A 57671-nucleotide genomic window follows, 5' to 3' on the forward strand; every position below is an offset into this window, starting at 1 on the left:
TAGCAAAAATCAGCGCAACCAAAAAAGAGGCCAAACGGCCTCTTTTTCAGTGGTGAAGTGGGGTTACGCCACTTGTACTTGTTGTTGTTCGATGTCTTCACTGGGTGTGGCACCAGACTCAGCACCGTGCATCCAACGAATCAGCGTGCCGGATAGCGCGAGTAAGATCACACCGGAAATCGCAGCGGTTGCCGCGATACCACCGAAGATCGCCAAGGCGCCATAATCACCGACATGTGAGCCAATGATGCCCGCCACATAGTTGGCAATCGCGTTGAAGCCAAACCAGGCGCCCATCATTAGAGAGGCCAAACGCAGTGGTGCGAGTTTGGTGACCAGCGATAATCCAATTGGAGAGAGGCAAAGTTCGCCTAACGTGTGGAAGAAGAACGCGCCCACTAGCCAAAACATCGACGTCTTCACTGCGGTGTCGCCGCCTTGCTCTAACACGGCCCCGATCATGCACAAAAAGCCAAGCGCCAGCATAAATAACGCCATGGCAAATTTGACCGGTGAGCTAGGCTCTTTAGAACCCAGGCGCACCCACAATGATGCCGCTATAGGGGCACAAACAATGATGAAGAAAGGGTTGAGTGACTGGAACCAAGCCGCTGGGATTTCAAACCCACCCACCATGCGATCCGTGTACTCCTGGGTGTAAATATTCATCAACCCGCCAGCTTGTTCAAAGCCAGCCCAGAAAATGATCACGAACAAACCCATCAATAAGATGACTTTAAGGCGATCGATTTCTTGCTTAGTCAGTGGGGCATTGGTCTTGGAGTGATTGGCGTCTCGCGCTTGCTGTGCGGCTGGGACTCGGCCTATTTCACCTAACCAAGAATTGGCCATGGTTAGCTGGATCAGCAAGCTGAACACCATACCCACACCGGCGGCAAAGAAGCCATATTGCCAGCCGTAAGCGCTGGTCACAGAGCCAGAGACGAAGCCTGCTAACAATGAGCCAATGTTGATGCCCATATAAAAGATGGTAAACGCACCATCACGACGATGATCGCCTTCATCATAAAGGTCACCGACCATCGTCGAAATGTTGGGTTTTAACAGGCCACAACCGGTGATGAGCAACGCGAGACCGGCGTATAGCGTATGAACAATGTCTAAACCGTATTGTTGAGCAGGGAAAGCTAAGGTGAATTGTCCAATTGCCATCAGTGCACCACCGACAACGACAGCGCGACGTTGGCCAATAAAGTTATCGGCAATCCAGCCACCAATCAGTGGCGTGATATAGACGAGGCCAGTGTAGTAGCCATAAAGTTCGAGTGCGTCTTTGGTTGACCAGCCTAAACCACCGTTAATGGTTTGATCGGTCAAGTAAAGGACGAGGATGGCACGCATGGCGTAGTAGGAAAAGCGCTCCCAAAGCTCAGTGCCAAAAAGTAAGAACAGTCCCCGAGGGTGACCAAGTATTGTTTTTTGGTTTTCCATAACTATCTAATTATTCGTTGAATGATTGTTGGGTCTGCATGGGGCTAGCCGGGTGCAGGGTGTTGGCCTTAACGCCTTTGTAAAATGGCCTCCTGTATTTTGTAACAAAATATGTAAAACTAGCGTAATGGTTTTTTACCAAAATTAAAAACTATTATTCAAGTCGCTTGCGCGTGGATAATAATATTCCATCTGTTATTTGTGGGATATATAACCAAAGTAGACCTGCCACCTATAGTGACGTGACAGGCGTTAACGTCTTTGCGTGGGATCAAAGGAGAGGGGATTATGTGATAGAGGTCACTTTAGAGGTGTTCAGCGATCAGGCGATGGCTTGACGTAACCACAGGGCTATATCTTCGTACATAACTTGGTGACTTTGATCGGCATCAGCCCAGCTCATCACAAACTGGTAAAGTTTTTCTGGATGGTAGGCTTGTCCGATCAATTGATTGGCCAGGGTTTCTAGCGGTCCTGGCGTTAAACTGTCAGTGAATAACTGGCAATCGATGATTTCTCCATTTTTCACATCCAAATGCAGCTCAACCCCTCCCCATTCAAAACGCACATCAAAGGTATGCATGAACTGCGGGCTGTTACCGAAATTCCATGCCCAACTGCACTGTTTTTCATAAATAGCGTCAAACCCTTCGACATCGGGCTTGGCGTTGGGGGAAATATACTCAACCTCAGTGGTATGGCCGTAATGGCGGAAAAAGGCGGTTTTAATTGCGTCACACACGCGTTGGTGATCAATGTCTGGGACAAAGTCAGCGATATTGGCCACGCGCGCACGCACAGATGAAATCCCCTTAGCTTGTAGTTTTTTAGGATCAGGGTTGAGGTAGTCACCCAGTCGCGACAAGTTGGCATTAATCAAGAGCGTACCGTGGTGAAAGCCGCGATCTTTGGCCTCTTTGTAGGCAGAGCCCGATACTTTTCTTGGGCCTTCGGGCGTGTCCATGGTGAGATCATTTCGGCCACTGGCTGAGGCACTGATCCCGAGCGTTTTCAGCGCATCAAGGACGATTTGGGTGGACACTGACTTATCATAGCCCGGCTTACCTGCCATAAAGGTAAAATTGGTGTTGCCCAAGTCATGAAATACCGCGCCTCCACCGCTTTGGCGTCTCGCCAACACCACAGCATCTTGCTCCATTTTGCGCGTATTACACTCGCGCCATGGGTTTTGGCCGCGTCCAATGACCACCGTATTGTCATTACGCCAGAGGAACAGGACGTTCTGCTGTGCCGACATGGTACGAAATATGGTGTCTTCCACGGCCAGATTGAACCAAGGGTGAGTGGACGTCGAAACAAACACACGTAAAGGGCGACTGGTGTCTTGCATACTGGCTCCAAGTATTCGGTAAACAAATTATTCGGCAAACGCGAGCGCGGACCAACTGGGTTGTTGCCACACAAGCTCGTTCGGCAATCAATATAGACGCTAGAATATCAAACAATGCTTAGCGAGTTATTCAATCAGCGCTAACAGGCTCGATTTTTACCGCATTAACGCGCTGAATGACCAATCTGCCATCAAAATGACGCCACACGTGACCGGATGGCGAGGAAAAATAGCGTAAATGCTGTTTAGCGTTTGGCATTAGTCGTGGCATTAATTAGTATGTAAGGTCAATTTATTACCTGTTCTCTCAGTCAATTGGCATTGAGGCGTATTATTGAGACGACTCTGTCAGTTTGCTCAGACAATGGGTGAAACCATGATGTCAGCAGGTATTGTCACGCACCTACCTGATTTGGACTGCCCAACGGGTCGACGAGGAAACAATGCAACAATTAGAAGAAATTCTTGCGAATGCAACCAGTGCGGTGGCCGATGCCGCCTCTGTGGCTGCATTGGATGAAGTCCGGGTTAAATTCCTAGGAAAGAAAGGCGAGCTAACCGCACAATTACAGGCGTTGGGCAAACTGCCACCGGAAGAGCGCCGCGAAGCGGGTCAAACGATTAACCAAGCCAAGCAAACCGTACAACAAGCGATTGCTGAGCGTAAAAACGCACTTGAGCGCGCCGAGTTGGAAGCGAAGCTTGCCGCAGAAACCATTGACGTAAGCTTGCCGGGCCGTCGTATTGAAAACGGTGGTATTCACCCCGTGACGCGTACCATTGAACGTATTGAGCAATTTTTCGGTGAGTTGGGTTTCTCTGTTGCGTCCGGGCCAGAGATTGAAGATGGTTTTCATAACTTTGATGCGCTGAATATCGCCCCTGATCATCCTGCGCGTACCGACCACGATACTTTCTTCTTTAACCCTGATTTGATGTTGCGTACGCACACCTCTGGCGTGCAGATCCGTACCATGGAAGCGGGTAAACCTCCATTCCGTATTATTGCCCCCGGTCGCGTTTATCGTAATGACTACGACCAAACGCATACCCCGATGTTCCACCAAGTGGAAGGGTTATTGGTCGATAAAGACATCACCTTTGCTGATCTCAAAGGGATCCTCAATGACTTCTTACGCAACTTTTTCGAGGAAGATCTAGAAGTGCGTTTCCGTCCCTCTTACTTCCCATTCACTGAGCCTTCTGCCGAAGTTGATGTGCGCCGCAAAGGCGGAAAATGGCTGGAGATCTTAGGCTGCGGCATGGTTCACCCGAATGTACTACGTGCGGTGAATATCGATCCAGAGGAATATCAAGGCTTTGCCTTTGGTATTGGCGTAGAGCGCCTGACTATGTTGCGTTATGGCGTGAATGATCTCCGTGCGTTCTTTGAGAACGATCTGCGCTTTTTGAAACAATTTAAGTAATCAGTGGGGCAAGGTAATAATGAAATTCAGTGAATCTTGGTTGAGAGAGTGGGTAAATCCAGCAAACGACACCGACGCGCTGGCCCATCAGATCACCATGGCCGGCCTTGAAGTCGATGAAATTGCACCCGTTGCTGGCGACTTTAGCGGTGTCGTTGTGGGTGAAGTCGTTGAGTGTGGCCAACACCCAGATGCAGACAAACTGCGTGTGACCAAAATCAATGTCGGCGACGATGAATTGCTTGATATCGTTTGTGGGGCACCTAACTGTCGTCAAGGCTTGAAAGTCGCGGTCGCGATGGTGGGCGCCGTATTACCCGGTGACTTCAAAATCAAAAAAGCGAAGCTGCGTGGTCAACCGTCCTTCGGTATGCTGTGCTCATTTACCGAGCTGGGTATTGATGTGGAATCAGACGGCATTATCGAGCTGCCTGCCGACGCGCCAATTGGAACCGACATTCGTGAGTACCTCGCACTAAACGACGTCACCATCGATGTCGACTTAACCCCGAACCGTGCTGATTGCTTGAGCCTGCGTGGTTTGGCGCGTGAAGTCGGCGTATTGAACCGCGCCGATGTCACCGAGCCAACCATCACTCCGGTCGCTGCCAGCATTGAAGATAAGGTATCCGTGCGTATTGATGCGCCAAAAGCGTGCCCACGTTATTTAGGGCGTGTGGTAAAAAATGTGGATCTTAATGCCCAGACCCCGCTGTGGATGCAAGAGAAATTGCGCCGCAGTGGCATTCGCGCTATCGACCCTGTGGTGGATGTCACTAACTATGTGATGCTTGAGCAAGGTCAGCCGATGCATGCCTTTGATCTTAGCAAGCTTGAGGGTGGCATTGTGGTGCGTATGGCAGAAGAGGGTGAAACCCTCACACTGCTGGATGGCAACGAAGCAACCCTTAACGCTCAGACATTGGTGATCGCGGATGAGAAAAAAGCCTTGGCGATGGCCGGAATTTTTGGCGGGCAATACTCTGGCGTCACCACCGACACGCAAGATATCTTACTCGAATCGGCGTTTTTTGCCCCTGATGTGATCCGCGGCCGTGCACGTAGCTATGGGCTACATACAGATTCCTCTCACCGTTTTGAGCGTGGCGTCGACCCAGCTTTACAAGCAGCGGCGATGGAGCGGGCGACTGAACTGCTATTAGCGATTTGTGGTGGTGAAGCGGGAGAGATTGTTACCGCTGAGTCGGCAGAAACACTGCCAACTCGTGACACTGTCACCCTCCGTCGTGAGAAGTTAGATGGTCTATTGGGTCATTCTATCGATAACAGTGATGTACAAGCTATTTTGTCCCGTCTAGGGTGTGCGGTAACAGAAACGGAGAAGGGCTGGCAAGCAACGGCACCTAGCTGGCGTTTTGATATTGCCATTGAGCAGGATTTGATTGAGGAAGTCGGGCGTATTTATGGTTACGACAACATTCCAACCCGTGCGCCTACAGCGGCACTGGCTATGCGCGAATACAAAGAGGCAGCGATGCCACTGAAACGTGTCCGCGATTTATTGGTTGACCGTGGCTTCCACGAGGCGATTACCTACAGCTTTGTTGAACCTAAACAGCAAGCGCTGATTGTTCCCGATGTTGAGCCACTGATCCTGCCAAGCCCAATCTCTGCGGACATGTCAGCCATGCGGCTGAGCTTGCTTCCTGGGCTTTTAAACACGGTGGCCTATAACCAAAAACGTCAGCAGCCTCGTGTGCGCTTGTTTGAATTCGGCTTACGCTTTACCCCGGAAGGTGACACCGGTGGGACCGTTCGTCAATCGAGCATTCGCCAAGAGAGCATGCTTGCGGGTGTGATTGCAGGCCCTGGCAATGAAGAGCATTGGGATCTGGCAAGCGCAACCGTCGACTTTTTTGATTTGAAAGGCGACCTAGAAGCGGTACTGGAACTCACCGGTAAGTTGAAAGACTTCCGTTTCGTGTCAGCATCCCATCCTGCCATGCACCCAGGTCAAACTGCCGCGATCGAGTTTGACGGCAAAGTAGTGGGTCATATTGGTACCTTGCACCCTGAGCTTGAGCGTGAGTTTGGCTTAAATGGCCGAACGGTGGTGTTTGAGCTGGAGTGGCAAGCCATTGACGAACGCTTTATTCCCGAAGCGGCAGGGCTGTCGAAATTCCCTGCCAACCGCCGTGATATTGCGGTGATTGCCGATCAATCGCTTGCGTCGGGCGATGTGGTAGACGCGTGTTTGCAAAGCGGCAACCCATTGCTTAAGGACGCACAGCTTTTCGACCTTTACACTGGCAAAGGTGTGGAAGAGGGCAAGAAGAGCTTGGCAATCGCACTGACCTTGCAATCTGATGCGCGCACGCTTGAGGAAGCCGATATCAATGATGCCGTGTCTGGTGTTGTTAGCCATTTATCAGAGAAATTAGGCGTTACCTTGCGTGATTAAGCTAACGTCATCCCAAAAAGCAGCGGAAACGCTGCTTTTTTTATGCCTAAATGGCCTAACATCTATCCATTTGAAAAACTAAATAAATTCACTATATTTGATGAGTAAGTGTTCAAATATTGATAAAAAAGCCTAATATTAAGCAGCTTAGTAGTCTATGACCTATGCTGGTTAAGAAAACGCTTGTAACACCTTGGTTTAAAAGGTCAATTTTTTGGACATTGCTCGTGATTTTTTAATGTAAAAAAGTTGGCGCAAATCAGCCAGTTGGCATACACTTGTTTTGAGCTGGCCTGCAAATATCCCTAAAATACAAGGGCTAAAGACGTATGGGTCAAGTGTAGAATGGTGGTGTCGATACTGCGGTATTGCATATGTGTTCAACAATTCTTGAGGGAAAAACCTATGGCGCTCACTAAGGCCGATTTGGCTGAGAACCTGTTTGAAAATATCGGGATTAGCAAACGGGACGCCAAGGAGACAGTCGAGGTGTTTTTCGAAGAAGTTCGGAAAGCGCTCGAAAGTGGCGAACAGGTCAAGTTATCAGGGTTTGGTAACTTCGACTTGCGAGACAAGAATGAACGTCCCGGTCGAAATCCCAAAACAGGGGAAGATATTCCGATCACTGCGCGCCGCGTCGTGACATTTCGACCTGGCCAGAAACTCAAAGCGCGAGTTGAAAACGCAGACGTTGAACAATAACGCTGCGTGACCCCGACAGTGGTGACGATACCACACTAGAAAGCCGTGTGCCGATGCGCCACGGCTTTTTAATTTGTCTATACATGATCACATTGTGAGGGGAAAACACTGGGTTTATTGGTTATCTCGCTGTAACGTTTTGTTGTCTAGTTGTAATAAAAGGAAGCATTATGCTGACAGCACGCCCAGGTGCCTTTATTGATGCCGCACTCACCGCCCCCCATGCCTTTACGCCAGACTCATGGCGAGTGGGCTCGCTTACCTTCAATCACAGTGCCCCCGGTATTATTTCGATACAGCCCGATGTCGCCAAGGTTTCACGTTGCGTCGTATTGTCATCAGGTATTCATGGTGACGAAACCGCGCCCATCGAGCTTATTGACCGGCTACTCGCCGATATCTTGTCAGAGCAATTTATCCCCAATGTGCCGCTATTACTGATTATTGGTCATGCCGAAGCGATTAAAGCGCACACTCGCTTTATTGAAAATAACCTTAATCGTCTATTTGGTGGCTGGAATGAAGAAAAGAATGAAGAGCACTATCTTGCTAACCAATTGCAAACAGCCGTGAGCGACTTCTTTGCCGCCCAGCCAGACGATATGACTCGTTGGCACCTCGACTTACACAGTGCGATTCGTGAGTCCTATCATTATATGTTTGGTGTGATCCCCACCACGCCGACCGCGAGAGATGTACGTCCAATGGCCGCATTACTCAATGACGCCAAAATGGATGCCACTGTCCTTTCCCAATCGCCATCACCCACCTTTAGTTGGTATAGCGCCAACCACCACGGTGCGCTGGCTGCCACCTTAGAAATGGGCCGGGTCGCGCCATTGTTTGAAAATGATATGCGTGAGTACGAGCCGCTTGATCGCACCTTACGAGGCTTACTCAAAGCCGCCACATTACCGACTGAATTAGCGCCGATGCGCTTTTACCGTGTGACGCGAACCTTGACCAAGCACACCGATCAGTTCGCGCTCACTTTTCCCTCGTCGGCTAAAAACTTTACACCGTTCGAGCAGGGGGCATTATTGGCCACCGACCAGGGACAAGAAATCTATGCCGAGCATGAGGGAGAAGTGGTGATCTTTCCCAATGCCAATGTCCACGTTGGTCATCGGGCTGGGTTACTCGCCACCCCCTTTGAGCCCACTGTCAATCAACCGATCTATGTGCACGCACCACAAAAAGCCTCGGCGTAGCGCTTTTCAAGCGGGGAATCAGTCGGTAAAGTGCGTCGCAGTATTGGTTTAATGGATGACGCATGCGAGTGTCAGAACTTACCGCCCGCCAACAGAGCCGTTGGCGGCGCGCGTTACTTACTTTCTCGGCTTTGCTTTTGTTGGTGTGTGGGCTTGCACTGAGTGTGGGCGAAATATGGATCAATCCTTTTGCGCCCGGCTCAACATTAGAGCAGCAGTTACTCCTACAACTTCGCCTCCCTCGTGTGCTAGTCAGTGTGATGATAGGCGCCTCACTGGCGATGGCTGGGGCAAGTTTACAAGTGCTATTGGGTAACCCACTGGCGGAGCCAGGTGTCTTAGGCATTTCCGGCGGCGCAAGCATCGCCGTGGTCTTACTGTTGTTGCTCGCCCCGGCTTGGGCGTCGAGTGGCAGTATGGCCGTCGCTGCCATGTTGGGCGCGAGCTTGTTTACCTTCATATTAGTGATATTAGCCCGTCGCGCTCTAGCGACGGCTCGCATTTTATTGGTCGGTGTTGCGCTTAGCATTTTAGCGGGGGCAGGCGTCACCTTGGCGTTTTACTTCAGCACTGACTTTAATTTGCGCCAATTAATGGTTTGGTTAATGGGATCGCTGTCCGGCATGCGATTGGAGCATGTGGGTATACTGACAATGACCTTACCTTGTATTGCACTATTGTGGCGATACGGGCATAAGCTTGACCAGCTTATGCTCGGCGAGTCTCAGGCGCAGCAATTAGGGCTAGACACACATCAACTACGTTGGCAATTGATCGCCTTAATCAGCGTTTTAGTCGGGGTGTCTGTGGCTGTGGCGGGTGTTATTGGCTTTATTGGCCTCATTGTTCCGCACTACTTACGCCTTTGGCTCGGCAGCCGTAACCGTACCTTGTTACCCATGTCTGCGTTGGCAGGGGCGCTATTATTGGTCAGCGCCGATACCGTTGGCCGACTTATTCTTCCCTCAGCGGAACTGCCGGTGGGGGTAGTGACCAGTGTGCTTGGTGCGCCATTATTTATTTGGATGTTGGTGAGGGCGGGATGATCGTTGACGCTAAAGACTTAAGCTTAGCACCACGTCTGCTGCCGATATCTTTATCGGTTGAGGCCGGGCAAGTGGTACACCTTATCGGCCCCAACGGAAGTGGTAAAAGTACTTTACTGGAACTCTTGTCGGGCTTGGAAGTGCCGCAGTCGGGGAGTGTTTGGCTGCAAGGGCAACCGGTATCAGGACAAACCCGATACGATTTGGCGCAAGTGCGGGGATACCTGATGCAACAACAGCGCCCCGCGTTTGTCATGGTGGTATTTGAATACCTCAACCTGGTGCTCGATAGTGTGCAATTGGCAACCGGTGAGATTCGCGACAAGGCCGTCGCTGACGTGGTGTCTCGCTTGGCCATCAGCGACAAGCTCCACCGAAGAATAGACAGCTTATCGGGCGGTGAGTGGCAGCGGGTGCGTTTGGCGGGCGTTTTATTGCAAGTCTCAAAAGCGTTAAATCCACATGCGTGTTTACTGTTGCTAGATGAGCCGTCAACTGGGCTCGATGTCGCGCAACAGGCGGTGATTTATCAAGAAATAACCGCCTTGGCGCGAGAGCAGGAGATTGCGATTATCATGGCCAATCACGACTTAAACCGTACCCTTGAGCACGCGGATACGGTGGTGGTGCTTCAACAAGGGCGTATTGTTTCGCTTGGCCCACCGAAGGCAGTATTGACCGATCGGCTGCTTTCAGATGTTTTTGCCACGCCGCTAGAGCAAGTATCGACCGCCAATGGCCCGGTGATCATGCGCGCGTCCTCGTCATGAGTTTGCACATCTTAAACTAGCTTTCGTCGTCGTTTTCAATCACATTAAGCTTGGCGCGAATAAACTCGGCATGATCCACATAAAGTAGCTCGGCGGTTTTACGGATCACCGCTTCCTCGAGCGGATCAATGTTCTCGTCAGCATATGCCACCGACCACATCGCCTCGATTAGGGCTATCCGCGCTTGTGGGTCAAGATCGCGCAGTTTATCCGTATATTCATACAGCGAGGTCGCATGCTCACTGTGTTGCCTTGCATCGTCCAACAATTGCTCAGCTTGTGCGGTGTCCAGGGAAAGGAGCTGGCATATTCGATCACGTTTCGTGGCCTTCTCGCGCTCGTCGATATCGTGATCGGCCATCGCCACTTCACTTAATAGTCCCGCCATCGCTTGGTGGAGGGATAGCCCCGCTTGCTGACCCGATTGTCCTATATCAGCGTTCAGCGCCGACTCTAACTTATTCAGTAGTTGTTTAAGCATGGTCACTCTCCTCACTGCGGAGCGAAATTGTGATTGGTTTATTCAGACACTGTCGCGGTTTGGCCATTTGCTAGATAATACGTCGCAAATGCGCTCAGCGTTTACTTATTACCGGCATGGTATAGAGGGCGGGTCACTCAATGACACGCAGCCTCACCCATCCCGCTTTGATTCTTTTTACTTTGTGATAGGATGCGACACCAATCAACCTTATTTATCGGCTGTGACACTGATAAACGCCTTAAAAGATTAAGCAGTAAGCAGGAATCGCCTTGAGTTCACGTCATCACAACACGCCAGAGACACTGTTTGCAGCGCTAAACGATTGTATGCTGCAAGACCGTTTTCGTTTTAAAAAGCGCATCCACGGCGCGCAAAAAATCAAAAAAGACGACGCCAAACAGGCGGTGTACGATCAAATCGCCGCCGAGATGGCGCAGAGTATGCAGCGTTTGTTATCGCGACAAGCCAGTACGCCAACCGTTCGCTATCCAGAAGAACTGCCTGTTAGTCAGAAGAAAGATGACATTGCCGAGGCAATCGCGAACAACCAAGTGGTGATCATTGCGGGGGAAACGGGCTCAGGTAAAACCACTCAGCTGCCCAAAATCTGTATGGAGCTTGGGCTAGGCGTCGCCGGTACCATTGGTCACACTCAGCCACGTCGCTTGGCCGCGCGCTCGGTCGCCTCACGGATTGCTGAAGAACTCGACGTCGAGTTAGGCAGCAGCGTGGGCTATAAAGTGCGCTTCAACGACAAAGTCTCAGAGTCGACGCAAGTCAAACTGATGACGGACGGGATCTTGCTGGCCGAAATCCAGCACGATCGGTATCTGAATCAGTACGATTGCATCATTATCGATGAAGCCCACGAGCGCAGCCTAAATATCGACTTTATTCTCGGCTATTTGCGCGAGTTATTGCCCAAGCGTCCCGATCTCAAAGTCATCATTACCTCGGCAACCATCGATCCTGAGCGCTTTTCCAAGCACTTCAATAATGCGCCTATGATAGAGGTGTCTGGCCGAACGTATCCGGTGGAAGTGCGCTACCGTCCATTAGTGGAAGAGGACGATAGCGATCGTGACCAGCTGGAAGCGATCAGCGATGCGGTCGATGAACTGTGTCAGGAAGGGCCGGGTGATATCCTGATTTTTATGAACGGTGAGCGTGAAATTCGCGACACCGCTGAGCACCTTCAGCGCCGTCAACTGCGCGATACCGAGATTTTACCCTTGTACGCGCGACTGTCTGCTGGCGAGCAAAACCGTGTATTCCAATCTCACTCGGGACGCCGGATTGTACTGGCCACCAACGTCGCTGAGACCTCACTAACCGTACCGGGCATTAAGTATGTGATTGATCCCGGCACGGCGCGGATTTCTCGCTATAGCTACCGGACCAAGGTGCAGCGACTGCCGATTGAGCCGATTTCACAGGCCAGTGCTAATCAGCGTAAAGGACGCTGTGGCCGTGTGTCGGAAGGTATTTGTGTGCGTCTGTATAGCGAAGAGGACTTTTTAGGCCGTCCGGAATTTACCGATCCAGAAATTTTGCGGACGAATCTAGCCTCCGTTATCTTGCAAATGACGGCACTAGGGCTCGGTGATATTCAAGCCTTTCCGTTCGTTCAACCGCCTGACAGCCGTCATATTAAAGATGGTGTCCGCTTGCTTGAAGAGCTGGGCGCGATTAAGCCCGGCCAAGCCACCGACAAACGTAAACTGACCGCCATCGGTAAGACCTTGGCCAAACTGCCGATTGACCCGCGTTTGGCACGCATGGTGATTGAGGCACCTAAGCATGGTGCCTTACATGAGGTGATGGTGATTGCCGCGGCCTTGGCAATCCAAGACCCGCGTGAACGACCTGCCGATAAGCAGCAACAAGCGGATGAAAAACATCGTCGTTTTGCCGATAAAGAATCGGACTTTTTGGCCTATGTAAACCTTTGGGATTACGTCAAAGAGCAGCAAAAAGCGTTATCGAACAACCAGTTCCGTAAGCAGTGCAAAAAAGACTACCTCAATTACTTGCGCGTGCGAGAGTGGCAAGACGTCCACTATCAAATCACCCAGGTGATGAAAGAGCAGAAGGTACAATTTAACCAAGAGCCCGCCAGTTATCAGGCCATTCATATGGCACTGCTTGCCGGGCTATTGAGCCACATTGGCCTGAAAGACCAAGAAAAGAATGAATACCAAGGTGCTCGGAATGCACGGTTCCATATTTTCCCCGGCTCTGGGCTTTTCAAAAAGCAGCCTAAATGGGTGATGGTGGCCGAGCTGGTTGAAACCTCCAAACTTTGGGGGCGAATTGTCGCGCGTATCCAACCCGAATGGGTGGAGCCACTGGCGCAGCATTTGATTAAGTGCAGCTACAGTGAGCCACATTGGTCACGCAAGCAAGCGGCGGTGATGGCCAGTGAGAAGGTTACGCTATATGGGATCCCGATTGTGGCGAGCCGTAAAGTCAATTATGGCGCCATCGATCCGGTGCTCAGCCGTGAACTGTTTATTCGTTCGGCATTGGTTGAGGGGGATTGGCAAACCAAGCATGCCTTTTTCCACCAAAACCAAAAGCTGCTGGAGGAAGTGGAGGAGCTCGAGCTCAAATCTCGCCGGCGCGATATTTTGGCAGACGACGATACTTTGTTCGACTTTTACGATCAGCGCCTCGATCACAGCGTGGTCAGTGGGCGTCACTTCGATACCTGGTGGAAAAAGGCACGTCAAGACAATCCGGACCTGCTCAACTTTGAAAAAGCCATGCTATTGCAAGGCGACGCCAGCCATGTCACGGAGCTGGATTACCCCAACTTTTGGTATCAAGGCAACTTGAAACTCAAGTTGAGCTACCAATTCGAGCCTGGCCAAGACCACGATGGGGTGACGGTGCATATCCCACTGCCGATCCTCAATCAGGTATCAGAGGAAGGGTTTGATTGGCACGTGCCCGGGCTACGCCACGAGCTGATTGTCGCGCTGATTAAATCGCTGCCTAAACCGTTGCGACGTAACTTTGTACCCGCGCCGAACTATGCCGATGCGATCTTACAGCGGGTGACGCCGATGGAGGCGCCCTTGCTCGATAGCATGGAGAAAGCCTTAAAGCAGATGTCCGGTGTCACCATTGAGCGCGACAGTTGGAACTTTAGCCAGCTCCCCGAGCATTTGCGCATCCAGTTCCGCGTTGTGGATGATAAAAACCGCACCTTGGCTGAAAGCGAAGACTTAAACACACTCAAAGTCTCGCTAAAAGACAAAGTACAAGCGACCTTATCGGATGTCGCGGACGATGATATTGAGCAGCAAGGGATCACCCAATGGAGCTTTGGGGCATTGCCTCAGCGTTATCAGCAGAAAAAGCATGGCTTTGAAGTCAAAGCCTATCCGGCTTTGGTGGATGAAAAAGACAGTGTGGCGATTCGTCTGTTCGAAACCGAATACCAGCAACAAAAAGCCATGCAAGCGGGTCAACGTCGGCTGATCTTGCTCAATGTGCCATCGCCAATTAAATATCTACATGCGCATTTGCCCAACAAGTCGAAACTCGGTCTGTATTTTAATCCATATGGCCGTGTGTTGGATTTGATCGATGATTGCATCGCCTGTGGCGTGGATAAGCTCATTGCGCAACACGGCGGCTTAACCTGGGAGGCGCAAGCATTTGAGGCGCTTAAAGAGACGGTGCGTGCGGAGCTAGGCGATACCGTCGTGGATATCGCGCAACAGGTCGAACAAATATTGACGCACGCGTTCAATATCAACAAAAAGCTCAAAGGCAAAGTGGATCTCTCGATGGCGTTTGCGATGTCGGATATCAAAGCCCAACTAGAAGGGCTGATTTATAAGGGCTTTGCCACCGAATCAGGCTGGCAACGCTTACCCGATATTCTGCGCTATATGAAAGCGATCGAACGTCGATTGGAAAAGCTCCCCGTGGATCCTACCCGCGATCGCAACCACATGCTCAAAATTGAATCGGTGATGAATGATTATAAGGCGTTGCTGAACAAGGTGCCTAAGGGAAAGCCTGTGCCTGATGAAGTAAAAGCGATTCGTTGGATGATTGAAGAGCTGCGCGTGAGCTATTTCGCGCAACAACTCGGCACGCCTTACCCCGTCTCGGATAAGCGGATTAAAAACGCCATTGCGGCGATATAACCCGGCAAGCTTATGCCGCTGCGGATTAGATGAAGACGGGCAAAGTGTCGACGTGAAATAATTTATATAAATATCAATAAGTAATCAAAACCGTGTCATATGGCACGGTTTTTGTTTTTGTCAATACGAACGACAGACCGCTCGGTAGTTCGTGTTGCCGTGGCAAGAAAGGAGCAAAAAATGAAACAAGCAGGTGTGGCCCCTTGGTATCGGGTCGTTTTGTATGTATTGGCGATCAGCATGCCAACCTCGGTTTGGGCCAGTTTTAAAGATGAGGTCAGTGGGTTGTACCAATCTCTCAATCTCGCTGGGGAGGTGTCATACCAGGCCTTCGCAGATGCGTATCGCCACTTTGCCCATAACCGTAGCCGCAAACCTGTAATGACGCTAATTGACTATGGCAAGCCTTCGTCAGAAAAGCGATTTTGGGTGATCAATGTGAAAAAGCGTCAAGTGTTATTTCGTTCCTACGTGTCACACGGCAAAAACAGTGGCTCCCTTTACGCAAAGCGTTTTTCGAATCAGATTAATTCCTTGCAAACATCATTGGGGGTCTATCGTGCGGCGGAAACCTATCATGGTAAGCACGGCTACTCACTGCGTTTAGATGGCCTTTCCAAGGGATTAAACGATAATGCGCGCGCAAGGGCGATTGTGATCCACGGTGCCGATTATGCGCACCCTAAGGTGATTAAACAAAGCGGCCAATTAGGCCGAAGCTGGGGCTGCCCGGCGTTACCTAGCTATTTATCGGCCCGCGTGATTGATGCGATCAAAAACGGCACCTTTATCTATGCGTTTACCAGCTAAGCGTGAGGATACGAAGACGCCGTACTTGACGAGGTTTCACGAGTTATTTCACGGTGGATGATGTAACACCTGCGCATTGTTCACGGTGAACGCTAATTCTCTACCACGAAAAAATAAAGGCATGTTGATACGCCTTTTATCGCGCTAGCGTATGCTCCTTACCACTAAGGAGGAATGCCATGGCACGCCTAAATCCTTTTACTTTGTGCTTACTCTCCGCATTTACCCTGTTTCCCACCAGTGATGTTGATGCTGCACCGTCGGCACCAGCGCTGATGCATGGTATTGACGGACAGATTGCCGAACACGACTATCGTGGCTATTGGGTCAGTGAAAAACTGGATGGGATCCGCGCCTATTGGACCGGCACGCAACTCTTAACGCGACAAGGAAATCTCATTCACGCACCGGATAGATTGATTCAATCACTGCCAACCACGCCTTTAGATGGTGAGCTATGGGCCGGAAGAGGTGGGTTTCAAACCGTGTTGCGTACCGTGTTGGACGATAAACCGGATCCTGACGCGTGGCAGAACGTTGGTTTTTATGCGTTTGATTTACCGGATCAACCCGGCCCGTTTTCTGCTCGCTATGCAGCACTGAAAAAGATAGTCACAAACAGCGCATCGCCGTTCTTAGCCTTGGTAAAGCAAACGCCGGTGACTGATAATAATGAACTCGAGGCACAGCTTTCTGCTATTGATGAATCGGGCGGTGAAGGCTTGATGCTGCATCATCCTGATAGTGTGTATGTGGGGCAGCGCGTAGACAGCGTCGTTAAGTTGAAAACCTACCAAGAAAAAGAAGTGACTGTGGTAGGAGTGAATCCGGGAAAAGGGCGGTTACAAGGTTTGATGGGCTCTCTGGTAGTACGCCTTGCTGACGGCACCGAGTTTAGCGTGGGATCGGGCTTTAGTGATGTGCAACGGGCTGATCCACCACAGATTGGTAGTACTATCTTGGTGCGGCACAACGGTGTCACTCAAAAAGGCATCCCACGCTTTGCGCGTTTTATTCACGAGAAACCAACGCGTTAAAAAAGAACCCGCCAAACGGTTGGCGGGGTTGTGGGTCCATTTAGTGCTCGTGCGTGGCGGGTGACGTGTCCTGACTTGCGCGAGGGCGCAGTTGGTGGTCTAAGCACTGGCAATCAACACTGTATTTTTTCTTCCCGGTCTTTCCAATTCCGGGGTTAAAGCTGTTGGTCGGGTCTAACTGGTGATAGAAATTAGCCAAGTCCGGCTCCGCGGCATAAAGGTGTCCCACATTATGCTCTGCTGGGTATTTGGCGCCTCGCTCATTCAGCAACGCTAGCATTTTCGCCTTAATTGCCGAAACGTCCGCACCTTTTCTCACCACGTAGTCTTGGTGGAAGACGTGGCAGAAAAAGTGTCCGTAATAAAGCTTGGCGACCATTTCTTGCTCTATCTCGACGGGCAAATGTTCTTCCCACTCGGTCTCGTTGCGCTTCAGGGCAATATCTAACGCAAGAATGTCTTCCACATCGCGACTGTGCATCGTGTGGTAGCGAATCGCCGCACCGGCCGCGGCAAAGCGGTGAAGCATGGCTTTTTTCGCTTCATCCTCACTGCAGGCAAAGTAATCACTGTCTGCGTGTTCGGCAAAAAAACGGCTTAAAAACGCCGAAGCCTCCTCGATTCCCTCCTCTGAGGCTTTGAATATTAGGTGGTGCTCAAACCTATCGCGAAACGCGAGCATACGTTTGGGTAAGTGCTGCGGAAAAAGCTGACTGGCGTATTGCATCACTTTATCGGGTAATGCGTTAGGCAGTAACGGCACCTTATCCAGCCAAGCGGTGATTTTTGCTTTTAGTGCAAACATTTTCGGGATTGAATCCGTGCCCAGTCGACCAATCGCTAAAAACACATCTTTTCCGTAACGCTCAGCGATATCAAAGGCGTCACGGTGCATATATTCCGCCACTTCAGGCAAGTGTGAAAGCTCGGTAAGTACACGGCGACGCAATGTATTGAGCACATCTGGGTTGTTAGTGCCAATGTAAAAGACTTGCTCACGTTCAGGGATCGGGTAGGTATCAAGGCGCACGGCAAAGACAGCCAGTTTCCCTGCACAGCCGCTCACTTCATGTAAGCGGTGTTTGTCGGCGTTATAGCGCGCGGGGCTGTCAGCATCGACATCACGCAAGATTTGCTCGTAGTCATCCGCAGACGCCTTACGCGCGTCATAGGTGATATCAATGGCTGTGTAATCACCACGCTCCACGCGCGAAAGAATGGTTTCTGGGTCATCACCCAGGGCAATGCCTAAATGATTCACCAGCGTCAGTTCACCATCCTCATTTAACTGTGCAAATAATGAATATTCGGTATAAGCCGGGCCGCGTTTAACCAACGCGCCGCCGGAATTATTGGCCACACCACCAACAATCGATGCGCCAATGCACGACGAACCGATGACCGAATGCGGCGCGCGCTTAAGAGGCCTGAGCGTCTGCTCTAGCTGATGCAATGTTGTGCCGGGAAAACTCAGTACCTGCTTACCGTTATCGATAAGCTGTAATCCGTCTAAGCGTGTGGTGTTGATTATTACCACATCACGATCGTAGTCGCTGCCTTTGGGGGTTGAGCCTTCGGTTAAGCCCGTATTCGCGGCTTGCATGATCATTACCACATCCGCGTCGACACAGGCTTGGAGCACCCGCCATTGCATCACTAAAGAGGTGGGAAAAATAACGGCGAGCGCAGGACCACCTCCCGAGCGAAAGCCAGTCCGATAATGCTGGGTCTGGTTTGTCTCAGTGAGTAAGTTATTCTTGCCTACGATGTCGGTTAAGGTGGAAATAAATGCTTGTTGCTGTGATGACGACAAACGTGATGGGGTGTTCATAAGCGTTCCTTTCCTTTACGTTACGACAAAGGCTGGGGTCAGCCTAGCTGGCCCGCTTGTGGAGAGAAAGGCCGAGAGGTGGTTCGGCCAATAACATGTAAGATTACGCCCCGGAGAGGACATCGGCAAACTGCAACACATTGACCAAGACAATGCCGATGACAGCGGCGGCAATCAGGTAATAAAGCGTGGGTAAGACGGTTTTACGCAGGGTCACGCCCTCACGGCCGAGTAAGCCGACCGTCGCGGATGCGGCGACCACGTTATGGATAGCGATCATATTGCCGGCTGCCGCACCGACGGCTTGCAGGGCAATCACCACTACGGTCGATGCTCCTAAGGTTTGTGCCACTTCAAACTGAAACTGGCTAAACATCATATTGGACACTGTATTGGAGCCTGCAATAAAAGCGCCCAATGCGCCAATGGTAGCGCTCAACGCTGGGAAGCCATCTCCTACTAAATCGGCCGCAAAGCGTGCGGTCATGACCGGCATACTCACCAAATCGGCACCATTCACGCCTGAGTTAATAAAAATACGTACCATAGGGATGGTAAACACCAACACAAACCCGGCACCAATCAATGTTTTACTCGATTCACGCGCCGCGGTTAACAGCGGCGACAATTGACGCGCCTGAAGCAACACGGCTAACAAAGCCACGAACGCAAGGATGCCGCCTGGCAGATAAAGCGGCTGAATGGCAGCGTTGACCCCAGTTTCACCAAACAACGCGGAGAAACCAAGGCTGACATCGGTCAGTGCCGTTTTGACCGTCGGGCTGACGCGGCTGATCACCAAGAAAACCGCCAACAACACATAGGGCGTCCAGGCCATGGCCATGCTCATCGGTTTTTCTTGAACCTTGAGATCCATTTTCAGCGAGCCTAGCCAATGGCTCGGCCAGGTCGACTCATCATCAAAATCCCACTGATTTTTCGGGACTAAAAAGCCTTTACGTGCGGCAGTTGTGACCAACACGATCCCTGCCAGACCACCGAGTAATGAAGGGAATTCAGGTCCTAACAACCAGCCGGTGAGGGCATAAGGAACGGTGAAGGCTAACCCGGCGAAAATCGCAAACGGCGCCACCTCTAAGCCTTCTTTCCAGCTCTTATTTTTGCCGAAAAAGCGGGTCAACATCATTGCCATTAGCAAAGGCATCAGTGTGCCAATCACCGCGTGAATAAAGGATACTTGCGTGGTAATAGATTGCAGGTAGGTCGCCCAATCACTGCCATTAGCGGCGAGCGTTTGCCCAATCGCATGGCTGTCTAACCCTTTGTTGACGCCCACAATAATAGGCGTGCCGACCGCACCAAAGGAGACCGGCGTCGATTGGATCATCATACCGACGACAACTGCGGCGAGAGCAGGGAAGCCGATGGCGACCAACAACGGCGCGGCAATGGCGGCGGGCGTACCGAAACCTGATGCGCCCTCGATGAAAGATCCAAAGCACCATGCAATGATGATGGCCTGAATGCGTCTGTCATCGGAGATGGTGGTAAAGCCGTTACGTATTACAGTAATCGCGCCGGTGTGTTTTAAAGTGTTGAGCAAAAGGATGGCACCAAACACGATCCAAAGGACGGCTGCCGTAATGATCAAGCCTTGTGCGATGGAGGCCGACACACGTGCTGCACTCATCTGCCACTGGAAGAGTGCGATTAAGACTGTCATGATAAAGGCAACGGGCATCGCCTTTTTAGCTGGCCAATTTAAGCCGACCAGTAAGATCGCCGCGACCACGATGGGTGAAAACGCGATGAGGGCGTATAGGGTATCTGTCATAGGTGTTCCTTATTAGGTGTCTCTTCCGTTGAATCACGTTGAATAAACAAGTCACCGATGTGTTGTTATTTTGCTGACAGTTCGGTGACTCGATGTTAACTGTATGTGACATTACGCGTTTGCATTTTTCTGATATATGGAAATAATGAAAATAATTACTTCCATAATTGACATAATATGCCGAAAACAGATGATCTCGTCCTCTTTGCTCAAGTCGCCGAATGTGGCTCTTTTAGCAAGGTAGCGGAAATAAATTCGCTGACAAATTCCGTAGTTAGCAAGCGGATTAAAAAACTCGAAGAAGGCTTAGGTGTGCAGCTTTTGTATCGCACCACGCGCAAACTGACACTGACCGATGCCGGGCGTACCTTGTATCAAGGTGCAAAAAATGTGAAGCAGGCCGCTGATGAGGCCTTTGATGCGGTCGCAGGGCTCGGAGAGTCAATAACCGGCCAGATTAAAATTTCAGTGCCGACCATTTCTGGCGAGCTATTACTCGCTGAAGCGGTGGCAGCGTTTTGTGGGCAATATCCGGGCCTTAACATTGATATGTCGCTGGACAATCGCTTTGTTGATTTAATTGATGAAGGCTTTGATTTGGTTATCCGCACCGGTTACCTCGAGGACTCTAGCTTAATTGCACGCCATATTATCGACTCACAATGGGTAGTGTGTGCGGCACCCAGCTATATTGCGCGTCATGGCCGGCCGCAACATCCGATTGAGTTAAAACAACATAATTGCTTGCAATATGCCTACCAAACCACGGGGGCCAGTGACTGGGAATTTAAAGGCGAGCACAAAAACCAAGTCATTAAAGTGGCCGGTAATTTTTCGACCGACAACCCCATCGCCTTGCGACAAGGCGCGCTAAGTGGTCATGGCATCGCGTATGTACCGCGGTGTTTAGTCTATGACGACTTGATGCAGGGCGTATTGGTTGATCTTTTTCCTGACCAAGTAGGCAAAAAGCTCGGGATTTATGCGGTATATCCATTCACTCGCCAGCCGCCTAAAAAAGTGCGTTTGCTGATAGAGCACATCCGCAATAAATACCTTGCCATTCAGCATTGCTTTTAGGAAGCAGCGCGCCGTGGGCTCATAGATTGAGCCCATGCGATAGCTGTTAGAAGCGCTATTTAAGCATTTTGGCCATTTCACGCCCTGAGCCAATGACATCGTCGATATTCGCGACCACGGTTTTAGGCAAACCGAGAATGTTGTACTCGAGCTGCTGTTCGAGCCAATCGAGCTTGGAGTCGGTGGTAACAAACTCCCCCCAAGCGACGTCGATTTTATTGGCTAAGCGAAGTATGCCCGCCAATGGCGAAAACTGCTCATCGTGTACGGGAGAAAACTGATAACGAATCGCATCGCTTAGCCCTTGAGGGAAATTCCAAGTTTGTGCAAGCTCGCCACCTAACTCGGCGCTGGTGATCCCCAAAATAAGCTGCTGTGCCTCTTGCTTGGGCTTACCCGCTTCCATATGGAGATTAATGCGGTCTAACTTGTCGTAAGCGGTGGTCATGATCAGCAACTCACCGAGATTATGGAGCATCCCTGCAGTGAATGCCTCGTTACCGTCCATTCTTAATGCATGTGCCAGGGCTTTACTCAAGGTTGCAATTTCGAACGTGTGTTGCCAAAAGGCATCCATATCCACTTCGTCATCGACGTCAAAAGCACTCATCAGTGCGCTAGACACCACCAGGGTTCTGACAGGGCCCAAACCAAGCCGGATAACGGCCTCGTTGACAGAGCCCACGTTTCGGGCGCGACCAAAATAGGCTGAATTAGACAAGCGAAGCACACGCGCGGAGATGACCTGGTCGTAGGCGATTTTTTCGGCGATTTGATTAAGCTCAGCGTCATGGCTGTTGACCAACTCAATCAATTCTTGCACGACTTTGGGGATCTTGGGGAGACGATCGATAAGCTCGACTAAGCGACTGGATTCCATAACAACTTCCTTCAGCGTTGGCTCTGATTTAACTATAGATCAGAGCCAAAGGCTTTAGGGAAGAAAATTACTCTGTGGCGGGGGTGGCGCAGTAAGCCTGTTTTCTGGCATTAAATCGGTCTACCAGGTTTTGAATGGCCTCTTCGCAGTAGGGGCGCAAACCACTGGCCACCATGGTTTTGCATCCGTGTCCCACACGCTGCCCATCGACAATAAAATCAAAGGCAAGATCGACTTTTCCGCGTTTGCCGCTCACGTGCATCATCGAATCTGATAAAGCGACATCGGCAGAGTTGATTGAGAGATCATCAAACGCCAAGCTCATTTTCTCGTACATGACTAAAGGACGTTCCGTGTTGATCATCATTTGTTGCTCCCGCATCAGTGGCACCATGATATGCGGGAAGTTCTTACCGGAAAACTGCACGTAGTGCTCGGCGATCTCTGTTGCTAATGCTTTATCGTGACGTGTCTGACCATGGCGTGTCATGGTGAGATAAAGCTTTTGGTTATCATCGATGACGGTAACGCTATTGCCTGTATCGACAATTGATAAGGGCGTGTTGGCACTGATCATACCATTGAATTGAATCTCGATTTGCTCGCTGATCCCTGTTTTAGCCAATAAGATAGAAAGCAGCAAATCTCCAGGCACACAGAAGCGTGACGCGTCCGTGTCATGAATCGGGTTAAAGTCGCCGGCGATACGTTTAGCAAAGTCACTTGCTTGCTGGCGAGTAAAAATCAGTTTGCCATCTTGCTCGTTGTAATAATCTTCTAGTTTCATAATGGTTAACAGATGCGAGAAATAGGCAGACATTGTAACTCAAGCGACGCGCGGCATTGGTCTAGCCAGTCGTTGCATTGTCCTTTTGTGATTAGAGTCAACGACTAAGGTCTAAAGCCTTACTACTTCAATGGTAAGCATGAGCGTGTTATAAACTCAATAAACAGGTCACGGCATAGGAACGACGTATGGCATTCCCTTATCGACACATCGTAGTTTTGACAGGTGCGGGCATATCTGCAGAGTCAGGGATTAGAACCTTCCGAGATCAAGATGGCCTTTGGGAAGAGCATCATATTGAAGACGTTGCAACGCCTGAGGGCTTTGAGAGAAACCCGACCCTTGTTCAGCAGTTTTATAATGATCGTCGGCGCCAGTTACAAGGAGAAATCACCCCCAACCCGGCCCACGAGGCTCTGGCACGCCTAGAGCAGGAAACCGAGGCCACTGTGCTTGTTGTGACCCAAAACATTGATAATCTTCACGAGCGCGCGGGCACACACAATATCATTCATATGCACGGTGAGCTGTTAAAGGCGCGTTGTAGCCACTCGCAGCAAACCATCGATTGGACCGGCGATATTCAGGTGTCCGATCACTGCCATTGTTGCCAGATGCCCGCTCCGCTGAGACCACACGTGGTGTGGTTCGGAGAGATGCCCCTGGGAATGGGGAAAATTCATGATGCCCTTAATCAAGCGGATTTGTTTATTTCTATTGGCACCTCTGGGGCGGTGTATCCCGCGGCAGGGTTTGTGCACGAAGCGGCAATGCATGGTGCGCACACTATTGAAATAAACTTGGAGCCCAGCGCCGTGGAAAGTGAATTTAATGAGCGGCGTTACGGGAAGGCGAGCACACTCGTGCCTAAGCTGGTGGAGGAAATTCTGGCACTGGAGCAGTAACGCAAGAGGATACAGATAGAAAAGGGCTGCTGGTGGAATAGCAGCCCTAGCGCACGGGTTACTGTAACCTGTCTTTCGCGAGCCACTGCGAGCACATAACCAACACCAATGACACCAACAGCATGATGGTGGCAAGCGCATTCACTTCTGGTGACACGCCCACTTTTACCATCGAATAGATCTTTAATGGCAAAATTTCATAGCTTGGCCCTGTCACAAACGAGCTAACGATGACGTCGTCCAGCGAAAGAGTAAAACTTAGTAGCCAACCTGCACCGACCGCCGGTGCCGCCAGTGGCAAAATAATCTTGCTAAGGATCACCCATTCGCTCGCGCCTAAATCACGCGCCGCTTCAAGCATTTTAACGTCAAAGCCATTTAAGCGGCTATAAACAGTGACTACTACGAATGGTAAGCAGAAGGTGATATGAGAAAGCAGTAGGGTCAAAAAGCCCAGTTGTGCGCCCATCAACACAAATAGCGCCAATAACGAAATAGCCATCACAATGTCCGGGGACATCATCACCACAAAGAGCATGCCATTGACAAATTGTTTGCCACGAAAGCGGTAGCGAAAGAGGGCGACGGCGGTCAAGCTACCAATAATGGCAGCAGCACTAGCAGAAAAGACCGCAATGGTTAATGAGTTACCCGCCGCTTGCATCAGGCTATGATTATTGATCAGCTGCCCATACCACTCCCAGGTAAAGCCTTTCCAACTCATGCCGAATTTGCTGGCATTGAACGAGTTAACGATCAGAACCAGGATAGGGATGTAGAGAAAGGCGTAAACCAAGGAGAGAAAGCTGTTTCTAAGCCACCGGATCATAATGCCTCCTTGCGATTCATCCACTTACCCACACGCCAATACGCAAACAGCAACAGCCCCATTAACACTGTCAGAGAAATACTGGCCGCTGAGCCAAACGGCCAATCGCGAACGTTCAAAATCTGACTTTTAATCACGTTACCAATCAGTAGGTTTTTTGCGCCTCCGAGCAAATCCGAGACGTAGAACATGCCTAGCGCAGGGAGAATCACTAGCAAGCTGCCGGCAATAATGCCGGGTGTGGTCAGTGGTAGGATCACCCGCAAAAAGCATTGGAGTTTATTGGCACCTAAATCACGCGCCGCCTCCAAATAGCTACGATCGAGTTTCTCGATGCTCGAATACAAGGGCAGGATCATAAATGGCAGCAAAATATAGACAAGGCCCACCATCACCGCATATTCGGTATACATGATGCGAACGGGGCGTTCTATTAAGCCAAGCCACATCATACTTTCATTGAGCAGCCCTCGAGTGCCAAGAAAGATTTTTAGTCCGTACGTGCGGATCAAAGAGTTGGTCCAAAAGGGGACAATCACTAAAAACAGCATCAAAGGTCGTGTGCTTTTCGGCATTTTGGCAATAATAAACGCGAATGGATAGCCAATCAGTAGGCAAATCAGGGTCGCCAAGGCCGCCATGTAGAATGAGTGCCAGACCACTTTGGCATAAAGCGGATCGAGCAGTTTTGCATAATTGCTCAGCGTAAAGGTCATCTCGATGAGATCAGCGTCATCGCGGGTTAAAAAGCTGGTCGCGATAATCATTAGGTTGGGTAAAAAAACAAAGACCAGCAACCAACCCACGACCAAGCCTACGATGGCGGTTTGCAGATTAAGCTTTTTCATCGGCCAATACCACCTCCCAGCTTTCTACCCAGGTCAGAGCGACTTTCTGATCGATGGAGTGATCAACGTCAGGATCGTCTTCATTAAAGAACTCGCTCACCATCACGGTTTGCCCTGATGGCAACTCGAGTACCGAGTCGAGGGTCATGCCCTTGTAATTTCGCTCGCGTACGTAGCCCACAATACCATTGGGCTCGGCATTGCCATGAATTTCTTCTAAGCGGATGTCTTCAGGGCGAAGCAATACCTTGATCGCGTCACCCGGATGCACATCGAGCTTGCAATAAACCTCACACTCACGAGATTCAACCCGGGCCCAAATACGCTTGTCATCAATGTGTTTGATGACAGTGGCATCAAACACATTGATTTCGCCAATAAAGCGTGCCACGAATAAATTCTTAGGCTCTTCATAAATCTCACGCGGTGAGCCGTCTTGCTCGATTTCGCCATCACGCATAACGATAATACGATCTGACATCGAGAGGGCTTCTTCTTGGTCGTGGGTGACGAAGATAAAGGTAATCCCAAGCTTGCGCTGCAGCTGTTTCAGCTCCATCTGCATTTGTTTGCGCAGTTTGTAATCGAGTGCAGAAAGGGATTCATCCAGCAAGAGCACGCTCGGTTTATTCACCACGGCACGTGCGATAGCGATACGTTGCTGCTGTCCGCCAGACAATTGATGAGGTTTACGAGAGGCATAATGGTCAAGTTGTACCATTCGCAGCGCTTCCATCACTCGAGGTTCAATCTGGTGATGATCCACGCCCTGCATGCGTAGGCCAAAAGCGACGTTTTCAAACACTGTCATGTGTGGGAAAAGGGCATAGCTTTGAAAGACAGTGTTTACATTGCGTTTTTCTGCTGGCAGGTTAGTGACATCTTTACCATCGATAACGACAGCGCCACTGTCGGCATCTTCCAGCCCCGCAATCAAACGGAGCACTGTTGTTTTGCCACAGCCTGAAGGGCCAAGGATAGTTAGGAATTCTCCGTTATTGACCGTTAGGTTGAAACGGGAGATGATTTCTTTGCCGTCGAAACTTTTGGTTAGTGACGCGAGCTCGACAACCGGTTTGTGAGATACATTTGCGTGCTTCAATGGTTCGTTCTCTCTCTACCTGGCAAATTGTCTTGTACATTCGTACCCATAAAACAGACGGCGCATAATAGACGCGTGGCAATCGAAGTTAAAGCAGTTTTTCGCGCGTGTTGGCACTTGTGTCTCTGTTGTCCATTAAGGTATCCAGCCTAAACCAGACCATTATCTACGCAAAGCCAATCTGGTTATTTTTCCTTATTTGTCAGAATGGTTTTTGGCTATGGGTTACAGTCAGATATACTGGGTGCATTAGTCATGATAGATAACGATTATGAGTCAACAAGAATACAATAATGCTTTACATATCGGTGGGTCGGTAGAAACGGCGCTAAACGGTCGCTACCGGCTCGATCCATTTGAGATAATCAAAGAAGCCTTCTCTCAGACCTTCAAGCACTTCTGGTCGTTTTTGCCCGCCACCTTGTGCCTATTCGCGGCTCAAATAGGTATTTTAATGCTGATGCTGACGTTGTTGTTGGGGGCACCGTCGCATTTATTTGAGGCATTGGTCGGTCAACGTGAGCTGACCACAGATATGATTTCATCTGTGTGGTTGGCGAATTTTACTTCTGAGGTTCTGATTGCGCCATTATATGCGGGGGCGAGCTTAATGGGCTTGAGTCACGCTATAGGGTTTCGTTCTAAACCACGCCATTTGCTAAAAGGGTTGGTATTTGCGTTGCCCGTGACGGTGGTGATCTGCCTGTCAGCGACACTGCAAAGTGTGGCGAGTATGATTTTTCCATTGCTGAGCCTGTATGTTGCGATGGCATTTTCCATGTCGCCGTTATTGATTTGTGAAAAGCGTCTCACGCCAGTTAAAGCACTTACCGTATCCTTTCGAGCGGTAAACAAGAAATTGTTCCAAATGGCAACCATCTATGCGGTTGTAGGCGTGCTATTTCTCATTTCTTTTGCCACTGCTGGCTTTGCCTTGGTTTGGGCGTTACCCTTTCTCTTCAACGTTAAAGGTGTGATTTACCGAGAAATGTTTGGCGTTGGTGTCGAGGTGACAGTGTCACAAAACGAGAATAAAGAAGGGGCGTCACACAGTACGACTAACTCGTCGTCACCTGACCAAGACACCTTTGACGCCTAATTCCGCTTTAAGCCTGCAACTGGAGTTCCGATGAAAAAACTAGCCAGTGTACTGGTTATGCTGGGAATGGTGAGTGTCCCGGCCAGTGCCGATACATACCGCTTTAGCTACAGCAAGCTATTTACTCAGCTTAAACATAACATAGAAGAAGGGCACCCTGATATTGGCGTGGCGTACTTTATGGTCTCCGCCGAGTCGGGAGAGGTTTGTCCGATTTCTCGCGCATGGATGAGCAAGGAAGAACATTATGAAGCGTTTGATATCCCAGCCTCTCAAGCGTTACCGCTTCCTCTTGATAACCAGCTCCGCAAAGTGAATCCGGATGTTTTTGTTGAAACGCCTGCCGATCGAAACTGTGATATCTCGTTCCAAGTGTTGGTTGATAAGCCCGTAGGAAAGCAATTAACTAGCCAGCAGATCCAGGGCTGGTTGCCTCAGATGGACACCATGATGGAAAACTTAGGCGGGATGTTTGCTTCTTGGTTTATGCCTAAGGCACAGGGCGTGGTTCTACATTTTGCGCCCTCGGTGACCGGCGCGGTGACCAGCAGTGAGGGGAATAAATACCCCATCGATGCTCACCAAGCCATTATCGATGTTAATCGTCTTGGCGATAGCACCACGTTAACGCTGCCAGATGCCCCCATCAAAGTGTCGCCTTGGTTGCCTAAAAACGGATAAACGGGTAGAGGCTTTAAGTCTGTACTGAGCTTCAAAGATACAATGCGCACTATGATGTAGAAGATTGAAACGACAAAAAACGCCCACTGTCTGAAGTGGGCGTTTTTATTAGCAGGCCATTTAGCGCCAACTATGATTCTGTCATGCTTCAAACACTATGTGCCGACATTGACCACGTCGAGTGATAAATTGGGGTCAACTTCCACAGGGCTTTCTGAAACGGGCGCCGGATCGGTAAAGTTTTCTTTATCGAATGCAGTATCGCCGTCTCCCTCAAACGCCATCCCCGCTGCGACGGATTTAAAATCAAACAGCTCGATATCGGCCATATGGGAAGGGACGATATTTTGCATGGCTCGGAACATCGTCTCAATACGGCCTGGATACCGCTTGTCCCAATCTCGGAGCATATCTTTGATCACTTGGCGTTGTAGGTTGGGCTGTGAGCCACAAAGGTTACACGGAATGATCGGGAAAGCTTTTTGCTCTGAGTAACGCTCAATGTCTTTTTCTCGACAATAGGCCAGTGGACGGATCACCACATGTTCGCCGTTATCAGAGACGAGCTTCGGTGGCATGCCTTTCATCTTGCCGCCGTAGAACATGTTTAAGAGCAAGGTCTCTAATATGTCGTCTCGATGGTGACCCAATGCAATTTTGGTCGCCCCCAGCTCTTTCGCTGTGCGATATAAGATACCGCGGCGAAGTCGCGAGCATAGGGAACAGGTTGTCTTGCCCTCAGGCACTTTCTCTTTGACAATGGAGTAAGTGTCTTCTTCAACAATTTTGTACTCGACGCCTAAGCTCTCCAAATACGCTGGCAAAATGTGCTCAGGAAACCCAGGTTGCTTTTGATCTAAATTGACCGCAATGAGTTGGAATGAAACTGGCGCGCTCTTTTGCAGGCTTTGCAGCATATCAAGCAAGGTATAGCTGTCTTTGCCGCCTGATAAACAAACCATGATGCGATCGCCGTCTTCAATCATATTAAAGTCGGCAATCGCTTGTCCGGTGTTGCGACGAATGCGCTTTTGCAGTTTATTAAATCCGTATTTTTGTGCTTTGCTCAGCTCTTCGGTGCTCATAAGTACTATCGCGTTGTCAGGCAAGGTAAACGCATTACACTGCCAGTGTGCATGAATGGCGGGTATGATACGGATTTTGACCACAAATGCCAGTCACCCGCAGGCAGTGAATGCCACTGCCTGCTAGATAAGGGAATGAGAAAGGTTAATCGTTAGCGCGAGGATCGAGTGGGCTAATGTAGCCATCAGGTTTAATGGCAAGTAAGTCACAGTCGAGTTGATCAATCATGTGCTCTGCGGTGTTGCCAATGAACACCGCGGATAAGCCAGTGCGTCCTGTGGTACCGAGAATAACAAGCTCGGCATCCAGCTCTCGGGCAATGTTGGGGATAACATCTTCCGGCAACCCTTCTTGGACATGCGTGCGTGTTTCTTCGATATGATGGCGCTGACGCAAGGCTTTCATGGCGGTGAGATGATGACCTCTCACCGCATCGGTATAGGATGTCGGATCAAAGTCAGGCAGCTCGATAGTAATATTCACCGGGGTGGCGGGGTAGGCATTAGCCAGGTGCAACTCAGCCCCTAGCATAGCACTCATGATATTCCCCTCATCGACTAATTTGTCGTTGAGTTCAGCGTGGGTTTCGGTTTCAGATGCCACATGCACAGAGGCAACGATCTTGCCTTTATCCGGCCAACCGTGGTCTTTAACTAATAACACTGAACTTGGGCATTTGCGTAACAAGTGCCAATCGGTGGGTGTAAAGATGACCGAGCCTAGTGTGTCGTGCTGGTGTGTCGCTTTAACCACCAAATCGTGGTGGTGGCTCAGCACGCGTTCAACGATCGCCTCGTAAGGACGATTATGCCATACCACGACTTTTTCGATTTCACACTCTTGAGCTTGATGCGTTTGAATAATCTCATTCATCCACTCTTCACGTTGGTGCATCACACCTTGACGCATCGCTTGCCGCTCATCCGATGAGAGCATGGATGTCATTTCGTAAGAGAAATCATAAATAGCAAGAAAGAGGGTGAGCTTAACCTTTGCATCACTTCGCTGGCTAAGCGTGACCGCACGCGAAAGTGCAGGCTGTTGTTCTTGGGAAGGATCAATGACGACGAGCAGGTTCGTGTACCTAGACATATCTGCCTCCTTTGCACAGATGCATCGGTTAATGTCACTTTAACCTACTTCGCCCGTTCACGCGAAAGAAATTGCTTACCATAGAGCAAAAAAGAGAAATGGCGCATAAAGCGCCATTTATTAACAACTTATTTACTTCTGTCTGCTAAACAACGCATTCTTCATCCGCAAGACGAGCAAGCTCTTCTAAGTCTAGAACCGTGATATATTTCCCTTTGACCGCCAAGATTTCTGACTTTTGGAAGCGACCTAATAAACGACTGATCGTTTCAACGGTCAGGCCAAGGTAGTTACCAATGTCACCTCGTGTCATGGTAAGGCGGAACTCACGCGGAGAGAACCCACGCTGAGAAAAGCGCTTCGAGAGGCTATAGAGGAAAGCGGCCAAGCGTTCTTCAGCCGTTTTCTTCGATAAAAGCAAAATCATATCCTGATCGCCTTTTATCTCATTGCTCATTAGTCGCATGATTTGCTGGCGAAGCTTAGGCACCTTCCCAGAGAGGTCATCAAGCGTCTCGTAGGGGATCTCACAAATCATTGACGTTTCTAGCGCTTGAGCAAAGCTGGGGTGTTCACTATCGTTAATAGCATCAAAGCCTACCAAATCGCCGGCAAGGTGGAAGGCAGTTATCTGCTCATCCCCTTGTTCTGTGATTGTGTAGGTCTTAACCGTACCTGAACGAATCGCATATAGCGCTCGTAGACTATCACCGGCTTTGAACAACTCTTGGCCTTTCTGAATAGGTTTTTTTCGCTCAATGATGCTATCCAGTTGATCCAACTCTTGCTCATTTAACGTATAAGGGATACACAGTTGGCTAATGCTGCAATCTTGACAATGAATTGCGCAGCCGCCTGACTGAACCCGCCGAGTGATGATCTTATTAGACACCATACACCTGCCTGAAATTGATTAACGTCAATATACATATTACACCATGATTATGTGCTAGGTCGACCTTATATCAGGAGTTTGAGCGCTGAATAGGCCGTATAAAAGCCATAAAGCGCCAACATTGTGGCACATATCAAACGCAGTAAGTGGTTGTTAAGAATGGGCTTAACCCGCTCGGCAAGGGCGCCAACAGTTAACATCGCCGGTAACGTTCCGAGGCCAAACCCCAGCATTACAAGGCCGCCACCTGAGGCACTGCCAGCGACGGCAGCCCAACTGAGCGCTGAGTAAACCAGCCCGCAGGGAAGCCAGCCCCATACAAGGCCAAAGGGATAGGCATATAACGGCGAACGCAGTGGCATTAGCTTGGATGTTAGTGGAGAGATAAATCGCCAGAGTTTGCTACCCATTCGCTCAATATAGCTAAGGCCATTCCATATTTGGGCCATATAGGCTGCCAATAGCAACATCATGATGGCCGCAAACAGTCGCAATACCGCAAGATGCTGCGTTAAATCGGACAAAGCAAGCAACGAGGCCACAGCGCCACCAATCATCGCGCCAGCAAGCGTATATGAGCTGATACGCCCCAAGTTATACAAGAGAAGGTATGGCCATTTGGCCTTTTGCGAAGGAATGCCAAGCGACATAGCCGCAGCGACCCCGCCACACATCCCCAAGCAGTGACCTGCCCCGAGCAGACCAATGATGAGGGCACCTATAAAATCAACGTTTGTCATCTTGGGTCGACGCGTCAGGAGCGGTGGGTTGGCTTGAGTGTGATCCGGCGTTTTTTTCTGGCTCTTCTTCATCGAAAAGGATCGAAGAGCCTTGCCGTTCTAGATCCTCGAATTGATCAGATTTGACCGCCCAGATAAAGACAACGGCCGCCACGCAAACTAACATGATGGCGATCGGGATCAAAATGTACAAACTAGCCATAACGCTAATCCTCTTTTTTGTTCAGTAGGCGCAGCGAGTTAGATACCACAATGATCGAGCTTGCTGACATGCCTACCACCGCCACGTATGGGGCAACATAGCCCATAACCGCCAACGGCAGAATGGTAACGTTGTAGCCTAAGGCCCAAATTAAGTTTTCGCGGATAATACGGCGCGTTTGCTGGGCAAGATGCCTGGCGGTCAGCAGTTTTTCTAAATCGTCACTCAACAACACCATATCGGCGGAAGATTTAGCAATATCAGTGCCTCCGCCCATCGCAACCGACAAGTGGGCACCGGCTAAAACCGGCGCATCATTGACGCCATCACCGACCATCAGGGTCACGGTGTCATCATCAAGGCTTTGAAGGTACGCCAGTTTTCCTTGCGGCGATACCCCTGAAATCACAGAATCTATGCCAAGGGTGCCCGCGACTTGTTCCACATTGCGTGACTGATCACCGGTTAGCATGGTGGTTTGGATGCCAGATTGTCTCAATGCGGCGATTAATCGTGCGCTGCTTGGCCGAATCGGATCGGTCAGTGAAAACGCAGCCACTACTTGCCCGTTGCAACTAAGCACGACGGGATAGGCATCATACTCAGTTTTAGGCGAGGATAGAGCAAATGCAGCCTTACCAATACGCCACTGTTGGCCATTGATCTCGCCGCTTACCCCTTGACCAATATGGTTGTCCGCTGCTTTGACTGTCAGAGACTCAGTCGCTTTTGCTTGGAACGCGTTGGCGATGGGGTGATTGGCAAACCCTTCTAAGCTGGCTGCAATGTTCAAGGCCGCTTGTTCGCTAATGTCAGCGGCAAATACGCGGACGGAATCAATTTTTACCTCACCCTCGGTCAGTGTGCCTGTTTTATCAACCACCAATCGATTCACCTTGGTTAAGGTTTCTAAGACGTGGCCTCGGCGTAACATGATGCCGAGCTGGCCAAAGGTCGATGTTGAGCAAGTAAGGGCCGTAGGGGTGGCGAGCGATAATGCGCAAGGGCAGGTCGCAACAAGCACGGATAACATGATCCAAAAGGCATCGTCAGGCTGAACAACATGCCAATAGAGCCAAGTCGACGCGGAAATGATTAAGATGGCGGCGACAAAGTAACGCGCGATATGGTCTGCCAGCACCGCTACTTTGGGCTTTGCCATTTGAGCTTCATCTTGCAAACGCACAATATGAGCCACGAGAGACTCTTTGTGATTACTCGTGACACATATATCGACATTCCCTTCCACATTCATGGTGCCGGCATAAACGGCATCACCGAGTTGCTTAGTTTGTGGCAGCGATTCCCCCGTCAGCATGGCTTCATCGACAGAGGTCGTGCCAGACAGTATTTTTCCATCGGCAGGGAAGGGCTCACCGGGCAACACACGAATGTGATCGTTTTCTTTAAGACTGTTAGCGGGCACGGCTTCACCGTTAAGACGACGCGCCATTTTGGGGACCAGTTTTAACAAGTTAGCGCTGGCCGCCGCCGCAGTACGGCGTGCGCGCATTTCCAGAAAACGCCCGAGCAATAAGAAGAAGGTGAACATCGCTACCGATTCGAAAAACACTTCTCCTTTTCCGGTAACGGTCGCATACAAGCTAGAAAAATAGGCGAATAACAAAGCAATAGAAACGGGGACATCCATGCCCAGTGTGCGTGCCTTAAGGTTGCGCCACGCATTGATATAAAAAGGTAACGCGGAATAAAGCAAGACAGGCGTCGCGAAGATTAAACTTATCCACCGGAAGTAATTGCGAAAGGTTTCGTCCATATCGCCAAACACTTCGAAGTACATCGCCACCGCTAACATCATGACCTGCATGGTGGCTAAGCCAGCAATACCTAATCGGTATAAGTACTGCTTCATGTTGCGATGATATTGTTGTTCTTGCTTGTCGGCCTCAAAAGGTGCCGCTTTATAACCTAGATGATGAATGTGTGTGAGTACCGTACTCAGGGAGGTTTCATTCTCATCCCAACGCACCTGGGCGCGGTTCGTGGTAGTGTTGACCTGAATATGTGTCACGCCCGCTGTACGTTGCAACTGCTTTTCAATCAACCACGCACAAGCGGCGCAGGAGACACCATCAAGTGACAACGTCACCTCTTTTTGGTCTGCCACATCGCGGACAAACTCTTGTTGTACATCTTGATTATCGTATAGGTTCAGTGCTTTGAGCTCTTCGGGGACCAAGTCGGCCTTATCGGCGTTCTCTGTCCGATATTGATAATAAGAACTCAAACCACTGTCTACGATCGTGGTTGCCACGGCTTGGCAGCCAGGGCAACACATAAGGCGAGGTTTATCGAAGATCACTACTTGGTAGGTGTCTCCTGTCAGTACAGGATCACCACAGTGATAACAGGATGTGGTCATGGTTACTGCTTACCGCTTAACGTCAGGGGAGTTGAGACAGGGAAATCGACACGACCGTGAACTTTCCATTGCTTATCGAATGAAGTGATTTCGATAAACCAGGGCCCAGATATTGGCTCAGCCAGATCGATATGATAAACCCCTGCTTGGTTTGGGTTTACCATCACATTCACATCTTTTCGCTCGAGTGTACGGTGCTGAATATGCACCTTAAGCGCAGGAAATGACGCGAGATCACCTTTATCTAGTGTTATCGCGATTGCTTGGTTGCTTGACGACAGTTGCGCTGAAACACCTAGCTGTGCCGCGACTTTCAGCTTGGAGAGATCAACATTGATCGCTTTGCCTTTCTTATAGTAATCCTCTGCCACGAGAGACACAGAGTTCATTGAAAAGACGGTCACAGTTAACAAACTCGCGACGACAACAGAAGCGGGAAGGGCAATCAGGAACCAAGGCCAAAACTGCTTGTACCAGGGTGTTACCATCAGAAGCTCCTCGGTTTGAGCATTTACATTTAACAAGCCCCTGCAAGCAGGGGCTGTGTATCACACCTAAGTGCTTATTCTACTTCAGGATTACTCAAACGCCATACATAGGCAGAGAGTATCTGAATTTTTTCTTCGCCAAGGTGAGCTTCCCACGCGGGCATCACGCCTTGACGACCACCACGAATGGTTTGTTCAACCGCGCGGCGAGAGCCACCATATAGCCAGATATTGTCAGTTAAATCCGGCGCACCAAAGGCAGGATTACCTTTGCCGTCCGTGCCGTGACATGCGGCACATACAACAAAGCGAGATTTACCCTTAGCAGCCATTTGCGGATCCACTTTACGGCCTGACAAGCTCAGCGCATAAGCCGCAACTTCTTTAACGCCGTCTTCACCCATGGTATCTAACCAAGCTGGCATGTTGCCTTTTCGGCCATGGAGAAGAGTGGCTTTAATGGTTTCAGGCTCGCCACCGTACAACCACGCATCGTCGGTAAGGTTCGGGAAACCAGCCTGACCGCGCGCATCCGATCCATGACAGGCCGCGCAGTTTTGGCTAAACAAACGTTGACCAACCTTTAAGGCTTCTTCATTACGTGCGATTTGAGTAATCGGGCGCAATGATTTGCCATCTTCTTGGTACGCCAGTTTGCGGAATGCTTCACCAAATACCTTGTCAGCCGCCTCGAGCTCCATCGCATATTGGTTAATGTGCTGCGCTTCTTGCGCTTTTGCCATTAACTCACGCGACTCCTCGACACTGCTTACGTCTTGGTACGAACTTTTCCACCCTAACACGCCGGCAAAGTTACCCAGCCCCGGATAGAGGATAAGGTACCCTAAGCCGAACACCAGGGTTGCCCAAAACATATACGACCACCACTTAGGTAGTGGGTTATTGAGTTCACGAATACCATCATACTCGTGACCCATGTCATCGCCTTCTGCGACGCCCATTTTATCTTTGGTTGTCCAAATGATAAGAGCAGCACAGCCAGCAATCGTGCCGAGTACGATGACTGTTACGAAGATACTCCAAAACGTACTCATTAGCGATTATCTCCTGTCTTGTGATTGGACTTATCCTGATTGTTCTCCTCATCGTCGAAAATCAGGTTAGCCGCTTCATCAAAGTGCTTTTTGCGACGTTTGCTATAAGCCCAAACAACGATCCCAATGAAGCTCACAAATAGGACAACTGTCCAGATACTATGAAAGGTGCCGATATCCATAGGCCCTCCTTATTACTTCATTGCGTGACCTAGTGACTGAAGATAAGCAATCAACGCTTCTATCTCCGTTTTACCTTCAACCGCTGCCTTAGCATTCTCGATGTCCTCATCGGTGTATGGCACACCAAATTGGTCACGGAATAACTTCAGCTTCGCGGCCGTTGTTTCCCCATCTAGCTTGTTCTCTGCTAACCAAGGGAAGCCAGGCATGTTCGATTCAGGTACTACGTCACGTGGATTAATTAAGTGAACGCGGTGCCATTCGTCAGAGTAACGATCCCCAACTCGGGCAAGGTCAGGGCCAGTACGCTTAGAGCCCCATAAGAAAGGGTGCTCCCAAACACTTTCTCCTGCGACGGCATAGTGACCGTAACGCTCGGTTTCAGCACGAAATGGACGAACCATTTGACTGTGACAAACGTTGCACCCTTCACGGATGTAGATGTCACGTCCTTCCATTTCTAGCGCTGTGTACGGACGAAGGTTATCTACCGGTTCAGTGGTTTGCTTTTGGTAAATCAATGGCGTTATCTCCACCAATGCACCAAAGCTGATTGCAACGATGATCAAAATCGCTAGCAAACCTGTGTTTTTTTCTACTATCTCGTGGCGATTTGAACTCATTTAATCGTCCTCCTTACACCGCAGGCTCAAGCGATTTCAAGCTAGCTTCAGGCGCACGAATTGTTTTATATGCGTTGTAAGCCATCAAGAACATGCCTGATAGGAAAATCGCACCGCCGATAAAGCGGACGAAGTAGAACGGGTAGGAGGCTTCCAATGACTCCACAAAGCTGTATGTCAACGTACCGTCAGTGTTGACAGCGCGCCACATCAGACCTTGCATCACACCAGAAATCCACATGGCAACGATGTAAAGTACGGTACCAATCGTGGCAAGCCAGAAGTGTACGTTCACCAAAGACACCGAGTACATACGCTCTTGACCAAACAGTTTTGGAATCAAGTGGTAGATGGAGCCGATAGAGACCATCGCAACCCAACCAAGTGCACCGGAATGAACGTGACCGATTGTCCAATCGGTGTAATGCGACAAGGCGTTAACTGTCTTGATCGACATCATTGGGCCTTCAAACGTGGACATGCCATAGAATGACAAAGACACAATAAGGAAGCGCAAGATGGGATCATAGCGGAGTTTATGCCACGCACCTGATAACGTCATAATACCGTTAATCATCCCGCCCCAAGAAGGTGCAAACAAGATTAACGACATCACCATCCCCAGTGACTGCGTCCAGTCGGGTAGTGCCGTGTAATGAAGGTGGTGAGGACCCGCCCAGATATAGAGAGAAATCAATGCCCAGAAGTGGACGATGGAGAGTCGATAAGAGTAAACAGGGCGTCCCGCTTGCTTGGGAACGAAGTAATACATCATACCCAGAAAGCCTGCTGTTAGCAGGAAACCAACCGCGTTATGTCCGTACCACCACTGTACCATCGCATCGACTGCGCCAGCATAGATGGAGTAAGACTTCATCGGTGAAACAGGGATTGCCATGCTGTTAACGATGTGCAACACCGCGATGGTCAGAATAAAGGCACCGAAGAACCAGTTGGCCACATAAATATGTGACGTCTTACGCTTGATAAGCGTGCCAAAGAACACGATAGCGTATGCGACCCATACCACCGCGATGGCGATATCAATTGGCCACTCTAGTTCCGCGTACTCTTTAGAGGTGGTGTATCCCATTGGCAGCGAGATGGCTGCAGAAAGGATAATGGCTTGCCAACCCCAGAAGGTGAACTCTGCTAACTTCCCTCCGAACAACCGTGTTTGACAAGTTCGCTGCGCAACATAATAAGAGGTTGCAAACAACGCACTGGTACCGAATGCGAAGATCACTGCGTTAGTATGCAGTGGACGCAAACGGCTATACGTCAAATACGGAATATCAAAGTTCAGTGCAGGCCACACTAATTGAGCGGCAATAAGTACACCTACAGCCATGCCCACAATACCCCACAAAATGGTTGTTAGAGTAAATAAGCGGACAACGCGGTAGTTGTAGTCTTGTTCAAGCTGCTTAACTTGGCTCATATTGCATGCTTCCACTTTTAGTTAACTACACTCACGTTTGATACGGACGAAGCCTCCGCTTCGCCTGTTAACATACCATTTTTAAGAAAACGCCCCGTTGCGTATGGTTTTTAACCACTTTGCACACTCCGTTGCTATTTCTTTGTAAAAATGGCATTTTCGACCAGAATCATACTGTAGATACTGGTTAAAAAACAGGGTCTAACCCACACACTTAGTGCGGCTTACCTACCTTTCTTATAAAACTTTGACCTCTGTAACACGGAGAAAGCTACCCATGGCAGCAGAAAAACTCACTCGAGGACGACTCGCGCAAATTATCGTTATGCTTACACTTTTAGTGGTTGCTTTCTTCTGGAGGACGCTGGTCTATACACCCGGATTGACCATTATAGACTGTGAAGGTGAGCGTGGATTTTGTGGCACGTCACAATCTCAGCAAGCGATAGCGTTCTCATGGAGAAAAGAGCAGAATAGTGTAATTTTTTCAGCTACTTCAGACCAAAAGCCACACTTGGCTTATTGGGGAGAGGAAGGGAATAAGCAGATCGAAATTAGCGATCAGCAGGACCGAGATGGGGAGAAGATCACGCTGACTTGGCAGTGGAAAACACAAGATTTACCTCGCGACGCCATGAGCTTTAACCTTGTCTTTGATCAATATCAATTTAAATTTAATTACCCTAAAAGCGAGTGAAAAACTGCGGTTTAAAGCTTATTTTTTCTCGTTTATGACGATTATAAAAGGAAATGCTTATTTATGAGTGTTTCCTTTTTTATCTTGTTACAGCTTAATTTTAAACTCTTGATCGTTAATGCTATTTGACTCATCACTCAAAAGAAAGCATACCAAAGGAGATAAAACTTCGCTCTTTTTACGCGACGGTAATATTTCCACATCAGTGTTAATATTGTGATCCGACCAGAAACTTATACTGTTAATCCGTTGCAGGCGATTTGTAGCCGGCTTGTCATTGAGAGACACGCTACCCAGGTGCCTGTTTGTAGCAATAACGACACAACGAGCCTCCACCTGACAAAACGCATCTAACCCATCAATCCCCAGCGATTGTATATAGGCATGCCCGAGCTCAGAGACGATAACGGCACCGATAAAAGGGGAGAGTTGCGCAGTACACTGATCAAGCGTGACTTGGAGCGTATCTTGCGTGAGCGCAGGGGCTTCTTTAAACCTGACTCGGGGATCATGAGCGACAATGTCGAGCGCTGTCGTTTGATTATGATCGATAATAACAGGGGTATAGCCTTTCGCGGCTAATTGATAGGCGATAGTGGCACCTAAGGTGCAGGCCCCACCGAATAACGCAACGGGTCGACAATCCATGTTGAGCGCTCTAGCGATATAAATGAAGTGATAGAATACGTGATTTCAAGCGCGATTTCAGTGGGTAGCGCAATGATTTGATTGCCTGATACAAGTATCATTAAAATCGTGATAAATAGCGAAAACAATAACGAACGTTAAGATGAAAATAGCCACAGCATGCACACAACAACCAGACGCAGTGGACGCCGCGCAAACACTGGCGCGCACTTTATTGAGCCGCTTAAGCGCACCGAGGCTTTTAATGGTCTACTGCACGGAGCAATACGATGTTGATGCACTTCAGCGAGCAATGGTTGCACTCTTTCCTAGCGTGCCATTGATAGGTTGTACGACCTGCGGTGGTGTCATGACGCAAGCCGGTTACATCGAAGGGCCAACAGCCGCAGTGTGGGCTTGCAATGATGAAAAGGGGAGTTACGGTACATCCCTTGTGCCACATCAAGCCCATCGCCCAATACGCGATTCAGCACGTATTGCGCTTAATCAAGCCATAGAAGAGAGCGGCCGTTGTGGTGAACTTCCCAAACTCATCGCTTTACACAGTACACCGGGGGATGAAGAGACGACGTTAGCTGCCATTCGCGAAGAGTTGGGCGTATCGGTTCCGGTGATAGGTGGCTCAGCGGCGGCCGATACCGTCGGCGGACGATGGGCCATTTTCGATAACAAGCAAACCGCGCAATCTGGCATCGCAATCAGTGTTTTTTATCCAACCGCACGGGTGAGCTATTCATTCCACTCCGGTTATGCCGCCACAACGAAGAAGGCCATCGTTACAGAGGTACGTGGTCGCACCTTAGTGAGTTTGGATCACAAACCCGCATCGGTGGTTTATAGAGACTGGTACGAAGAAGAAACCGGGCAGACGCTAGACTTAGATGATTCGTTATTTGCGCGATCAACCTTGTATCCGCTCGGGACACAAACGGGCAAGATACACGGCTTACCCTATTACACCTTGTCACACCCCATGTTTGTGAACCAAGACGGACATATGGAGCTCTTCTCGCAAATCGCCGTTGGGCAAACCGCACACTTTATGACAGGCACCAGTGAAGGGTTAATCGCCCGTGCAAGTCGAGTCGTGGAATCGGCAAACGATCATGCATTGCGGACACCTCAACCTCTTGGTGGGCTGGCGATTTATTGTGCAGGGTGTATGCTTCACGTCAAAGATCGCTTGGATCAAGTCGCCGACAATATCAACACGGCCTTATACACTGCGCCGTTTGTGTGCCCGTTTACCTTTGGTGAACAAGGCCTGTTTAAGGGTGGGGAATTGTCCCATGGTAATTTAATGATCTCGGCTGTGTTATTTCATAAGGATTAATCATGACGTCGAAACGCGTATCGACCTTTGAACGTTCAGACTCTGACTCTTTACAAGAAACCTTATTTGAACTCAGTCGTGTTGAAGCAAGAGAAAAGCGTTTAAGGGAAGAAAACGACGCAATTTTATCGGCGATCTCAGCCATGACGGAAGCGACGTCAAAAACCGATATTTTTGCTTCCTTACTTGATGTGATCCGCCGTTATGTCAGCTTTGATAGCGCCGTGGCGCTAAGCCGTAACCGAGAAACAGAAGATGCGTTTCGCTGTTTAGTATCGACTGAACGCTTGCTCGAAACCGTCACTTGGCAAACAGGGGATGTGTTTCGCCGCTGTGTGAGTGGCGAAACGGTTGCTATCTATAAACCTGGCATGGTGAAAGAGCTGCATTGCTTAACGCATCAATATGCCAGTTATTTACAAGGCACTGCGCTGATTAGCGGGCTGACGGTCAATGACAGTGAAGTCATGCTTATTTTACTGTCACACCGCCGCGATGCATTTAATAACGAAGCTCAGCAAGTTATCGACCGGTTTCGCCCCTTGATTGAGCGGACCATTATGGATATCGACTACCGCCATCGCCTCCATGCATTAGTGGGGAGTCGCACCCAGGAACTGAATGCTAGCCGCCAGCGCTTTCAAGACTTTGCCCAAACAGCCAGTGATTGGTTTTGGGAGCTCGATAACCAATTTCAACTGACTTACCTGTCGTCACCCAATACTGATACCGACATTGATGCTGAAGCCCTGCTGGCAAAACTCAAATCAGATGCCGAATTAAAAACGACGTTAGAAGCGTACATATACACAGAAAAAGCCTTTAGCGATATTGAGTGGCATATAGCATCTCGTCACCATGATTATTGGGTAAGTCTATCAGGCCGTCCTTGCTACAATAAGCGCGGTGAACTTGCAGGTTATCGGGGGACGGCTAAAGATATCACCGCGACCAAACGTCGCGTCGTTGAATTGCAGCAGGCGCGTCAGCAAGCTGAGTTGGCGAATAATGCCAAGTCGCAATTCCTTGCGGTCATGAGCCACGAGATCCGCACACCACTCAATGCTGTTTTGGGATTGATCGATGCATTGCAACACTCTTCATTGACGCAAGAGCAAAAGCAGTGGGTAGGGCAAATGGATAAATCTGCTCAGTTATTGCTGACATTGATCAGCGATGTGCTAGATTTGTCTAAAATTGAGTCTAACCGCTTTTCACTCTCTCCCTCATTGATGAAGCCCAGCGATAGTGTGTTGAATGTCTATCAACAGTTGATTGAGCGGGCTGATAAAAAGCGCATTAACCTCTCTGTCAGTGTCTCTCCTTCTGTGCCTAACACCTTGTTTATGGACGAGAACCGCTTTACGCAAATACTGCTTAACTTGGTGGCCAATGCTTTAAAATTCACGGACCGTGGTGGGGTGACAGTGTCACTTGACGCTCATGGTGAGCACCTTGAGCTATGGGTGAGAGATTCGGGAATAGGTATCGACGAAAAGCAGATTGATCGAATCTTTGAGCCTTTTACTCAAGCGGATGGCAGCATTACTCGCCGCTTTGGTGGTACCGGCCTCGGATTATCCATTTGCAAAAAACTGGTAGAGATGATGGGGGGCAGTATTCACGTAGAAAGTGAGCCTTATCAGGGAACTGACTTCTGCGTTCGCTTGCCGATTGTCGAAACACCTCAAGATGCAGAAAAGTACCAAGCACCGCCCAATGTCCCGGCTGATGCCGTGCAGCCTATGTCGATATTGGTCGCCGAAGATAGCCGCGCTAATCAGATGGTGGTGAGGTTAATGCTTGAAAAACAAGGCCATACCGTGACGCTCGCATCCAATGGCGAAGAGGCTCTGGCACGGGTTGAACAAACAGAATTCGATCTTGTGCTCATGGACATGTCGATGCCCGTAATGGATGGCATCGCAGCCACCAAAGCACTGCGCGCGTCTGGATTTAAACGTCCAATTGTTGCGTTAACGGCTAATGCGATGGATGAAGACAAACAACGGTGTGTCCGTGCCGGTATGGACGACTTTGTGACTAAACCTATTAGAGCCGCGAGTCTTACCGCCGTACTGCATGTTCATCAGCCATTAGATCTGTCCACTAATTACCGCTGACTTGAATCGATTTAGGCCAATTCATTTGGAATAATCAAGATTAAAGGAAGTAGTAATTAGCTATTTTATGGTAAATAGATAATTACGTTTAATGACAGCAAGCGAGTAGTGCTGGGCGAGCAGAAACAGTGTCCAACGTCAGACCTCAAACCATTATTTAACATAATCTATATAATGCGCACTTAAAGGTGTGCGTTAAGATAGGAGCGATATGGCATTTCTCGTCCCGCACGGCGTGTAATCTGATGCTATTTGAATGACTGATGTGGAAATACGTTTTTGATACGTTGTTGAATACGGTTATCGATGCTGCGCGACATCACCACCTTCGCGGGTTTAAAGCGATTGCTATACACTTTCACTGTGCCCGTAAACGGATGGCGCTTCGCGATGTCTTGGCAGTCATGTAAGAAACCTTTCGGCACTTTTCCTTTATGACGCACTAACTGACCATCTTTAAATGCAATCACGATCAGTGGCCGGTCGATCAACATGAATGCGAGGAAAATGGCAAAAGAGATCAGTAAAAAGTAGCCCATACTGCAATGCTCGCTTATCGGTTAACAGGTTTCACATTCCTAGCAAGTTACTCAGATCTTGCTTTAAGGTGTCTACCTGCTTATTGGCACTCTCTGAGCGATTAGCCTCAGAAAGTAAGTATTCGATGGTGTCTGACAAGGTCGCGTCAAGCTCGTGTGCTTTTTGCGAGAGTTTCTCCCACACCCGGTAATCCAAATCGATGGATTTTTTCCGCGTTTGCTCTTGCTCAGCGTTAAAGTGACGCTTGCGCTTGGCGCGAATCGCTTGTTTTAGCTTTTTCTCCAACGACGGCGCCATGTGCTTTTCAATCCATTGATGCACCCGCGTGGGTTCATGTTCTAAGGCTAACAAAGCATCAACGGCTGTTTTAGCCTCATCGCTATCAATGTATTTTGTGACAGTGTCACCGTCTTTCCACTTTTTCACCAGGTAGGCCCATTTCCAGCCTGCCTCAAGGTTCTCGAGTTGTTGATATTTCATATGCCAAGCTTTTGTCACGCCAAGTGGTGACAGCGTAACACTAACGCGCTGTCTGTTCAATTATCACACACCGAAATGATGCTAGGTGCGCCAATGGTTGATCCAGTGGCCCCACTATCCTATTACCACAGTGTGTTATCCTTTATACTCTATCCATTCTAATCTTAGTCAGTAATCATAGACATGCATGAAGTTGATTGGCGTGATGCCAAACCACATTATTCTCAGTTTTCTCTCGACATTGCACAATTTGCGCATTTAGAGGCGGCGTCACTGTTATCACTGCAATCACGCTTAAAAAAGGCGCTGACTTGGTTAATGTCACCTTCGTGTCCAACGGCTTGTCTTACCGTGATGTCCGCTGACTTACCTCAATACCTTAATGCCTATCAAGCAGAATTAGCGACACAGTACCCAGAGGTGCCGGTTGTGATCGGTGATGCGATTACTGAATCAACACTGTTTGGCTTTGCTTACGATGCGAATAAAAATGTGACAGCGTCACAAAGAAGGTACGGTTTGCTACATCAAGCTCACGATGGCGTATTGATTTTAAAAGTCGCGGATATACTGCAGCAGCCGCGCATTTGGGTGCGTCTCAAGCAATACTTGTCAACGGGCAAGCTCGCTTGGCAAACCGCTCGCGCCGATCAAGTGACGGAGTTGCCCGATGAGGCAGTGAACGTACGCCTGGTGTTAGTCGGCGACAGACAGTGGCTGGCCGACTTTGAAACCAATGAGCCTGATCTCTACGACGGCCTGTCAGCTTATGCCGAATATGAGCAAGACATTGCGCTCGACGCGACCACCATTTTGCCCTACTTTGCTTGGCTAAAAGGCTTGGTTACCGCACACACTCACTTACCCATGACAGAATCAGGCTTAGTACGTTTGTTGCAAGCCGGGGCACGTGAAAGCGAAGATCAATGGCGGATGCCCTTGTGTCCGGTTTGGTATCATCAACTACTGGCTGAATCTGTCATAACGGCGTCGGATGCCCTCGACAAAGCTGCCATTGATGCTGCTATCTCTCAGCGTTACCAACGTGCTGCCTACCTCCCCGAACGTGCGATTGAAGATATCCACAAAGGGCAAGTTTTTATTGATACCCGCGGCGAGCATATCGGTCAAATAAACGGATTAACGGTGATCGAAGTGCCTGGGCATCCGATGAGTTACGGTGAGCCAGCGAGAATTTCTTGTGTCGTTCATTCCGGTGATGGTGATATTGCTGATGTTGAGCGTAAAGCCGAGCTTGCGGGCAACATTCACGCCAAAGGCATGATGATTATGCAGGCCTTTGTGAGCGTGGCGCTAAACCTCGATGACCCTTTACCGTATTCCGCCTCCATTGTATTCGAACAATCGTATAGCGAAGTGGATGGTGACAGTGCCTCCTTGGCTGAATTATGTGCCTTTGTGAGCGCGTTATCTCAACAACCGATTAATCAAGCCATCGCCATCACCGGCGCCGTTGACCAATTTGGTCGCGTACAAGCGGTTGGCGGGATTAATGAAAAAATTGAAGGCTATTATCAAGTCTGCGCGCACCGTGGTTTAACCGGTCAACAAGGCGTGGTGTTACCCAAAACCAACCTCTCTTCTCTGTGTCTACGTAACGACGTGGTTGATGCGATTAAAGCCGGCCAGTTTCATATTTGGGCGGTGGATGATGTCGAACAAGCCTTGCCGCTTGTGACAGGTCTCCCATTCTCCGGAGATGATGAGGAGACATTGCTCAGAAAAATATCTAATCGAATAAATCATTTTCATACTGATGACAAACAAAGCTGCAACAGTTTGTTTAAACGCTTAAAAAACTGGTTTGGCCAGTACTGATCCGAGTTGTTTGGCGTACACGTGTACGCTAATCTGCTCGCAATTGAATAAGGAGCAGTTTAGATATAATGAAACGCCAAAATTCCTATAATCGCGACGATTTACTCGCGTCTAGCCAAGGTGAGCTCTTTGGCCCGGGACGTCCACAGCTTCCGGCACCAAACATGCTGATGATGGACCGCATCACCAACATTACCGATCAAGGTGGTGACTTTGATAAAGGCGTGATTGTCGCAGAGTTGGATATCAACCCAGACTTATGGTTTTTCGACTGTCACTTCCCTGGTGATCCCGTGATGCCAGGTTGTCTTGGTCTAGATGCCATGTGGCAGCTAGTCGGCTTTTTTCTCGGCTGGGTTGGCGGCGAAGGAAAAGGCCGCGCCCTAGGAGTGGGTGAAGTGAAGTTTACCGGACAAGTATTGCCAACGGCTAAGCGTGTTCGCTATGAAATTCACATGAAACGCGTGATTAACCGCAAACTCGTGATGGGTGTCGGTGATGGCCACGTCTACGTGGATGATAAAGAGATTTACGTCGCGAAAGATCTGAAAGTGGGGCTTTTCCAAGATACCTCAGCATTCTAATCCTCGCTGTCTAGCCGGTGACTATCGCCGGCTTTTTACCGCCCGCCTTCTTGACCCACCATATTTCCCCTCGCGCTTTGCTCGACTAATGGTTCAATTTTTTAGCGATTGTTAATGTTATCTTTGTACTTATTTTTACTTGGTGACAAATAAATAAAGTTATAGTGCATTAAGTGCGAGTTAAAAAGGCCTTACCAAAACGGTAAGGCCGTAGAAGATTAGAAAGAGACTACTTCATCATTTCCGATTTACTGGTTCTGCCTTCGCGCCATCCGCCAAGCCAGCTACTTCTAGCATCCGTTTGTTGGTAAGGACATAGTTCAGACGATCGACCGTTTATACCTGCTTGAAAGCCCTTTGACTGTGCGCGTTCCAAACGATCTCGCTTCTGTCTTTTCATAGGGTCGCCCTCTTTATTCCATTTTGTTCAATGCTGCTTGCTATTTGCAAGGATGCTTCCGTCTGTGACGTTTTTATGAAGCACCTTCTACAGCTTCGATCATGATTATTTTTTAAGCAAGCACTATCGCGCAACAACTAAACAAAATGTGAGTCATATCCCTCCCATATGTGACAACGTCACTAGCGCAATTATTGCATCGCTTCCAATTCTTCCCAGCGTTCAAAGGCTTGCTCTAGTTCCTGTTCAGCCTCTGCTAATCGAGTCAGTTTAGGTTGGGTAACATCCTGACTTTTCGAGAAAAAGTCAGGATCGTTCATTTCTGATTGTAATGCTTCAATCTCTTCTTCTAGCGCCTCAAGCCGCGCTGGCAGGGCTTCTAGCTCACGTTGCAGTTTATAAGAGAGCTTGCGTGGCTTACTCTTAGGTTTTGCCGTCTTTTGTTCCGTATCAGCCTCACCATCCGTTGAATGCGTGCGGCTATTGGGTGTGATGGCTTTAAGATACTGCTCACGCTGTTGTTGGGCATCGTGATATCCCCCAACAAACTTATTAATGGTACCGTCGCCCTCAAATATCCAGCTATGAGTGACCGTGTTGTCGACGAATTGACGATCGTGGCTGACCAGCAACAAAGTGCCTTGGAATTGCGAAAGCAAGTCTTCCAATAGTTCCAGCGTTTCGATATCGAGATCGTTGGTTGGCTCATCAAGAACCAATAGATTCGCTGGCTTGAGGAACAACTTAGCCAACAGCAGACGGTTTTTCTCGCCCCCAGACAGTGCCTTAACTGGGGTTTGAGCGCGGCGAGGATGGAATAAGAAATCTTGCAAATATCCCATCACGTGACGCTTACGACCACCGACTTCAACCTCGGTTTTGCCTCCCGCCAGGTTATCGATAACCGTTTTTTCTGGATCTAGCTTCTCCCGGTATTGATCAAAATAGGCCACATCCAGTTTTGTGCCTACATGCAAAGTGCCACTGTCCGGGGTGAGTGTTTCAAGCATCAGCTTTAATAGCGTACTTTTACCACATCCGTTCGGGCCAATCAGCGCAATGCGATCGCCGCGCATCACAGTGAAACTAAATGGCTTAATCAGCGGCTTGTCTTGATAGCTAAAGGCGACGTTTTCTGCTTCAAACACAATTTTGCCGGAGCGGCTGGCATCGTCGAGCTGCAAGTTAGCGTTACCCTGTAACTCAACGCGGCTCGCACGCTCTTGGCGTAGCGCTTTCAGTGCGCGCACTCGCCCCTCGTTACGGGTACGACGTGCTTTGATACCTTGACGAATCCAGGCTTCTTCTTGAGCCAGTTTTTTATCAAATTCAGCGTTCTGCTCAGCTTCCACTCGCAGCGCTTCTTCTTTACCGTCGAGGTAGGTTTGATAGTCGCCTGGCCATGAGGTCAGCTTACCGCGATCAAGATCAACGATACGTGTGGCCATCGCGCCAATAAACGAGCGGTCATGCGAGATAAAAACGATTGCGCCTTTAAAATCTTTTAAGAATTGCTCTAACCACAAAATGGTCGAGACATCCAAGTGGTTAGTGGGCTCATCAAGAAGCAACACATCCGGCTCACAAACCAGAGCGCGCGCTAAAGCGGCTTTGCGCTGCCAACCGCCAGATAAGGCTTTAAGCGCGGTATTGCCCTCTAGGCCTAACGCCCCTAACACCACCATAATCTGATTATCAAAGCGCCAAGCGTCAGCGTGGTCGAGCGCTTCTTGCACTTTGGCCAGCTCGGCAATATTGCGATCACTAGGATCGGTTTCGATCGTCGCGATCAGCTGATGATACTGCTTGAGTTTGTCCCCTGCTTCCGCGAGACCTTCGGCCACATAATCGAACACAGTTCCTTGGCTATCGCGGGGGGGATCTTGTTCAAGCCGGGAGACTTTGAGTTCAGACTGACTTTGAATACTGCCATCATCGAGCTGTACCTGACCATCAAGCACCTTCATCAAGGTAGATTTACCGGCGCCATTGCGCCCTACCAGACACACGCGCTCACCTGGCTGGAGAATAAAGTCAGTTTTGTCCAGTAATGGGTTGTCGCCATACGCCAACTGGGCGGAGGTTATTTTAATCAATGCCATGTTGCGTTAACCAAGCTTGTAATTGTGTGTGATCAAACGGCCATCCTAATTCAGCCCTCACCGCTCCAGACTGATCACGTATTGCGATCACAGGGATAGTGACGCCGTAACGCTCAAAGAGCGTATCGTCAAAGGCAATGTCCTGACTGTTGAGTGGCGTTTGATAACCGAGAGATTGATAGAGTGCCCACGCTTGTTCACAAAGGTGGCACCCTTCCGTACTAAACAATACGAGTGTCATGCGGACATATCCTGATGACGAATAATCCAGCAATTGTGAATATGTGGGTTGCGGGCAAAATCTTCAGGAATCGAGCGTTTGCTAATATTTTCTGCACTGAGCCCTGCAGCCGCTAAACCTTCCAAATCCATCTTAAAGTGTCGCTTGTTATTGGAAAAAATAATTTCACCATCGGGACGTAAACGGTCTTTTAGTGCCAAAAGGACATCCAGGTGATCACGTTGAACATCGAAAGTGCTGTGCATTCTTTTCGAGTTAGAGAATGTCGGCGGATCGATAAAGATTAAATCAAATTGCTGATCTGATTGGCGAATCCATTGCAGACAGTCTGCCTGTTCAAAACGGTGTTGACGCCCGACAATGCCATTGAGCGCCATATTGCGTTCCGCCCACGCTATATAGGTTTTTGACATGTCTACAGTCGTGGTAGAGCGTGCGCCACCGACCGCGGCATGCACCGACGCACTGCCCGTATAGGCGAAAAGGTTAAGGAAATCTTTCCCTTGCGCTTTCTCGTCGATTAGACGACGGGTATTGCGATGGTCAAGAAATATCCCTGTATCAAGATAATCATAGAGATTAACCTCAAGCGCCACGCCGTATTCATGGACCGTCATAGTGCGCGACGCGCCAGCAAGCTTTTGATACTGATTGTTGCCCTTTTGCTTTTCGCGCGTTTTCAACACCACTTTATTGGCATCCACACCCGTCACTGCAATGGCAGCACGCACCATATCCAACAAGCGACGACGTGCTTTCTCAGGCTCAATGGTTTTCGGCGCTGCGTATTCTTGAATCACCAAATAATCGCGATAGCGATCTATCGCGGCTTTATAGTCAGGCAAGTCGGCATCATAGAGTCGATAACACTCTAACGCTTGTTTCTTCGCCCATTTGTCCAGCTTCGCCATATTCTTGCGCAAACGGTTAGCAAAATCTGGGGCGACGTCCGCCTTTGGCGCTTCACTCTCCGGTTTTTCACCACGCGCAGTGATCGCATAGGTTTTCATCACACAGTCTAACGCACCGTTGCGTAACTTAAATTTGTCTTCCGCGCGCATCCGCAAGCAACTCAGTAATTCTTCCGATCCCGAATACAAAGAAACCGTGTTCCCCGCAAATGCCTCTTTAAGGTGATCACCGAGCTGCGTGTAGAGGGCGATCAAGCCAGGCGTGGTTCCCAAGCGCTCCCCGTACGGCGGATTAGAAAGAATATGTCCCCCTGAGAACCCCTCAGGCGGCGTCACTTGCGTGGCATCACCCGTTGCAAAATCAATCAATTCACCCACGCCAGCACGTCGTGCATTCGCGCGTGCTGTCTCAATCATACGGGCATCGTTATCCGTGCCATAAAAACGTGTCTGGCACTGACTTACACCTCGTTTGGCCTTGACACTCGCTTCCGCTTTGATCGCTTTAAAGGCTTCATCATCAAAGCCCAACAACGATTCAAAGCCCCAGCGCTTGCGCTTTAATCCAGGCGCGATTTTCGCTGCCATCATCGCCGCTTCTATCAGCAGGGTGCCCGAGCCACACATGATATCCATTAAAGGCTGATCCACCTTCCAGCCACTCCTTGCGACTAAGGCTGCCGCATGGGTCTCTCGTAAGGGCGCAGCGCCTGCTTGGGTACGATAGCCGCGCTGATGTAGGCCGCTCCCTACCATATCAATCCCAAGCAGGCCTTGATCTTTCGATAACCGCATATGGATACGTAAATCAGGCTGTTCGCGGTCGACGCTTGGGCGGGGCAAATTCGACTTTTCAAACTTGTCTACAATTGCGTCTTTGACTTTCAACGCCCCGTACTGGCTGTTGCGAATCTCGCGATTGGTACCATTAAAGTCCACCGCTATCCGCTGACTGGCGTGAAAATAATCGGGCCAGTTAATTGCCGTTGCCCCGAGGTAGAGATCCATATCATCGCGCACCGCAAATTCGCCCAGCACTAAGACAAACCGCGACGCAATCCGACTCCATAAACAGCATTGATACAGTGTTGAATCGTCGGCTTTAAATTTAACCCCTGCATGAACTTGCTTGACGCTAGAGACGCCAAGTTGTTCAAGCTCTTGAGCTAGCATGTGCTCGAGGCCTCGAGCGGTTATTGCGAGATAGTGTTTCATTCAGTCTCTACACCCTTTGGGCGTCGTTATCATCATGGCGGCGATTATACATCAATCTTGCGCCTATCGTTGACCCAAGCGGTAACAAACACCATTGAATGATGAATAAATCGCCGGATTATTGTTTCCATATAAAAACAGACGACCAGAAAGGTTTGTTTCTGCATGGAATCAATTATCCGGCCCAGACCCCCATCCGTGTTTCCACTAGGAAACCACCTTACTTCTACACTGACATCGCCTCGCGCAATGCGGTTTGAACCGACGCGTGTAAGTATTCACTGCTGCTATGATATCTATCAAACCTCATTTTATAACAATAAAAACGGACTTATTTTCCCTTTGGGAAAGAATGCATCACCAACAAAACTGGACTATACCAGAAGAGGTTTACTCAAGCATTTTGCCGGATAAAATAGGAAGAAAGCAGTCAATAACTGCCGTGATAAGGGTGAAAACATCCCCAAATGAATGAAAAAATGATCAGAGATGCGCACACTTTTCGTTCATAAAATGAACTGATATCACATTTTTTTATGCACGTCTGTTTGGTATAAGAAACGTCAAGATACAGCTATCGCGCTGTCATCTGTCTACGGAACAAGGAAAGTGAGGGAAGAAAGGAGGCGTGAGCTGAGTGAAAACCACTCAGCCCACTAACGCAAAGCGACCTTTTTGGCTATTTGTTTGACATATTGGTTGCGATAGCCGGTCGTTCATTACTTTAATCGCACCACAAAACGCCATTTTTTTATTCGCGCTCAGTTCAAAATCCGCTTCGCGCGCGAGCATGCACAGTGAAGCGGAACCGGCGTTCTCTATGATAATAAACGGCGCCCTATCCCCTGTTTGGCTGGTGAGCTCGACTATTTGCCCCCACTCAGGGGTGGCAATAGTGTCTTGTTGTGGCTCGAAAAACCAGCTTTTAGGTAAGACAGGTTTGTGGAAGCGATAGGCTGCCACTGCGTTCAAAGCGAGTTCGGCCTGACGAGGACCGGAAAGTGAGAGATTTGACAGAGGCTCTGTCAAACGTTGAAAGAGTGATGCATCCTCAACAGAAAATGGGGATGATGAGAACGCATCGGGGATGAGATGTTTGGCATTAACCGCCACGCGAAAAACCATGTCATCGCCTAAATCCAGCATCAGTGAATTCGACGTATTATCGAAATACCATCTCCATGCATCATTAGGTTTTAACATACTTCAGCTCCCGCGATGACTCACTTACTGGGTGTCTGGCGATAACAACACTGCCATTGCCTGAAGTGTAATGGGCTGAAGCGAAAAAAAAAGGGGAAGAAAACGTCCCCTTTAATGCGTTAAGCGTTTATTTACTAAGCTAAATATGACGCACGATTTGTTTGATGAGCCCAGGACCTTGGTAAATTAACCCAGAGTAGACTTGCACCAGATCCGCCCCCGCTTCGAGTTTTTCTCGCGCGGCGGTGACTGAGTCAATGCCGCCTACCCCAATGATGGGCATCGCACCATCGAGTGCACGATGTAGTTGGCGAATGACCTCGGTGCTTTTTAGTTGCACAGGACGGCCACTCAGCCCACCCGCTTCACGATAATGTGGCATACCATCTACCAATGAACGCTCAAGCGTCGTGTTGATCGCAATCACGCCATCGATCTGATGACGAATCAGTGCTTGGGCCACTTGTTGAATTTCGTCTTCACTCAAGTCTGGGGCAATCTTAACTGTCAAAGGCACGTATTTATCGTGGGTGTCTGCCAAGTGTGCCTGTTCCGCTTTCAGTGTGCTAAGGAGTTCATCGAACATCTCGCCATATTGTAAGGTACGTAATCCTGGCGTGTTAGGCGACGAGATATTGACGGCAATATAGTCAGCGTGTGGGTATACTTTTCGCATGCAGGCGAGATAATCGTCGGTCCCCTGCTCGATGGGTGTATCTTTGTTCTTACCAATATTAATCCCCAACACACCATCGAAGTTTTTCGCACGTTTCACGTTTTCTACCAATGCATCAACGCCTTGGTTATTGAAACCCATTCGATTGATGATCCCCTCGGCAGCTATAATACGAAAAAGTCGAGGCTTATCGTTACCCGGTTGCGGACGGGGCGTCACTGTCCCCACTTCTACAAAGCCAAACCCCATCGCGCCAAAGGCTTCTATGCACTCGCCGTTTTTGTCCAATCCTGCTGCTAAGCCAACGGGATTATTGAAGTTGAGTCCCATCACGGTAACTGGACGAGGAGGAAGCTGTTGGGAATAGAGAAAACGAAGCGGGGTGTGGTGATATCGAGAAAGGGTGTTGATGGTTAGATCATGTGCTTTTTCTGGATCTAACTGAAAGATAGCCGGTCTGGCGAGGCGGTAAAGCATTATCCCTCCTAATAAAAAAAGCCCCGTATAAACGGGGCTAGATTATTGCGTTATTGGCGCGCTAATTCAATTTAAATTTAACAGCGACAATTCACGGAGTGCCACCGAGAACTTGGCAAACTCATGCACTGAGCCCACTTTGAACTCATCAACAATGCTCTGCCAGCGGCCGAGGATCACCACGTGCTCATCCATCCATTGCGCTAACCCTGTCTCAGCATCTTGATCATCCGCCATTTCAGACACAATATGAGCGGTGAGTAAGCGTTGTTGCCAATCCAGATCTTCACGGAAAGACGCACGGGCCAAGGCTTGCCAGTGGTTATCCACGGGTTGATTGTTGATTTGTTTCAAGAACCAGTGCAGTGACAGGCTATCCCCTAGCACGTAATACAAGCGCGCCACCAGCTCAAACGGCTTATTCAGCTGCTCTGACACCTGTGCTAAGTCTAAGCCAGAGAACACGCTAGTGAGACGACAGACTCTATTGGCCAGTGCATCCGGCACCCCAGCTTGTCGCAATGTCTCCGCCTGTTGGTCATGCTCTTTGATTTCACTCTCAACTAGATACTTGTCCAAGTGCTCAACCAAGTTTTGCAGCGCGGGGCGATAAAAGGCCACTTGTGCCTCGATGCTCTCCCCTTTACGTTTGTTGCGTAACATCCATCGCGTTGCGCGCCGTAACATCCGACGGCAACGGAACAAGATATCGTATTGCACCTTAGCACTGACCTGATTATCTAGCGCTCGGACATCGTCAAATAATTGTTCAAAGCCAAACACATCACGCGCGATAGCATACGATTTGGCAATCTCACTGACACTTGCGCCGGTTTCATCTTGCATACGCGTAATGAAATTAAAGCCCATGTCGTTCGACATCTGGTTCGCCAACGCCGTCGCAATGATCTCGCCGCGAAGTGGATGGGATTCCATTTCTTGGCGATAGTGACGCTGTAACTCTTTCGGGAAGTAACTGGGAAGTAGCTGGCCAAAGTGTGCATCTTGCGTCACTTCGTCGACCACCAGTTGCTCTTTGAGCACCATCTTCCCGTACGCCACCAGCACGGCAATTTCTGGGCGCGTTAGGCCCGTGCCACGCAGATTACGCTCAGACAAGGTCTCATCATCCGGCAAATATTCAAGTGCGCGATCCAGCTTGCCCTCTTTTTCAAGATAATGAATAAAGCGGATCTGCTCTTTTAATAACGCAGCTTGCTGATTGTGGGTAACCGAAATCGACTCACTCTGACTGTACGCATCTTCAAGCACGATATCCGACACTTCATCTTCCATCCGCTCTAGTAGCTCGTTGCGTTTTTTCATGGTCAAGTCGCCAGCGGCCACCAGCCCATTGAGCAAGATCTTGATATTGACTTCGTTATCGGAACAGTCGACCCCACCAACGTTGTCGATAAAGTCGGTATTGACGCGACCGCCTTTGAGCGCATATTCGATCCGCCCCAGTTGCGTCATTCCTAAGTTGCCCCCCTCACCGATAATGCGGGCGCCAATTTCGTTACCATTAACACGCAATCCGTCATTGGCGCGATCACCAACAGAGGTGTGGGTTTCATCAGACGACTTCACATAGGTGCCGATCCCACCATTCCAAAGTAGATCAACTTTGGCTTTTAAGATCTGCTTAATCAGATCATTCGGTGCCATTGACTGCTTGCGTGTCCCAAGCAGTTTTTGTATCTCTGGCGTTAAAGTAATCGACTTGGCGCGGCGAGAGAATACCCCCCCACCTTTGGAAATCAACTTGCTGTCATAGTCTTCCCAGCTTGAGCGCGGCAGGTTGAAAAGGCGCTGTCGCTCTTTCCAACTTTTTGCCGCATCTGGCTCAGGGTCAATAAAGATATGCATGTGGTTAAACGCAGCCACCAAGCGAATATGTTTAGACAGCAACATGCCGTTACCAAACACATCACCGCCCATATCGCCAATCCCCACACAGGTAAAATCTGTGGTTTGACAGTTGATATCAATTTCGCGGAAATGACGTTTCACTGACTCCCACGCACCGGAGGCGGTAATCCCCATCTTCTTGTGGTCATAACCGTTGGAACCACCCGACGCAAACGCATCGCCTAGCCAAAAGTCATATTGTGCGGAAACACTGTTAGCAAGATCGGAAAATGTCGCTGTCCCCTTATCTGCAGCAACCACCAGATAGGCATCGTCTTCGTCATGACGGACAAGGTGTCGCGGCGGTGTCAGGGTACCTTCCACGATATTATCGGTAATGTCGAGCAACCCTTGGATGAAGATCCGATAGCAGCGCTTCCCTTCCGCGAAAATCGCATCGCGACCCGAGAGCTGGTGCTGTCGCTTACAGACAAATCCACCTTTCGCCCCAACAGGCACAATCACGGTGTTTTTCACCTGTTGCGCTTTGACAAGACCAAGCACCTCGGTACGGAAATCTTCTTGCCGATCCGACCAACGAAGCCCGCCACGAGCCACCTTACCACCGCGTAAATGCACCCCTTCAACATCGGGGGAATACACGAAGATCTCGAACGCCGGAACAGGCTTGGGCATATCCGGGATTTCAGAGGCCTCGAGTTTTAACGAGAGATAAGGCTTGTCTTGGCCATTATCCGGATCTTTTTGGAAGAAGTTGGTCCGTGTGGTCGCCAACATGATGTCCATGTAACGACGAATAATACGGTCATCATCAAGGCTCTCAACATTATCGAGCGCTTCTTCGATATCATTGATAATGGCGTCCTGCGCGCGCTTGGTTTGCTTACCCGCCGGATCAAAGCGCGTATTGAACAGTTTTACCAAGAAGCTGGCAAGCTGAGAGTGTGACGCCAACGTCTCTTCTATATAGGCTTGACTAAATGGAAAGCCAATCTGACGCATATAACGCGCATAAGCACGTAAAATCGTTACTTCTCGTCCCGACAACCCCGCATTGAGCACCAAGCGATTAAAGCCATCGTTGTCCAAACGGCCATGCCAAATATCGGCAAAGGCATGTTGGAAACGATCTCGGGCATTACCAAGATCAAACGCCGAGCCGGCACTGTGCAACATGGAGAAATCAAGGATCCAGTATGTATCCCCTTGGCTAGTTGCCACCTCATAAGGCGACTCACCAATCACTCTCAGCCCGAGGTTTTCCAACATCGGCATCACATCAGACAGATGAATAGGCTCGCCCTTTTGGAACAACTTGAGGCTAATCGCGTTGGATTGATGGCTCACCTCTTGAGGACGGTAAAGCAACATGTCTAGCTTATTATCATCACTGAGACCTTCAAGGCGCTCAATGTCAGCAACGGCTGAGC

At 49.5% G+C, this 57671-nt stretch carries 50 protein-coding genes (2 of these 50 running past the window's edge); 19 read left to right on the forward strand and 31 right to left on the reverse strand.

Going from position 1 to position 57671, the window contains the following annotated elements:
* Positions 1-3, forward strand: partial view of a PhzF family phenazine biosynthesis protein gene (locus tag FCN78_RS06485; RefSeq protein WP_077658624.1) — the final stretch only. Its footprint begins 801 nt before the window's first position; only the last 3 of its 804 coding nucleotides appear in the window; its start codon lies beyond the left edge, outside the window; its stop codon occupies positions 1-3.
* 60 nt (positions 4-63) lie between these two features.
* Here the strand turns inward: FCN78_RS06485 and FCN78_RS06490 are convergent, their stop codons facing one another.
* Complete coding sequence (locus FCN78_RS06490; protein WP_077658625.1) at positions 64-1452, reverse strand: peptide MFS transporter; 1389 nt, start codon at positions 1450-1452, stop codon at positions 64-66.
* Between the two features lie 322 nt (positions 1453-1774).
* Entirely contained in the window at positions 1775-2803 is a 1029-nt protein-coding gene (locus tag FCN78_RS06495) for a lipoate--protein ligase (RefSeq protein WP_077658626.1), read from the reverse strand.
* Between the two features lie 443 nt (positions 2804-3246).
* Between FCN78_RS06495 and pheS the strand changes: the two genes are divergently transcribed.
* The 6 genes from pheS to btuD all read left to right on the forward strand — a co-directional run bounded on the left by pheS (position 3247) and on the right by btuD (position 10381).
* On the forward strand, positions 3247-4230 hold the full coding sequence (gene pheS, locus FCN78_RS06500; protein WP_069362382.1) for a phenylalanine--tRNA ligase subunit alpha: 984 nt from the start codon (positions 3247-3249) through the stop codon (positions 4228-4230).
* 19 nt (positions 4231-4249) lie between these two features.
* The gene (pheT, locus tag FCN78_RS06505) at positions 4250-6652 is read left to right on the forward strand and encodes a phenylalanine--tRNA ligase subunit beta (RefSeq protein ID WP_077658627.1); all 2403 of its coding nucleotides are present in this window, start codon (positions 4250-4252) and stop codon (positions 6650-6652) included.
* Positions 6653-7057: 405 nt separating this feature from the next.
* Positions 7058-7354 (forward strand): integration host factor subunit alpha, encoded by a 297-nt coding sequence (gene ihfA / locus FCN78_RS06510; protein ID WP_069362384.1) that lies wholly within the window; start codon positions 7058-7060, stop codon positions 7352-7354.
* Positions 7355-7524: 170 nt separating this feature from the next.
* Positions 7525-8565: a succinylglutamate desuccinylase gene (locus FCN78_RS06515; protein ID WP_077658628.1), complete on the forward strand. Its 1041-nt coding sequence runs from the start codon at positions 7525-7527 to the stop codon at positions 8563-8565.
* 62 nt (positions 8566-8627) lie between these two features.
* Entirely contained in the window at positions 8628-9611 is a 984-nt protein-coding gene (btuC, locus tag FCN78_RS06520) for a vitamin B12 ABC transporter permease BtuC (protein WP_077459491.1), read from the forward strand.
* Positions 9608-10381, forward strand: a complete 774-nt coding sequence (gene btuD / locus FCN78_RS06525) for a vitamin B12 ABC transporter ATP-binding protein BtuD (RefSeq protein ID WP_106407157.1) — start codon at positions 9608-9610, stop codon at positions 10379-10381. The genes btuC and btuD overlap by 4 nt, the downstream gene beginning before the upstream one ends.
* A 16-nt stretch (positions 10382-10397) precedes the next feature.
* On the opposite strand, the gene FCN78_RS06530 is transcribed toward btuD, so the two are convergent.
* A complete protein-coding gene (locus tag FCN78_RS06530; RefSeq protein ID WP_069362387.1) occupies positions 10398-10862 on the reverse strand; it encodes a tellurite resistance TerB family protein in 465 nt (154 codons plus the stop codon).
* 329 nt (positions 10863-11191) lie between these two features.
* Between FCN78_RS06530 and hrpA the strand changes: the two genes are divergently transcribed.
* The 3 genes from hrpA to FCN78_RS06545 all read left to right on the forward strand — a co-directional run bounded on the left by hrpA (position 11192) and on the right by FCN78_RS06545 (position 16875).
* Positions 11192-15028: an ATP-dependent RNA helicase HrpA gene (gene hrpA / locus FCN78_RS06535; RefSeq protein WP_235607529.1), complete on the forward strand. Its 3837-nt coding sequence runs from the start codon at positions 11192-11194 to the stop codon at positions 15026-15028.
* Between the two features lie 180 nt (positions 15029-15208).
* The gene (locus tag FCN78_RS06540; RefSeq protein ID WP_077658630.1) at positions 15209-15838 is read left to right on the forward strand and encodes a murein L,D-transpeptidase catalytic domain family protein; all 630 of its coding nucleotides are present in this window, start codon (positions 15209-15211) and stop codon (positions 15836-15838) included.
* Positions 15839-16017: 179 nt separating this feature from the next.
* Positions 16018-16875: a DNA ligase gene (locus FCN78_RS06545; RefSeq protein ID WP_077658631.1), complete on the forward strand. Its 858-nt coding sequence runs from the start codon at positions 16018-16020 to the stop codon at positions 16873-16875.
* 40 nt (positions 16876-16915) lie between these two features.
* Here the strand turns inward: FCN78_RS06545 and dld are convergent, their stop codons facing one another.
* Both dld and FCN78_RS06555 read right to left on the reverse strand, forming a co-directional pair.
* Positions 16916-18706 carry a D-lactate dehydrogenase gene (gene dld / locus FCN78_RS06550; protein ID WP_077658632.1) on the reverse strand — a complete coding sequence of 597 codons (1791 nt, stop codon included), beginning with the start codon at positions 18704-18706 and terminating at the stop codon, positions 16916-16918.
* A gap of 103 nt (positions 18707-18809) precedes the next feature.
* Complete coding sequence (locus FCN78_RS06555) at positions 18810-20501, reverse strand: L-lactate permease (protein ID WP_077522094.1); 1692 nt, start codon at positions 20499-20501, stop codon at positions 18810-18812.
* Positions 20502-20678: 177 nt separating this feature from the next.
* Between FCN78_RS06555 and FCN78_RS06560 the strand changes: the two genes are divergently transcribed.
* Positions 20679-21581 carry a LysR family transcriptional regulator gene (locus FCN78_RS06560; RefSeq protein ID WP_069362393.1) on the forward strand — a complete coding sequence of 301 codons (903 nt, stop codon included), beginning with the start codon at positions 20679-20681 and terminating at the stop codon, positions 21579-21581.
* A 55-nt stretch (positions 21582-21636) separates the two neighbouring features.
* Here FCN78_RS06560 and FCN78_RS06565 read toward each other — a convergent pair whose 3' ends face one another.
* Entirely contained in the window at positions 21637-22461 is an 825-nt protein-coding gene (locus FCN78_RS06565; RefSeq protein WP_069362394.1) for an HDOD domain-containing protein, read from the reverse strand.
* A gap of 67 nt (positions 22462-22528) precedes the next feature.
* Entirely contained in the window at positions 22529-23248 is a 720-nt protein-coding gene (locus FCN78_RS06570) for a DUF3581 family protein (protein WP_077658774.1), read from the reverse strand.
* Between the two features lie 188 nt (positions 23249-23436).
* Between FCN78_RS06570 and cobB the strand changes: the two genes are divergently transcribed.
* On the forward strand, positions 23437-24153 hold the full coding sequence (gene cobB / locus FCN78_RS06575; protein WP_077522092.1) for a Sir2 family NAD+-dependent deacetylase: 717 nt from the start codon (positions 23437-23439) through the stop codon (positions 24151-24153).
* A 58-nt stretch (positions 24154-24211) separates the two neighbouring features.
* Here cobB and potC read toward each other — a convergent pair whose 3' ends face one another.
* From potC to potA, 3 genes are read right to left on the reverse strand one after another with little or no spacing between them, the layout of a single operon-like run.
* On the reverse strand, positions 24212-24982 hold the full coding sequence (potC, locus tag FCN78_RS06580; protein WP_077658633.1) for a spermidine/putrescine ABC transporter permease PotC: 771 nt from the start codon (positions 24980-24982) through the stop codon (positions 24212-24214).
* Positions 24979-25830, reverse strand: a complete 852-nt coding sequence (gene potB, locus FCN78_RS06585; RefSeq protein ID WP_069362397.1) for a spermidine/putrescine ABC transporter permease PotB — start codon at positions 25828-25830, stop codon at positions 24979-24981. Before potB ends, potC begins: the two co-directional genes overlap by 4 nt.
* Positions 25817-26932, reverse strand: coding sequence for a spermidine/putrescine ABC transporter ATP-binding protein PotA (gene potA / locus FCN78_RS06590; RefSeq protein WP_069362398.1), 1116 nt, complete (start codon positions 26930-26932; stop codon positions 25817-25819). Before potA ends, potB begins: the two co-directional genes overlap by 14 nt.
* Positions 26933-27203: 271 nt before the next feature.
* On the opposite strand from potA, the gene FCN78_RS06595 reads away from it, so the two are divergent.
* Complete coding sequence (locus FCN78_RS06595) at positions 27204-28031, forward strand: DUF2189 domain-containing protein (RefSeq protein ID WP_069362399.1); 828 nt, start codon at positions 27204-27206, stop codon at positions 28029-28031.
* Positions 28032-28061: 30 nt separating this feature from the next.
* Complete coding sequence (locus FCN78_RS06600; protein WP_077459076.1) at positions 28062-28712, forward strand: DUF2987 domain-containing protein; 651 nt, start codon at positions 28062-28064, stop codon at positions 28710-28712.
* A 155-nt stretch (positions 28713-28867) separates the two neighbouring features.
* Here FCN78_RS06600 and ttcA read toward each other — a convergent pair whose 3' ends face one another.
* The 11 genes from ttcA to ccoN form a co-directional block, all read right to left on the reverse strand.
* Positions 28868-29797, reverse strand: a complete 930-nt coding sequence (gene ttcA / locus FCN78_RS06605) for a tRNA 2-thiocytidine(32) synthetase TtcA (RefSeq protein ID WP_077459075.1) — start codon at positions 29795-29797, stop codon at positions 28868-28870.
* Positions 29798-29942: 145 nt separating this feature from the next.
* Positions 29943-30890, reverse strand: coding sequence for a universal stress protein UspE (gene uspE / locus FCN78_RS06610; protein WP_069362402.1), 948 nt, complete (start codon positions 30888-30890; stop codon positions 29943-29945).
* 145 nt (positions 30891-31035) lie between these two features.
* On the reverse strand, positions 31036-31785 hold the full coding sequence (locus FCN78_RS06615) for an FNR family transcription factor (RefSeq protein WP_077459074.1): 750 nt from the start codon (positions 31783-31785) through the stop codon (positions 31036-31038).
* Positions 31786-31850: 65 nt separating this feature from the next.
* Entirely contained in the window at positions 31851-32525 is a 675-nt protein-coding gene (locus FCN78_RS06620; protein ID WP_077459073.1) for a sulfite exporter TauE/SafE family protein, read from the reverse strand.
* Positions 32512-32727: a cbb3-type cytochrome oxidase assembly protein CcoS gene (gene ccoS, locus FCN78_RS06625; protein WP_077658634.1), complete on the reverse strand. Its 216-nt coding sequence runs from the start codon at positions 32725-32727 to the stop codon at positions 32512-32514. The genes FCN78_RS06620 and ccoS overlap by 14 nt, the downstream gene beginning before the upstream one ends.
* 4 nt (positions 32728-32731) lie before the next feature.
* Positions 32732-35110 carry a heavy metal translocating P-type ATPase gene (locus FCN78_RS06630; RefSeq protein ID WP_077658635.1) on the reverse strand — a complete coding sequence of 793 codons (2379 nt, stop codon included), beginning with the start codon at positions 35108-35110 and terminating at the stop codon, positions 32732-32734.
* Between the two features lie 2 nt (positions 35111-35112).
* Positions 35113-35598, reverse strand: coding sequence for a FixH family protein (locus FCN78_RS06635; protein WP_077459070.1), 486 nt, complete (start codon positions 35596-35598; stop codon positions 35113-35115).
* A 74-nt stretch (positions 35599-35672) separates the two neighbouring features.
* On the reverse strand, positions 35673-36653 hold the full coding sequence (gene ccoP, locus FCN78_RS06640) for a cytochrome-c oxidase, cbb3-type subunit III (RefSeq protein WP_077486257.1): 981 nt from the start codon (positions 36651-36653) through the stop codon (positions 35673-35675).
* Positions 36653-36835 (reverse strand): cbb3-type cytochrome oxidase subunit 3, encoded by a 183-nt coding sequence (locus FCN78_RS06645; RefSeq protein ID WP_077459068.1) that lies wholly within the window; start codon positions 36833-36835, stop codon positions 36653-36655. Before FCN78_RS06645 ends, ccoP begins: the two co-directional genes overlap by 1 nt.
* A 12-nt stretch (positions 36836-36847) precedes the next feature.
* Positions 36848-37459 carry a cytochrome-c oxidase, cbb3-type subunit II gene (gene ccoO / locus FCN78_RS06650; protein WP_077459067.1) on the reverse strand — a complete coding sequence of 204 codons (612 nt, stop codon included), beginning with the start codon at positions 37457-37459 and terminating at the stop codon, positions 36848-36850.
* Between the two features lie 13 nt (positions 37460-37472).
* Entirely contained in the window at positions 37473-38900 is a 1428-nt protein-coding gene (ccoN, locus tag FCN78_RS06655; protein WP_046073229.1) for a cytochrome-c oxidase, cbb3-type subunit I, read from the reverse strand.
* A gap of 277 nt (positions 38901-39177) precedes the next feature.
* Here ccoN and FCN78_RS06660 point away from each other — a divergent pair, with 277 nt between their 5' ends.
* Positions 39178-39597 carry a hypothetical protein gene (locus tag FCN78_RS06660; RefSeq protein WP_077459066.1) on the forward strand — a complete coding sequence of 140 codons (420 nt, stop codon included), beginning with the start codon at positions 39178-39180 and terminating at the stop codon, positions 39595-39597.
* A gap of 87 nt (positions 39598-39684) precedes the next feature.
* Here FCN78_RS06660 and FCN78_RS06665 read toward each other — a convergent pair whose 3' ends face one another.
* Positions 39685-40245, reverse strand: coding sequence for an alpha/beta hydrolase (locus FCN78_RS06665; protein ID WP_077459065.1), 561 nt, complete (start codon positions 40243-40245; stop codon positions 39685-39687).
* A gap of 142 nt (positions 40246-40387) precedes the next feature.
* On the opposite strand from FCN78_RS06665, the gene FCN78_RS06670 reads away from it, so the two are divergent.
* Both FCN78_RS06670 and FCN78_RS06675 read left to right on the forward strand, forming a co-directional pair.
* Positions 40388-41578, forward strand: a complete 1191-nt coding sequence (locus FCN78_RS06670; RefSeq protein ID WP_069362410.1) for an FIST signal transduction protein — start codon at positions 40388-40390, stop codon at positions 41576-41578.
* Between the two features lie 2 nt (positions 41579-41580).
* Entirely contained in the window at positions 41581-43701 is a 2121-nt protein-coding gene (locus FCN78_RS06675; RefSeq protein WP_077459064.1) for an ATP-binding protein, read from the forward strand.
* A gap of 248 nt (positions 43702-43949) precedes the next feature.
* Here the strand turns inward: FCN78_RS06675 and FCN78_RS06680 are convergent, their stop codons facing one another.
* Together FCN78_RS06680 and matP are read right to left on the reverse strand one after the other, a co-directional pair.
* On the reverse strand, positions 43950-44240 hold the full coding sequence (locus FCN78_RS06680; protein ID WP_046073224.1) for a DUF3634 family protein: 291 nt from the start codon (positions 44238-44240) through the stop codon (positions 43950-43952).
* Between the two features lie 31 nt (positions 44241-44271).
* Positions 44272-44721: a macrodomain Ter protein MatP gene (gene matP, locus FCN78_RS06685; protein WP_077648840.1), complete on the reverse strand. Its 450-nt coding sequence runs from the start codon at positions 44719-44721 to the stop codon at positions 44272-44274.
* Between the two features lie 183 nt (positions 44722-44904).
* On the opposite strand from matP, the gene FCN78_RS06690 reads away from it, so the two are divergent.
* Positions 44905-46560: an AAA family ATPase gene (locus tag FCN78_RS06690; RefSeq protein ID WP_077658636.1), complete on the forward strand. Its 1656-nt coding sequence runs from the start codon at positions 44905-44907 to the stop codon at positions 46558-46560.
* 68 nt (positions 46561-46628) lie between these two features.
* Positions 46629-47144, forward strand: coding sequence for a bifunctional 3-hydroxydecanoyl-ACP dehydratase/trans-2-decenoyl-ACP isomerase (gene fabA, locus FCN78_RS06695; protein ID WP_069362414.1), 516 nt, complete (start codon positions 46629-46631; stop codon positions 47142-47144).
* 229 nt (positions 47145-47373) lie between these two features.
* On the opposite strand, the gene rmf is transcribed toward fabA, so the two are convergent.
* From rmf to FCN78_RS06730, 7 genes are all read right to left on the reverse strand, one after another.
* The gene (gene rmf, locus FCN78_RS06700; RefSeq protein WP_077458712.1) at positions 47374-47544 is read right to left on the reverse strand and encodes a ribosome modulation factor; all 171 of its coding nucleotides are present in this window, start codon (positions 47542-47544) and stop codon (positions 47374-47376) included.
* 191 nt (positions 47545-47735) lie between these two features.
* On the reverse strand, positions 47736-49646 hold the full coding sequence (locus tag FCN78_RS06705) for an ABC transporter ATP-binding protein (protein ID WP_077600064.1): 1911 nt from the start codon (positions 49644-49646) through the stop codon (positions 47736-47738).
* A complete protein-coding gene (locus FCN78_RS06710) occupies positions 49633-49887 on the reverse strand; it encodes a glutaredoxin family protein (RefSeq protein ID WP_077653000.1) in 255 nt (84 codons plus the stop codon). Before FCN78_RS06710 ends, FCN78_RS06705 begins: the two co-directional genes overlap by 14 nt.
* Positions 49884-52013, reverse strand: coding sequence for a bifunctional 23S rRNA (guanine(2069)-N(7))-methyltransferase RlmK/23S rRNA (guanine(2445)-N(2))-methyltransferase RlmL (rlmKL, locus tag FCN78_RS06715; RefSeq protein ID WP_077658637.1), 2130 nt, complete (start codon positions 52011-52013; stop codon positions 49884-49886). Before rlmKL ends, FCN78_RS06710 begins: the two co-directional genes overlap by 4 nt.
* A 648-nt stretch (positions 52014-52661) precedes the next feature.
* The gene (locus FCN78_RS06720; RefSeq protein WP_077458716.1) at positions 52662-53216 is read right to left on the reverse strand and encodes a cell division protein ZapC; all 555 of its coding nucleotides are present in this window, start codon (positions 53214-53216) and stop codon (positions 52662-52664) included.
* 139 nt (positions 53217-53355) lie between these two features.
* Positions 53356-54369 carry a quinone-dependent dihydroorotate dehydrogenase gene (gene pyrD, locus FCN78_RS06725; protein ID WP_077658638.1) on the reverse strand — a complete coding sequence of 338 codons (1014 nt, stop codon included), beginning with the start codon at positions 54367-54369 and terminating at the stop codon, positions 53356-53358.
* 66 nt (positions 54370-54435) lie between these two features.
* A protein-coding gene (locus tag FCN78_RS06730; RefSeq protein ID WP_077658639.1) for an NAD-glutamate dehydrogenase crosses the window boundary here: on the reverse strand, positions 54436-57671 show its 3' portion. Its footprint extends 1585 nt past the window's final position; the window shows 3236 of its 4821 coding nt (coding positions 1586-4821); its start codon lies beyond the right edge, outside the window — the gene reads right to left on this strand; it ends in the stop codon at positions 54436-54438.

The organism is Salinivibrio kushneri (assembly GCF_005280275.1).
GTDB lineage: Bacteria > Pseudomonadota > Gammaproteobacteria > Enterobacterales > Vibrionaceae > Salinivibrio > Salinivibrio kushneri.

Bases quoted from the DNA above. Each gene is read 5' to 3' on its own strand.
- FCN78_RS06515 (WP_077658628.1), top strand. From the start codon at position 7,525: ATGCTGACAGCACGCCCAGGTGCCTTTATTGATGCCGCACTCACCGCC.
- FCN78_RS06540 (WP_077658630.1), top strand. From the start codon at position 15,209: ATGAAACAAGCAGGTGTGGCCCCTTGGTATCGGGTCGTTTTGTATGTA.
- uspE (WP_069362402.1), bottom strand. From the start codon at position 30,890: ATGTCTAGGTACACGAACCTGCTCGTCGTCATTGATCCTTCCCAAGAA.
- ccoP (WP_077486257.1), bottom strand. From the start codon at position 36,653: ATGAGTACGTTTTGGAGTATCTTCGTAACAGTCATCGTACTCGGCACG.
- FCN78_RS06570 (WP_077658774.1), bottom strand. From the start codon at position 23,248: ATGAAACTAGAAGATTATTACAACGAGCAAGATGGCAAACTGATTTTT.
- FCN78_RS06530 (WP_069362387.1), bottom strand. From the start codon at position 10,862: ATGCTTAAACAACTACTGAATAAGTTAGAGTCGGCGCTGAACGCTGAT.
- FCN78_RS06680 (WP_046073224.1), bottom strand. From the start codon at position 44,240: ATGGGCTACTTTTTACTGATCTCTTTTGCCATTTTCCTCGCATTCATG.
- ttcA (WP_077459075.1), bottom strand. From the start codon at position 29,797: ATGAGCACCGAAGAGCTGAGCAAAGCACAAAAATACGGATTTAATAAA.
- hrpA (WP_235607529.1), top strand. From the start codon at position 11,192: ATGCTGCAAGACCGTTTTCGTTTTAAAAAGCGCATCCACGGCGCGCAA.
- potB (WP_069362397.1), bottom strand. From the start codon at position 25,830: ATGAAAAAGCTTAATCTGCAAACCGCCATCGTAGGCTTGGTCGTGGGT.
- FCN78_RS06710 (WP_077653000.1), bottom strand. From the start codon at position 49,887: ATGACACTCGTATTGTTTAGTACGGAAGGGTGCCACCTTTGTGAACAA.
- FCN78_RS06635 (WP_077459070.1), bottom strand. From the start codon at position 35,598: ATGGTAACACCCTGGTACAAGCAGTTTTGGCCTTGGTTCCTGATTGCC.
- ccoS (WP_077658634.1), bottom strand. From the start codon at position 32,727: ATGGCTAGTTTGTACATTTTGATCCCGATCGCCATCATGTTAGTTTGC.
- cobB (WP_077522092.1), top strand. From the start codon at position 23,437: ATGGCATTCCCTTATCGACACATCGTAGTTTTGACAGGTGCGGGCATA.
- pheT (WP_077658627.1), top strand. From the start codon at position 4,250: ATGAAATTCAGTGAATCTTGGTTGAGAGAGTGGGTAAATCCAGCAAAC.
- fabA (WP_069362414.1), top strand. From the start codon at position 46,629: ATGAAACGCCAAAATTCCTATAATCGCGACGATTTACTCGCGTCTAGC.
- rmf (WP_077458712.1), bottom strand. From the start codon at position 47,544: ATGAAAAGACAGAAGCGAGATCGTTTGGAACGCGCACAGTCAAAGGGC.
- FCN78_RS06670 (WP_069362410.1), top strand. From the start codon at position 40,388: ATGAAAATAGCCACAGCATGCACACAACAACCAGACGCAGTGGACGCC.
- potC (WP_077658633.1), bottom strand. From the start codon at position 24,982: ATGATCCGGTGGCTTAGAAACAGCTTTCTCTCCTTGGTTTACGCCTTT.
- FCN78_RS06615 (WP_077459074.1), bottom strand. From the start codon at position 31,785: ATGGTGTCTAATAAGATCATCACTCGGCGGGTTCAGTCAGGCGGCTGC.
- dld (WP_077658632.1), bottom strand. From the start codon at position 18,706: ATGAACACCCCATCACGTTTGTCGTCATCACAGCAACAAGCATTTATT.
- FCN78_RS06565 (WP_069362394.1), bottom strand. From the start codon at position 22,461: ATGGAATCCAGTCGCTTAGTCGAGCTTATCGATCGTCTCCCCAAGATC.
- ccoO (WP_077459067.1), bottom strand. From the start codon at position 37,459: ATGAGTTCAAATCGCCACGAGATAGTAGAAAAAAACACAGGTTTGCTA.
- FCN78_RS06705 (WP_077600064.1), bottom strand. From the start codon at position 49,646: ATGGCATTGATTAAAATAACCTCCGCCCAGTTGGCGTATGGCGACAAC.
- FCN78_RS06660 (WP_077459066.1), top strand. From the start codon at position 39,178: ATGGCAGCAGAAAAACTCACTCGAGGACGACTCGCGCAAATTATCGTT.
- FCN78_RS06675 (WP_077459064.1), top strand. From the start codon at position 41,581: ATGACGTCGAAACGCGTATCGACCTTTGAACGTTCAGACTCTGACTCT.
- FCN78_RS06555 (WP_077522094.1), bottom strand. From the start codon at position 20,501: ATGACAGATACCCTATACGCCCTCATCGCGTTTTCACCCATCGTGGTC.
- pyrD (WP_077658638.1), bottom strand. From the start codon at position 54,369: ATGCTTTACCGCCTCGCCAGACCGGCTATCTTTCAGTTAGATCCAGAA.
- matP (WP_077648840.1), bottom strand. From the start codon at position 44,721: ATGAAATATCAACAACTCGAGAACCTTGAGGCAGGCTGGAAATGGGCC.
- FCN78_RS06495 (WP_077658626.1), bottom strand. From the start codon at position 2,803: ATGCAAGACACCAGTCGCCCTTTACGTGTGTTTGTTTCGACGTCCACT.
- FCN78_RS06545 (WP_077658631.1), top strand. From the start codon at position 16,018: ATGGCACGCCTAAATCCTTTTACTTTGTGCTTACTCTCCGCATTTACC.
- FCN78_RS06490 (WP_077658625.1), bottom strand. From the start codon at position 1,452: ATGGAAAACCAAAAAACAATACTTGGTCACCCTCGGGGACTGTTCTTA.
- ihfA (WP_069362384.1), top strand. From the start codon at position 7,058: ATGGCGCTCACTAAGGCCGATTTGGCTGAGAACCTGTTTGAAAATATC.
- FCN78_RS06665 (WP_077459065.1), bottom strand. From the start codon at position 40,245: ATGGATTGTCGACCCGTTGCGTTATTCGGTGGGGCCTGCACCTTAGGT.
- pheS (WP_069362382.1), top strand. From the start codon at position 3,247: ATGCAACAATTAGAAGAAATTCTTGCGAATGCAACCAGTGCGGTGGCC.
- FCN78_RS06560 (WP_069362393.1), top strand. From the start codon at position 20,679: ATGCCGAAAACAGATGATCTCGTCCTCTTTGCTCAAGTCGCCGAATGT.
- ccoN (WP_046073229.1), bottom strand. From the start codon at position 38,900: ATGAGCCAAGTTAAGCAGCTTGAACAAGACTACAACTACCGCGTTGTC.
- FCN78_RS06595 (WP_069362399.1), top strand. From the start codon at position 27,204: ATGAGTCAACAAGAATACAATAATGCTTTACATATCGGTGGGTCGGTA.
- FCN78_RS06645 (WP_077459068.1), bottom strand. From the start codon at position 36,835: ATGGATATCGGCACCTTTCATAGTATCTGGACAGTTGTCCTATTTGTG.
- btuC (WP_077459491.1), top strand. From the start codon at position 8,628: ATGCGAGTGTCAGAACTTACCGCCCGCCAACAGAGCCGTTGGCGGCGC.
- FCN78_RS06620 (WP_077459073.1), bottom strand. From the start codon at position 32,525: ATGACAAACGTTGATTTTATAGGTGCCCTCATCATTGGTCTGCTCGGG.
- FCN78_RS06630 (WP_077658635.1), bottom strand. From the start codon at position 35,110: ATGACCACATCCTGTTATCACTGTGGTGATCCTGTACTGACAGGAGAC.
- FCN78_RS06600 (WP_077459076.1), top strand. From the start codon at position 28,062: ATGAAAAAACTAGCCAGTGTACTGGTTATGCTGGGAATGGTGAGTGTC.
- FCN78_RS06690 (WP_077658636.1), top strand. From the start codon at position 44,905: ATGCATGAAGTTGATTGGCGTGATGCCAAACCACATTATTCTCAGTTT.
- FCN78_RS06720 (WP_077458716.1), bottom strand. From the start codon at position 53,216: ATGTTAAAACCTAATGATGCATGGAGATGGTATTTCGATAATACGTCG.
- btuD (WP_106407157.1), top strand. From the start codon at position 9,608: ATGATCGTTGACGCTAAAGACTTAAGCTTAGCACCACGTCTGCTGCCG.
- rlmKL (WP_077658637.1), bottom strand. From the start codon at position 52,013: ATGAAACACTATCTCGCAATAACCGCTCGAGGCCTCGAGCACATGCTA.